This window comes from Streptomyces sp. NPDC096079 (genome assembly GCF_040303145.1).
GTDB lineage: Bacteria > Actinomycetota > Actinomycetes > Streptomycetales > Streptomycetaceae > Streptomyces.
In genome coordinates this window covers 1-57,671 of sequence record NZ_JBEOST010000022.1, presented here as the reverse complement: position 1 = coordinate 57,671, position 57,671 = coordinate 1, and the positions used below count along the sequence as shown (strand labels likewise).

Here is a 57,671-nt window from a genome sequence, read left to right as displayed (position 1 = left end):
GCCGGTCATCTCGCCGCTGTTCCCGTCACGCTGCCCGTCATGACTCTCGTACGCCGGGCCATGGTCGGGGAGTCTGACCACGGACACGTGGCGGAGGTGGCGCTGGGCGGACTGTTCCAGCCGTGGCACCCGCTGCCTCCGCGCACCGACCTGGACCGGTACACCTTCCAGTTTCTGCCAGGCGTCCGCGAAGCCCTCATAGGAGGACAGGACCGGCAGGACATCACCGCCGTGCAGGAACTCGTACGGAGATCGGTCTCGGCCTATCTGGAACAGGTGCCGGCGAACGCGGGCGAGTTCCGGGCGGTGCGCGGGGGAGGACACATCACCCAGGGGGATCGCGTGCTGGCCGCCGGCGCGATCCCGTTCGCCCATACCAAGGGGCCGGGGTCGGCGCCGGTGGGGGTGCCTCTCCCGGAGTCACGGCAGTGGGAGCGTTCGTACGCTGCCGATCACGCGGATCTCATGCCCTCACCGCATGCGGCCTCCCTGCGCCAGGTGGTGCGGAGAGCGGAGCAGGGGACGAGCCGGCTGGTCGTCCTCACCGGCCCCGCCTGGTCGGGCAAGACTCACGCGGCCTGGGAGGCGGTACGACTGCTTCCGGACGACTGGCGCATCTGGGAACCGCGTTCCGTCGAGGAGTTCCTGGCAGCGGCCCACAGGGTGGGGCCGCGCACGGTCGTCTGGCTCGACGACATCGAGGGCGTCTCTTCCGGCGACGACCACAAGGTCGGCAGCCGAGTGGCCGGGAGCGTCGCTGCACTGGTGGAGCAGGGAAACCCGTCCCGCGGCCCCGTCCTCACCTTCGTGATGAGACGGGAACGGGACGGCAGCCATCCGTTCGCCCTCGTGGAGGGCCGCGCTGATCTCCTCACCTTCGAGGGCGGTGCGGAATCGCTCCTGCCTCCCAGTGCCGAGACGCTGGAATCGCCCCCTCGGCCGGATCGCGCGGTGTCGCCGCTGACTCCGGACGCCACTGAGCCGTACTCCTCGGACGACGCCGTCGTACGTGTCTCAGCCGATGGAGTACGCGGAAGCGGCGTGCTGGTGAGAACGGGGGTGCTGACTGCCCGACACCTCGTGAGCAACGCGCGTCGGATCGCCGTGACCGTGCGGGGCATGGCGTACATGGCCGAGGTCCACTCCTCGCAGGGAGACGTCGTTCTGCTGAGGATCACGGACCCGACGTGGCCGGACGGCACGTCGCCCGTCATCGGCAGCTCCTCACAGGAGATCCTCAAGGGGCAGAGCGTCCAGCTGCGGGGTGTCGCGGGAGGGGGCAGGATCTCGCTGCGATGCAGCGTGTCGAACGTGACCGGGACTCGCATAGCCGCTCTGCTCACCGATCCCGTGATGGAGGTCCTGCCGCCGCCCGCCGGCTTTCTGGAGCTGAGCGGCGCCCCGATCGTGGATGAGGGTGGACGACTGGTCGGCGTGGTGACAGAAATGAACCAGGTAGTGGCCCAGCCCACCGGACCGCTGGTGGGGCAGCCCGTCTCCTCCCTCGACCGGTTGCTCGGCACCATCGGACGGTCCGGCCTTGGCCTTGAGCGAGACTCCCGTCTGCCGCATCCTCGCGATTCCCGTGCGGTGCTGGTGGCAACGGCCACCATGTCGTCACCGAGCCTCTCCGCGCTTCCTTCCGTCGTTCCCGGCCTGGAACGCCTCCACGCCCTGCTCACGCGCGAGGGTCCAGCCCCCGCCTTCTCCCCTCAGAGCGTCACCGCCGTGATCGACCCGGCGAGGTCGGAGGACGTTCTGCGTCCGCTGCGCGAGGCCGCCGCTGAGGCCCGCGACGTTCTGTTCTTCTATTTCGCGGGGCACTCCATCCTCGACAACATGGGCGAGCTCCATCTGGTCTGCTCGTCCACCGACCCGGAGCGGCCGGAGCTGACAGCCGTCAGCGCCAGGGCCATCAACGACATGCTGATGACCAGTCCCGCGCGGCGGCGTCTGGTGATCCTGGACTGCGACTACAGCGAGCGTTGGCCCTTGCGGGGGAGCGGCGACGTGTGGATGGTGGGAGCCACGAGCGGTACGAGAGTCGCCTTTGCGCCCTCGGGCGCCCCGTATACCGCGTTCACGGGTGCACTCATCGATGTCCTTCGACATGGTGTTCCCCACAGCTCGTCCCCGGTGTTGGACCTGCAGTTGGTGTGTGACGAGGTGAGCCTGGCCTTGCGCACCCAGGACGGTCTGCCCGCTCCACACTTCCGAAGCGGCCCGTCCGGGCTGGCTCTCGGCTTGAACCGTGGACGCCCGGAACTGGGCAGGCAGCGCGGCACAGTGAAGTGGTTCAACACTGAGAAGGGGTACGGCTTCATCACGCCCGACCACGGCTCAGATGTCTTCGTCCACTACTCGGACCTTCAGATGGCCGGATTCCGCACTCTTGAGGAGGGGCAGCTGGTGGACTTCCGCATCGTCGAGGGCACGAAGGGTCCTCAGGCGTCGGACGTCCACGTGGTCACGCTGAACCCATGATGAGGGCCGGAAATCGGCTCGGTCGGGATCGACCGCGATGACCGGCCCGCACCTGACCAAGGTGCGGGCCGGTCCCTACCGTGCCCGGGCCCGGCGGACGGGGAGGCCGCGGGCCCTGGATGAGCGGCCATGTCCGCCGCTCGCGGTCCGTGTGCCCCCGAATCCGGGCTGCATGCAGACCGGATTCGGGCCGGCGGCAGCGGCGGGGAAAGCAGCTAGTTCCAGTTGTTGGCGGCGTTCACTCCGCTGCCGAAGTTGGAGTCGTTGTCCGCGTGTGCGGGGGCGACGGTCGCGAGGGTGCGCTCCCGCTCCTGCTGGGGGCCGTCTTGCCTTCGGGGGCGGATGCGGGGCGGGGGGCGGGCACGTGGGGATGGTCGCCGGTGGCGAGAAGGATGGTGTCGGCGCCGGTCAGGGCGAGGACGCGCATGGGCTCTTCCCGGATTCCGGTGAGGGTGAGGCTGCTGCCGGCGGCCGTGAGGCGGAGCCGGAGTGTCAGCAGAAAGTTCAGGCCGGAGGAGTCCATGAAGGTGACGCCGGACATGTCCAGGCGCAGCGGAAGTCCGTCGGGCGGTGTCGTCCGCGTAGCTGCTTCCAGCGTGCCGCGGGAGGTGAGGTCGATCTCTCCGGCAAGGGTGATGACGGGGCCGGTGGGGTGTTCGTGGGTGGAGAGGGTGAGACTGCTCATGGTTCGCCCCTTTCGTCAGGGGTCGAGCCCAACGCACCCGGGAGGGGTGCCAGGAGCGTGACGTGGGGTCACGCACAGACCAGCAAGACCACCCGAACCGCGTCCCGACCCTCCTGAGGGAGAGCCTGTGAGGGCGGCTCGGGGTCTCCTACCAGACCAGGCTGGTGTCTCCACAGGCTTGCACATCCGTCTGCCGCCGACCATACCCCTCCTGCTCCGTGACTTGAGTGATCGCTCCCTTCGCAGCCCCTGGGCGGCGGAGGGAATCGGCGCCTCGCAAACGGAACCTCGCCACGCCCGCATGCATGAGTTCAGATTCATGCTTGCAGAAACAGGACAGAAGGTTCTTAATGGATACATGGCGGATGAAGTGCGGGATCCGCGAAGCAGCTGGACGTTTCTCACGCAACACGCCCGGGTGCTGCTGATGATCTCGCAAGACGCTGATGTACGCGTCCGGGATCTGGCTGCGGCCACCGAGATGACGGAACGAGCCGTCCAGGCGGTCCTCGGCGATCTGGAGAAGGCCGGATACGTGACGCGAGCGCGTGTCGGGCGCCGGAATCACTACCGGATCACCCGGGGCACCCACTTCCGGCATCCCGCGGAAGCCCGGCACGAGATCGCCGGGCTGCTGACGTTCTTCGCGGCCATGAACGCCGACGCGGACACGCACGCCTACGGGGAAGCGGGTGAGGGCAATGACGACAGAACGGAACCATGACAGGCCCCTCGCCCATACGTGGCTCACACCTGCGGACGCACAATCCCGCGCCTGCCGCTGGCCTGCCACCCGCGCCCCGAACCCGCCAGAGCTCGCTTCGCTTCACGCCGCGCATCGGGAGGGCCGAAGCGACGACATCGCCATGAAGGTCGTCGCCGACAGCATCGGAGTACTGGGCGAGATCGCCACGGAGCAGCTGCTCATCCGCCTCACGACCGACATGGAAGGCAATGTCCGAGCCCTGGTCCGAGGAGAGATCGACATCCAGGGCGCACCCGAACTTCACCGGGCACTCGCCCGGGTTCTGGACGGGACGCATGGCTGTCTCGTGGTGAACCTGGCCGAGGTGTCCTTCTGTGACTGCAGCGCACTCAACGTGCTGCTGAGACTCAACGCCCGAGCTCGACGCACCAGGGGCCGGCTCATTCTGGAAGCGCCCAGCACCCAGGTCACCCGGCTGCTGTCGCTCACGAGAAGCCGGAACATCTTCACCATCCGCGTCGTCACCGGCCACTAGACGATGCGCACAGCCCCGCTCTGTCCCACCTCGGTTCATCAGGCCACGCTGGCCACCTTGCAGGTACAGGCCCTCCTCGTCGCCCTCCGCCCCCGGCACCGCACCAGCCTCGCGTAACGGATCACCATCCCGTGGGGAGCGAACCATGTCCCGCGAACTCCTCGACCGCGTCCAGCACCTCATCGACCAGGCTGTACGGCCCTGACAGCGGCCTCACATCCACCAGCACGCCCACGGGACCATCATCAGCTGGAACACCGACGAGCTGCTGATCACTTCGACGAGGTCCTTGGCGCGGTGGTCGGTGAGGAAGTCGCCGCGGTCGTCCTCGGTGAGGACCTCGCTGTCTATGTCGCATCACTTCTGGTAGCGGACGCGGGCGCCGTCCTCCGGGTGGACGTGCTGGACGTGGACGTCGTGGGATTCGGTCGCGGGGATCCGTCGACCCGCGCCGTGATCGCACTCCTTCGTGCGAGGTACGGGGACGCAGCGCCGCCGGGATTCGAACCCGGGTTTCCGATTCCGGCGAGCCGGAGACCGGTGTCCTTGGCCGCTGGACGACGAGGCTGCGCTGGCCAGGGTGCCGCAAGGAGGTTGTGGCTGTCCCACGCTGGTGACCCTGATGGGGAGCTCGTAGCGGGCGTCGATGCTGATCGCTTCGGCCTGCACCGCCAGGTCGGCGCCGGTGAAGCCGAGGAACGTGGCGTCGGCGGTCGTACGCAGCAGCGGGACGATCTCGGCGGGGGGCGGCGCGGTGCGTGACGGCGAGCTTGGAGAGGGAGCGCTGGTACGAGGCCGCCGTCCGTGCACACTGACAGTGGTTCGCCAGGCGCGCGCCTGCGGCCTCCCGTGGGGAGTCGGGAGGCGCGGCGCGGCCCCAGCTCCCTGCGGGCGCGGAAGGGTGGGGCCGACGGCGCGCCCGTGTGGGGTGGGGACGGGGGGAGCGCCGCGTGCGGGCCACCCTGCCACCGTGTCGTGCGGGTGCGCCAGAGGTGTGCGTGAACCAGCCGCTGACACATGACGGATCTGGTCGTCTTGTTGTGCGAGTGAGGGTTCGGGTGTGCCAAGGCACGTGCAGAACGTCTGTTACCGGTGCTGATGACTCCGGTACCGCCCTGCACCAGAACCGCCGCGGCCACGTGTGGGACAGCCGCTCAGACAACGCGACCCTGCGCGACGACCGCGGCGGCGTTGTCGACACCGAATCCTGGGACGGTCGCGACCACCACCACTGCCGCAGGCTCCCGGGGCCCCGCTTCCGCCCGTCCGCACACCCACCGATGGTCAGGTCGAGGGGATCCGGCTCGGATTGCGACTGTACGCCGAGATCGCGAACGTCGCCGCGCTGCACCTGCCGCGCCGCCGGGCCGGCGGGACGTCGGCCACCGGTTGCGCGCCCACTCGTGGCCGCCGTCCACCCCCGGGCCGCCACGGCCTACCTCGGCGACGTGACGTACGCCGTGCTGCCGGGCAGCTCCGACGAGGCGGCCACACGCGTGGCCGAGGCGTTCCTCTCCCGGGCGGGCGGCAGAGCCCCGGCCGTCATCGGGATCGGCCGACCCCCCTCGCCCTCACCCGGGTCCTGCTCTCCCGGCGCACCGGATGAGGCGGCGTCACTCCACCGTTCCCCACCACGTCCCGCCCCGCGCTGCGTCCGCCGCCGGATCGCCGACCGCGCCGTCGGCGAGGGCGAGCCGGGAGACGACGCGGTAGCGGTCGCCCCGGTAGAGCGAGCGGACGTACTCGACCGGTCTGCCGTTCGTGTCGGAGGTGATCCGGTCGAAGAGGAGCGCGGGGGAGAGGACCGGTACGTCGAGCAGCACCGCCTCCTCCTCGCTCAGCACGGTCGGTTCGATCGACTGGACCGCGTGGGCGGGACGGATGCCGCGCCGCTCCCGCAGGTGCGCGTAGAAGCCGCCCTCCATGTCGGCGGCGGTGAGGCCGGGGACGAGGTCGGCGGGCACGTGGAGGTGCTCCAGGGCGATCGGGGCACCGTCCACCCGCCGCAGCCGCGTGACGTGGACGAGCTCCGCGGCGGGGGAGAGCGCCAGTCTGCGGCCGATGCGGGCGCCGGCCCGGACCGTGCGGAGTCCGAGCACCGTGCTGGTCCAGTCGCCCCGGCTCCGGGGCGCGCCGGCCGCCCGGTGCTCGGCGACCAGCTCCTGGGTGATCTTGTCGGGCGCGACGAACATGCCCCGGCCGTGCTCCCGTACCAGCAGGCCCGTGGCGACGAGTTCGTCGACGGCCGCGCGCAGGGTCGGCCGGGAGACGCCGAGGGTGGCGCAGAGAGTGCGCTCGGACGGGATCGCGTCGCCGGGCCGGCGGCTCTCGATCACGGTCAGGAGGTGCTCGCGCACCCGCTCCCGCTTCAGCTCCATGCCGTCCACTCCCCAGTGCGCCGTTCCGCTGCGGGTCAGTATGCATCCCCCTCCGTGGAGGAGGTCACGAGCCCGTCGCGGGTGAAGTCGAGGCGGGAGACGATGCGGTAGCGGTCGCCCCGGTAGACCGAGTGGACGTACTCGACGGGCCGGCCCGCGGTGTCGAGGGTGAGGCGCTCGATCAGCAGGGCGGGCGAGAGCACGGGGACGTCGAGGAGTGCCGCTTCGTCCTCGCTGACGACGGTCGGTTCGATCGACTGGGTGGCTTCCTGGACGTGGACCCGGTGGTGCTCCCGCAGGTGGTCGTAGAGGTCGCCCGCTTCGAGCTCCTCCGGGGTGAGCGAGGCGCCCACCAGGTCGGCCGGGATGTGCAGGTGCTCGATGGCCATGGGAGCGCCGTCGACCAGGCGGAGGCGGGCGACGTAGAGCAGTTCGGCGGCCGGCGAGAGGCGGAGCCTGCGGCCGATGCGGGCGCCGGCCCGGATCGTGGCGGACTCCAGCACGGTGCTGGACCAGGTGCCCGATGCGCGGGGGACGGTGAAGGCGGCGTCGTCCGGGGCCAGTCGCTGGGTGATCTTGGCGGGTGCGACGAACATCCCGCGGCCGTGCTCCCTCACCAGGGCCCCGGTCGCCACGAGTTCGTCGACGGCCGCGCGCAGGGTGGGCCGGGAGACGCCGAGGGTGGCGCAGAGGGTGCGCTCGGAGGGGATCGGGTCGCCGGGGCCGCCCGCCTCGATCAGGCCCAGCAGGTGCTCCCGTACCCGCTCCCGCTTCAGCACCCCGCTGGAGGAGCCGTCCTTCATGCCGCCCGCCCTTACCTCACTGGTCAACTGGTAAATCCGATACTAGCCGCACCGGTTGGTCTGGAGACCCCGTGAACAACCCATGTTTTTCAGGGGATTGACGGCTCCCGGCGCGCGTGCCACCTTCTGCTCACACACCTGACCACTTGACCAATTGGTCAATCATTCATCGAGGTGCCCGTGAAGACTCGTCCCCTCGCCGGCTCCGCCGCCCTCGCGGCGGCCGTCGCCCTCACCGCCACGGCCTGTGGCGGATCGGGCGAACCGGCAGCCTCCGGCGGCCCGGAGAAGGTCACCGTATGGATCATGAAGGACAGCGTCACCGACGCCTTCCTCGACCGCTTCCGCACCGGCTTCGAGGCGGAGCACCGGGACGTCGACCTGGACATCCAGATCCAGGAGTGGGACGGCATCGGCGAGAAGGTCACCGCCGCCCTCGCCAGCAAGGACGCCCCGGACGTCATCGAGGTGGGCAACACCCAGGTCGCGCAGTACGCGGCGAGCGGCGGCGTCCGCGACCTCGGCGACAGGACCGCCGAGCTGAACGGCGCGGACTGGCTCCCGGGCCTCGCCGAGCCGGGCAAGGTCGACGGCAGGCAGTACGGCATTCCCTGGTACGCGGCCAACCGGGTCGTCATCTACCACAAGGACCTCTTCGCCCGCGCCGGTGTGACCGGTCTCCCCAAGACGCAGGACGAGTGGCTCGCCGTCACGGCGAAGCTCAACCGGGGCAGGACCCAGGGCATCTACCTGCCCGGCCAGAACTGGTACACCCTCTCCGGGTTCATCTGGGAGGAGGGCGGCGACCTCGCCGTCAAGGACGGGGCCGCCTGGAAGGGGGCGCTCGACTCCGCGCAGGCACGCGCCGGAATGGACTTCTACCGGCGGCTCCAGGCCCTGGGCAAGGGCCCCAAGGACTCCGACGAGGCCAAGCCCCCGCAGGCCGAGGTCTTCGCCAAGGGCGAGGTCGCCCAGATCATCGCGGTACCGGGCGGCGCGAAGATCGTCGAGGAGATCAATCCCGCGCTCAAGGGAAAGCTCGGCTTCTTCCCGATTCCCGGCAAGACCGCGGGCAAGCCCGGCGCCGTCTTCACCGGCGGCTCCGACCTGATCGTGCCGGAGGCCTCGACCCATCCCGACGCCGCGTACGAGGTGGTCAAGGCGCTGGCGGGGGAGAAGTGGCAGACCGACATGGCCAGGACGATGAGCTACGTGCCCAACCGCACCTCGCTCGCGCGCGTGATCCAGGACGACGAGGGGACGGCCGCCATGGCCGCGGGCGCGGCGCAGGGCCGGGCGACTCCGAACTCCCCGCAGTGGGCGGCCGTCGAGGCCACCAACCCGATCAAGCAGTACATGACGGCCGTGCTCACCGGTACCGACCCCGCTCGGGCGGCCGCGACCGCCTCGCAGAGCATCACCAAGACCCTCGGCTCGTGAGCGGACCCGTGAGACCGCCCACGAGACACCTCGGCAGCACCCCCGACACGCCACCCGACGCGCCTCTCGACGGACCGCTCGACGGACCGCTCGACGGACCGCTCGACGGACCGCGCGACGGACCTCTCGACGCACCTCCCGACGGACCTCTCGACGCACCTCTCGACGGTCCGCCCAGCGGGCGGCTCGGCCGACGGATCGGCACACGGCCCGCAGGACGGGCGGGTCGGTCCGGCCGTCCGGCGGGGGCGGCCCGGGCCCCGTCGGGACGCGCGGCCTTCTGGCCCTACCTCCTGGTCGCCCCCACCGTCCTCGGCGGCCTTCTCCTCCTCGGGTACCCCTTCGTCCGCAATCTGCTGATCTCGTTCCATCAGTACGGCCTGGGCGAACTCATCCGAGGCGAAGCCTCCTTCGTGGGGCTCCGCAACTACCGGACCGTGCTCTCGGACCCCGAGTTCTGGGAGGTCGTCCGGCGCACCTTCTGGTGGACCCTGGTCAACGTGGTCCTGATCATGGTGATCGGCACCCTGGTCGCGCTCATGATGCAGCGGCTCGGCCGCAGGATGCGGATCCTCGTGACGACGGGGCTGGTCCTCGCGTGGGCCAGCCCGGTCATCGCCACCACGACCGTCTTCCAGTGGCTCTTCGCCTCCCGGCTCGGAGTGGTCAACTGGGTACTCGTACGGCTGGGTTTCGAGTCCTTCGAGGGCTACTCGTGGCTGGCGGACGGCCCCGCCGCGTTCACCGTCCTGGTCCTCCTGGTGGTCTGGCAGTCGGTGCCCTTCGCCGCGATCACGCTCCACTCGGCGCTGCTGACCGTCCCCGCCGAGCTCTACGAGTCGGCCCGGCTCGACGGCGCCGGCGGCCGGCGCATCTTCCTCTCGGTCACGCTCCCCCTGCTGCGCCCCATCTTCGGGCTCGTCCTCTGCCTGGAGGTCATCTGGGTCTTCCGCTGCTTCGCCCAGATCTGGGCCGTGACCAAGGGCGGCCCGGGCGAGGCGACGACCACCCTGCCCGTGTACGCCTACCGCGTGGCCCAGTCGCTGCACCGCTACGACCTCGGAGCGGCCGTCTCCACGCTCACCGTCCTCCTCCTCATGGCCGTGCTCATCGCCTACTTCCGCCAGATGCTCCGACAGGAGGCCGACCGGTGACCCCGCGCGCCCTGCGCCGACTCCCCCTCCACACCGCGGCGGCGCTGGTCTTCGTCCTGGCCGTGTTCCCGGTGTACTGGATGGTCCTCACGGCCTTCCGGCCGACCCGCGACATCCAGTCCGAGACGCCGGGCTTCCTTCCCGTCTCCGTCACCCTGGAGCACTTCCGGCACGCCGTGGGCGCCGACGGGTTCTGGATGTTCTGGCGCAACAGCCTTCTCGTCACGGCCGGTTGTGTCGTGCTCGCCCTCGTGGTGGCGCTCGCCGCCGCGTTCGCCGTCGCCCGGATGAACTGGCGCGGCCGGCGGGGCTTCATCCTCATGGTGTTCATCGCCCAGGTGGCGCCCTGGGAGGCGCTGCTGATCCCGATGTACGTGATCGCCCGGGACGCCGACCTGCTCGACCGGCTCGCGACCCTCAGCCTCGTCTACTTCATGGTCACCCTGCCCTTCACGATCGTCACCCTCCGCTCCTTCCTCGCGGCGGTCCCGCCCGAACTGGAGGAAGCGGCACAGGTCGACGGTTGCACCCGCACCGCCGCGTTCCGCCGCGTGACGCTCCCGCTGCTCGCACCCGGACTGCTCGCGACCTCGCTCTTCGGGTTCATCACCGCCTGGAACGAGTTCGCCTTCGCCAACATGCTCATCATCAAGAACCAGGACGACCGGACCCTGCCCGTCTGGCTGTCGTCCTTCTCCAACGTCTTCGGCACCGACTGGGGCGCCACCATGGCCGCCTCCACCCTCTTCGCCCTGCCCGTCCTCGTCCTCTTCCTGGTCCTGCAGGGCCGGGTCGCCGCCGGAATGACCGGCGGAGCCGTGAAGGGATAACGCTCCTCGATGCCCCAGCCCCGACTCGTTCCCGAACCCACCCACCTCCAGCTCCTGCCCGGCACGTTCACCTTCGACGCGTCGACCGCGCTCAAGGTCTCGCCGGGCGCCGAGGGCGCTGCCGGACTGCTGCGCACCCTGCTCGGCCCTTCCACCGGGCTGAACCTGCCCGCACGTGCGGACGGCTCCGTCGTCCTGGCGCTCGACCGCGCCCTCACCGGTCTTGGCGAGGAGGGGTACGGTCTGACCGTCGGCGCCGAGGGGGTGCTGCTGCGGGCCGCCCGGCCCCAGGGGCTCCTCGCCGGTGTGCAGACCCTCCGCCAGCTGCTGCCCGTCGAGGCCCTGAGCGCCGAGCCGGTCGCCGGCGTCGGCTGGTCCGTCCCCTGCGTGCAGATCACCGACACCCCGCGCTTCCCCTGGCGCGGCTCCATGCTCGACGTCGCCCGCCGCTTCCGCCCCGTCTCCTACCTGCGGCGGTACGTCGACCTCCTCGCCCTCCACAAACTCAACGTCCTCCACCTCCATCTCACCGACGACCAGGGCTGGCGCATGCCGGTCGGGGCGCTCCCGCGGCTCACCGAAGTCGGCGGGGTGCCGCACGGCGGTGCCTACACCCGGGCCGAACTCACCGGTCTGGTGACGTACGCGGCGGAGCGCGGCGTCACCGTCGTGCCCGAGATCGAGATGCCGGGGCACGTCCGCGCCGCGCTCGCCGCCTACCCCGATCTCGGCAACCGTCCCGGCCGCACCTACGAGGTCTGGGACCGGTGGGGCGTGTGCGACACCATCCTCGGCGTCCACGACGGCGCCCTCGACTTCTGCCGCACCGTCCTGGACGAGGTGATGGAGGTCTTCCCCTCCCCGTACGTGCACATCGGCGGCGAGGAGTGCCCCACCACCGAGTGGCACCACGCCCCCTCCGCGCTGCGCAGGGCCGCCGAGGAGGGTCTGCCGGGACCCGCGGCCCTGCACGGCTGGTTCATGGAACGCGTCGGACGGCACCTGCTCGACGCGGGTCGGCTGCCGCTGAGCTGGACCGAGAACGGCGCGGACCTCCCGCCGTACTTCACGGTCATGCCCTGGCGTGACGCCGACCACGGCCGCACGGCCGTCCGCCGCGGGCACCGCGTCGTGATGGCGCCGCATCGCACCACCTACCTCGACTACCCCCAGTCGGCCAGCCCCGCCGAGCCGCCCGGCCAGGCCGGCGAGGTCGTCGACCTGCGGACCGTGCACGGCAACGATCCGGCACCGGCCGACTGGACCCCGGAGGAGGCCGCCCGGGTCCTCGGCTCTCAGGTGCAGCTGTGGACCGAGTACGTGCCCACCACCGCGCACGCCGAGTACCTGACGTTCCCCCGGCTCTGCGCGCTCGCCGAGGTCGTCTGGACCGGCCGCCACGACTGGCAGGGCTTCCAGGAGCGGCTGCGGCACCACAGGACGCGGCTCGACGCCCTCGGCGTACCGCGCCGGCTGCCGCCCGCGCCCGCGGCCCTCCTCGCTGCCGCTCCGTGACCGGGCCCCACACTCAGCTCGCCCGCTCGTACACAGGGCCCACCGGTGCGCACCTCGACCGCACCACCCGTTCCGTACCCCGCCCCACCCCGTCCCAGGAGAGGAATCACCATGAACGACCCCACGAGGAGCAGGAACCTGCGGATCCGCGCCGCACTCGCCGTCGCCGCGGTGACCGGGCTCGGCGCCACCGCCCTCACCGCCCTGCCGGCGGCCGCGTCCGGTGAGGCGCTCACCGTCCAGTACCGGCAGAGCTCGACCGGCGGAGACCAGGCCGAGCCCTGGCTCAAGGTCGTCAACACGGGCGCGTCGAGCGTGCCGCTGAGCCAGGTCAAGGTGCGCTACTACTTCAAGGCCGAGGCGGGAGCCTCGTACACCTACGCCTGCTCCTGGGCGGTGAAGGGCTGCGCGAACCTCACCGGCACCTTCGGCACCCTCGCCCACCCGACGGCGACCGCCGACCGCTACCTGGAGATCGGCTTCACCGCCGGCGCCGGATCCCTCGCGCCCGGCGCGGACACCGGCGACATGCAGCTGCGCTTCCACCGCTCCAACTGGCAGGCCCTGAACCAGAGCGACGACTACTCGTTCGGTCCGGCCCAGACGGCGTACGCCAACTGGGCCAAGGTCACGGCGACCGTGGGCGGGGTCCAGGTCTGGGGGACCGCGCCGGCGGGCAACGAGCCCACCCCCACGCCGACCGACCCCACCACTCCGCCCACCACGCCACCGCCCACCGGAGCCGCGCTCTTCGACGACTTCGACTACACCGGCCACACCGACCCGGCGATCAACGCCCACGGCTGGAGCGTCCGCTCCAACTCCGGCGGACCCGGCGTGCCGGGAGCCACCTGGGCTCCCGAGAACGTCACCTTCGCCAAGGAGGGCACGAACTCGATCATGAACCTGCGGACCTCGACCGCCGGGACGGGCGAGTCCACCCGGCACACGGAGATCCTCACCCAGGCCTCGAAGTTCAAGAACGGAACCTACGCGGCGCGGGTGCGCTTCTCCGACGCACCCGTGTCGGGCCCGGACGGCGACCGTGTCGTGCAGACCTTCTTCACCATCAACGACCTCAAGGCCCCGATGGCCGACGACTACGCCGAGTACGACTTCGAGTACCTCCCCAACGGGGGCTGGGGCGAACCCGCCGACATCCTCTACACCACGTCGTGGGAGACCTACCGGCCCGACCCGTGGGAGGCCGTCAACCAGCATTCCGAGTCCCGCACGAGCTACGACGGCTGGCACGACCTCGTGCTGACCATCGACGACAACGCGATCGTCTACTACGTCGACGGCCAGGAGTTCGGCCGGCACGACGCCCGGTACCTCCCCGAGCGCCCGATGTCGATCAACTTCAACCAGTGGCTGATCGACCTGGCCGGCCAGACCTCGACGACACCGCGCGCCTACGACCAGAAGGTCGACTACGTCCTGCACGTCAAGGACCAGGTCCTGACCCCGGCCCAGGTGGCCGCGAAGGTCGGGGCGTACCGCACGGCGGGCACGACCTTCCAGGACACGGTCCCGGCCGCGCCGTAGTCCCGTTCGGCATCGGCGCGACGGCCCCGTTCCCGGCGGACTCCGCCGGGAACGGGGCCGTCCCCCGGGCGCGCACCCGCTTCACGCGGGAGGCCGCCGGGTCAGAACTGGAGCGACCAGGCGTTGATGTAGCCGGTGTCGTTGGTCCAGTTGTCGGTGGCGCGGAGCTTCCAGGTGCCGTTGGCGGACTCGCCGGAGGCGTTGACGGCGAAGGTGCCCTGGATGTTGTCGGCGCTGTCGGCGGAGTCGTAGTCCTTGAGGAGGAAGGCGGTGCCGTCAGGGGCGACCAGTTCCAGCCTCACGTCGCCGCGGTAGGTGTGGCGGACGTCGACGGTGACGGCGAGGTTCGAAGGGGCGTTGCCGGTGACTCCGGTGACCGTGAGGGGGGAGTCGACGGTGGCGTTGTCGCGGATCTGGTAGTCGTCGGTGTTCTCGAACTTCTTGCCGGTGGGCGGCGGAGTGGTGGCGCCGGTGTACAGGAGCTTGTTGGGGGAGCCGGTGCGGGCGTCGGTGACCTTGTCGGGCGTGGCGTCGGCGACCAGCCTGTCGCGGACCTGGGCCGGGGTCCAGGTCGGGTTGGCGGCGAGCAGCAGGGCGGCCGCGCCCGCGACGTGCGGGGCCGCCATGGAGGTGCCGCTCATGGTCTGGGAGGCGGTGTCGCCGGAGTGGGACGCGGAGACGATGCTGTCGCCGGGGGCGAAGATGTCCAGGCAGGTGCCGTAGTTGGAGCCCTGTCCGTTGGACCAGCCGGTGGCGCGTCCGTCGCGGCTGTTGGTGGCGCCGACCGTGACGGCCGACGGGGTGGAGGACGGCGAGTAGGAGCAGGAGTCGGCGTTGTTGTTGCCGGCCGCCACGACCCAGGTGACGCCGGAGGCTATGGAGGCCGCGACCGCGTCGTTCACCGACTGCGTCTTCCCGCCGCCGATGCTCATGTTGGCCACGGCTGGCTTGACCGCGTTCTTGGTGACCCAGTCGATGCCCGCGAGGACCGGGGCCCAGGTGTCGCCCGAGGTGCCCTGGCAGTTCAGCACGCGGACGCCGATGAGCTTGACGCCCTTGGCGACGCCGTAGGAACCGCCGCCGACGGTGCCCGCGACGTGGGTGCCGTGCCCCTGGCAGTCGGAGGCGTCGGAGTCGTTGTCGATGAAGTCGTAGCCGCTGACCGCGCGGTTGCCGAAGTCGCGGTGGCTCATGCGGATGCCGGTGTCCACGATGTACGCGTTCACGTGGGAGGCGGTCGTCCCGTACGTGTAGCTCTTGTCCACGGGAAGGCCGCGCTGGTCGACGCGGTCCAGGCCCCAGGAGGGCGGCGAGGGCTGGGTGTCGACCGCGTACGCCACGCCGTCGGCCTCCACACGGGCCACGGTGGGCTCGGCGGCCAGTTCCCGGGCCTCGCTCTCCGTCATGCGGACGGCGAAGCCGCGCAGGGCGGAGGTGTACGTGTAGCGCAGGCTGCCCGCGTGGCGCTCGGCCAGGGCACGGGCGGAGGCGGGCACGTCGGCCGGGCCGACGGAGGCCTTGAAGGTGACGATGTAGGAGCCCTCGACCGCGCCCGGTCGGTCCGCGCCGACGATGCGGTTCTCCCCGCCGCTCGGCGGTGTGGGCGCGGCCGTGGCCGCGGCGGTGGCGGACGCCGCGGCGAGCAGGGCGGCACTGGTACTGACGGCGAGCAGGCGCCGGAGGGCGCGAGCGTCGAACTCCATGTCTGCTTCCTTCGTGGGAGGTGTCCGGACCCGGCTCGAAGTCCGGAGAGCGGCATCCGTCCCGCCGCCTGCTCCGGGCGCGCCCCGTCAGGGGTGGGAGGGCGCGCGCCCGGAGGGTGGCCGTCGGCCGGCCCGGACGGGGTCCCGGTGGGGACCGTGACGATCCGTCGGCCGCAGGCGGTCGTACGGGCGCCTCTGGTGGCGACGCCCGGGACGGCGGGACGAGGTGACGTGGCGTACGGAGCGGGCTCCGCGACGCACGGATCCGGTCACGCCGTACGACCGCGTGGGGTGCTGCCTCCCCGTGCCTCCAGCGGTTGGGGACCGTGGTGGACGGGGACGGCGCGACCGGACCGCCCAGAGCTTCGGTCACACGGAAGGAGGCCGGCAATGCGTAGCGCTACCCAAAGAGTGGGGACGCGGCGTCGCCGCCGTCGCCCGGCGGAGACCGGGGCGGGCGGGCGGCATTCCCTGGGTAGCCGCCCCCTATTGCGACGGCGGCCCCGCTGCCGGTAGACCCCTGCGGACAGCCCCACCCGCCCGGCGGACACCGCGGCCCCGCCCGCACCGCGGCAGACCGCCACGACGTTCGAGGAACCACCGGGTGGGTGGCCGGTGAGAGGCGGAGCCGTGGAGAGACGTCCCTTCGATGTGCCGTACGGCGACGTGCGTTCCGAGGGAGCCGGGTTCGTCGGCCGGCACGAGGAGGCCCTGCGGCTCCGCGCGGCCCTGCGCGCGGGGAGCGGCGTCGTCGTCGTGCGCGGGGAGGCCGGGGCCGGGACGTCGCGGCTCGTGGACGAGGTGCTCGGCGGGACGGAGTTCGCGGAGTGGACGCAGCTGCGGGGGACCTGCCCGGACGGCGAGGAACCGTCGCCCCTGGAGGCCGTCGCCTCGGCCCTGGCCCAACTTCCCCACCGCCCGGGCCTGGCCGACCGGATGCCGCCGGTCACCGGAGTCGTGGCGCTCGTCGTGCCCGAGCTCGCCGACCGCCTGCCGGCCCCGCCCGCGTCCGCCTCGGACCCGGAGGTACGCCGAGGGCTGCTGCCCCGCGCGGTGCGGACCCTGCTCGCCTCGCTCGGTGACACCGTGCTGGTCCTGGAGGCGGTCCACCTCGCCGACTCCGGGACGCTCCGGCTGCTCGACCGGCTGACGGACGCCCTGCCCGCCGGACTGCGGCTGGTCGTGACCGAGGACGCCGCCCCCGGGCTGCCGGTCCTCGGCGTCCGCACCCCGGCGGCCGGGCGATGCGAGGAGATCCGCGTACGGCCCTGGACACCGGAGGAGACGGAGCGGTTCGTCCGCCTGTGGGCGGCGGGGTGCCCGCGGGTGGGACCCGAGGACCTGCCAGAGCTCGCGGCACGCGTGCACGAACTGTCCGGCGGGCTGCCCGGGGCCGCCGGAGCCCTCCTCGACGACGCCGGAGAGCTGCTGTCGGCCGACGGGGAGGACGGCACCGGAGGGCGCGCGGTGCTCGCCGCCGTACGGGAGACGGGAGTCCCGGGGCGGGTGGCCCGGGAGTTCGCCCGCAGGTGCGCGCCGCTGGGGGAGGACGCCCGGCGGATCGTCGAGGCGGCGGCGGTCCTCGACCGGCCGGCTCCCGTCGGCCTCCTCGCCGAGGTGGCGGAGTGTCCGCCCGCGTCGGCCGAAGCGGCGGCCGACGCGTGCGTGCGGCGATCCGTGCTGCGAGCCGAAGGGACGTCGCTGTCCTTCCGGCACCCGCTGGACCGCCGGGCCGCGCTCGCGCGGGTGCCGGGTCCCCGGGCTGCGCGGCTCAGCCTGCGCGCGGCCCGCATCCTCCACCGCGTGGGCGACGGGCCGGTCCCGCTGGTCGACCTCGCCCGGCTGTACACGGCCGCCGGACACGTCCGCGAGGGCCTGCGGTGCCTGGTGCTGGCCGCCGATCGGGCGGCAGCCGGCGGCGACTACGCCACCGCCACCCGTCTGTACACCCGGGCCGTCGTCGACGAACCCCGGGCCGAGGGACGGGTGCGCACCGCCGCGAAACTGGCCCGCACCGCCCAACTGGCCCGGGCCGGCGAGCAGGTGGTCGCCGCCGTGCGCACGGTCCTCGACGAGGACGACCCGCCGCCGCGCCTGCGCGGCGAGATCCGCCTGCACCTCAGCGTGGTCCTGCGCAACCAGACCGGAGGGGCACTGGACAGCCTCGACGAGGTCGCCCGCGCCATTCCCGACCTGGAGGCGTCCGATCCGCAGACCGCCGCACGGGCCATGGCGGTCGCCGCCATCCCCTCCCTCCAGGGTTGGCCCGTCGACCGGCACCGGCACTGGCTGGACCGCGGCGAGGCGCTCACGGAGCGCGTCACCGATCCCGTGGCCCGGGCCGCCATCGCCGCCAACCGGGCCACCGCCCTGATGCTCGTCGGCGACCCGCGCGCCTGGCACGCCGCGGAGGCGCTGCGCGGGCCGGCCGCGTCCGCGATGGAGGCCGCGCACCACGCCCGGGGCTGGACCAACCTGGCGCACGCGGCCAGCGCGCTCGGACACGGCACGCGGGCGCGGGACTTCCTCGACCTGGCCGTCGCCGGGCTCGCCGACAGCAGCAGCCCCTACCTGGAAGGACTCGTCGAGACCGCCCGTCTGGTGCTCGCCTGGCACGGCGGCCGCTGGGACGGTCTGCACGCCGCCGCCGACACCACCACCCGGCTCTACCAGGAGATACCCGACCTGACCGCCGAGGCGATGCTGGTGCGCGGACTGACCTCGCTGCACGTGCTCGGCGACGTCCCCCGGGCCCGCCACGACCTCGCGGAGGCCGCCCGCACCGCCTGCTACGACACCGGCTTCATCCTCACGTCGTCGGCCGCCGCCACCGCCCGTGTCCACCTGGAGGCGGGGCGCCCCGGGCAGGCGTGCGAGGCCGTGGAGGACGTGCTGCGCCGGATCGAAGGGACCCGGGGCTGGGTGTGGGCGAGCGAGGTGTTGCCCGTCGCGGTGGAGGCCCTCCATGGCGGCGGGCGCACGGCGCGGGCCCGGCGACTCGTCGCCGACTTCGCCGCGGGATCCGCGGACGCCGACGCGCCCGCCGCCCGCGCGGCGCTCACCGTGTGCGGGGCGCTGCTCGCGGAGGCGGCGGGCCGGACCGACGACGCCGTCGCCCTGCTGACGGACGCGGAGGAACAGTGGCGCCTGCTCGGCCGCCCGCTCGACGCCGCCCGCGCCGCGGAGGCCCGCGGGCGGTGTCTGCTCGACCTGCACGGAGAGGCGGCGGCCCGGGGCGTCCAGGACGTCGTCGAGGCCTACGGGCAGCTGGGTGCCCGCTGGGACGTCGCCCGTTGCCGACGGCTGCTGCGCCGCCACGCCATCGTCACCACCCACCGCCGGGGCCGCCTCGGCTACGGCGACCGGCTGTCCCCGCGCGAGGAGGAGGTGGCCCGTCTCGTCGTCCAGGGCCGCGCCAACCGGGACATCGCCGAGAGCCTCGTGCTGTCCACGCGCACCGTGGAGCACCACGTGGCCCGCATCATGCGGAAGCAGCACGCCGCGTCGAGGGGCGACATCGCCCTGCCGTGACGGAGGAAGCGGCCTGCTGGTGGGGGTCCGGCGGTTGGTGTCGGGTCGGCCGCAGTCGGGGTCCAGCGGTGCGGGCCGGGGCCTGGCCACCAGCTGGGCCGGCGTCAGCCGCTCGTCCGGAGGGGGGCGGTGGTGCGGGGGAAGCGGAACTCCGTGCGGCGGTGGCCGGTCGTCCCGGGGCGGAGGACGGCGCTCGGGTAGGCGGGGCGGTTCGGGGCGTCGGGGAGGTGCTGGGTCTCCAGGCAGACGGCGCCGTGGCGGCGCAGAGGGTGACCGGTCGGGCCGGTGAGCGTGCCGTCGAGCTGGTTGGCCGTGTAGACCTGGAGGCCGGGAGCGGTCGTCCAGACCTCCATGGTCCTGGCGCCGTCCGGGGCCGACAGGAGGGCGGCCCGGCGCGGTGCGGCGGATTCGCCGGAGGCCAGGACCCAGCAGTGGTCGTAGCCCTGGGCGTCACGGACCTGGTCCTCGTCTGCGAGGACGCCGGTGCGCAGGGTCCGGGGAGTGGTGAGGTCGAACGGGGTGCCGGTCACGGGGGCGATCGGACCCAGGGGGATTCCGGTCGCGTCGACGGGGAGGTACGCGTCGCCGTCGACCTGGAGCGTGTGGTCCAGGACGTCCCCGCCGTCCGCGGCCAGGTTGAAGTAGGCGTGGTTGCTGAGGCTGAGGACGGTGGGGCGGTCGGTGGTGGCGGTGCAGTCGAGGGCGAGCGTGCCCTGGGCGTCGAGCGAGTACGTGGCCGTGACGTCGAGCGAGCCGGGGAAGCCCATGTCGCCGTGGGGGCTGTGGAGTCGGAGCCGGAGCGCGGCGGTGCCGCCCTCGGTGTGCGGGGTCGCCTCCCACACCCGGGCGTCGAAGCCGGCGGGGCCGCCGTGGAGGGCGTGGCCCCGGTCGTTGACCGGTACGGCGTGGGGCGTGCCGTCGAGGGTGAAGCGCCCGTGGGCGATGCGGTTGGCGTAGCGGCCGATCAGGGCGCCGAGGTAGGGGCTCTTCTCCCCGTACTGGTCGAGCGACGGCAGCGAGAGGACGACGTTCTCGGTGCGGCCGGCCGCGTCGGGTACGCCGAGGGCGTGGAGGATGCCTCCGTACGTGAGGATCTCCGCGTAGGCGCCGGAGGGAGTCGCGAGTCGCCAGAGCGCGACCTCCTCCCCGGTCGGGGTGGTGCCGAACGGATGGGCGTGGATGGTGGCTCGGGGCATGGGGTGTCCTCGTCACGAGTGGGGGAGCGGCCGACGGGAGGGGACCCGACGAGGGGTGCGGTTCCATGGGTGCGGTCGCCCCCCCCGGCGGGGTACGGGCGCCGGAGACGAGCCGGGCCCCGCCGCCGTGGGCGGGCGCTCCGGCCCCCTGGGGCACACGGCACGGCCCGCGTGCACAGACCGGCCGGGCCACCGTGGGCAGGCCACCCGGGGCACACGGCACAGCCCGCGTGGCACTGGCAGCCCGGCCACCGCGGGCAGGCGGCCCGGTCGCGGGCCGGCACCCCCGGCCCGCGCGTGCGGGGCGGATACGGCCCCGTCGTCCGTCAGTCCCCGGCTTCCGGCGTGGGCCGCCCCCGCGGGGCGGCGGGGGGTGCGACGCCCGTCGACTCGCGTACGACGAGCCGGTAGCCGGGTCTGATGCGGCGGGGTTCGGCGACGGGGCCGCCGGCGAGGCGTTCGACGAGCCGGTCGACGGCGTGCCGGGCGATGGCGGGCTTGTCGGGGGCGACCGTGGTCAGGGTGGTGGCGCCGTAGCGGCTCTCCTCGATGTCGTCGAAGCCGACGACGGCGATGTCCTCGGGGACCCGGAGGCCGCGCTCGGTGAGGGTGCGCAGCGCGCCCAGGGCGATGAGGTCGTTGTAGGCGAAGACGGCGTCGGGGACGATGCCGCGGTCGAGGAGGGCGGTCATGGCGGCCGCGCCGTCACCGCGGCCGTAGCCGTCGGTGGCGACGACCAGGGACTCGTCGGGTGTGAGGCCCGCCGCGGTGAGCTCCTCGCGCCAGCCGCGCAGGCGGAGATGGGCGGGCCGGCGTTCGCGGTCGGTGCGGGAGCCGAGGAAGGCGATGCGTCGGCGGCCGAGGTCGAGCAGGTGACGGACCGCGGTGCGGGCGGCGGCCACGTTGTCGATGGCGATCTGGTCGTACGGTGCCTCGTACTCGCGCTCGCCGAGCAGGACGAGCGGCGAGGTCTCCTGACGGGCGAGGAGGTCGTCGTTCTCCAGGTGGATGGGGCTGAGGATCAGCCCGTCGATGACGTGGGAGCGGAACTCCTGGCACACGAGCAGCTCGCGCTCGCGGAGTCCCGCCGTGTGGTCGACCAGCACGGTGTAGTCGTGCTGGGCGGCGGCATCGATGACGGCTCCGGCGAGTTCCGCGAAGTAGGGGTTGCCGAGTTCGGGAACGGCGAAGGCGATGATGCCGGTACGGCCCTTGCGGAGGTGGCGGGCGGTGAGGTTCGGGCGGTAGCCGAGCTCGTCGATGGCCAGCTGTACCTTGGCTCGCATCTGCGGGGTGACGTGCGGATAGTTGTTGACCACGTTGGACACGGTCTTGATCGAGACGCCGGCCCGCTGCGCGACGTCCTTGAGGCTGACGCCCACGGAACTCCTCTGGTTCGGCTCTGCACGGTCGGCCGCCGGGCCCGGGGCCGGTGCGGCCCGTCCCCGGTGGGGCTCGGGCGCGCTCCTGGCCCCGGGGCACGGGGGCCGGTGGGGATGGTTCCGGCGTCAGAGCGTCCTTCTGCTGCGTGAAACGTACCTCTGCGCCACCACGACGAGGATCAGGAATCCACCGCTGACCACCGATTGGTACGAGGAGTTCAGAGAGCCGATCTGGTTGATCAGGTTCTGGATGACGGCGAGCAGCAGGACGCCCCAGAGCGTGCCGCTGACCGAACCGGCGCCTCCGGCCAGCAGGGTGCCGCCGATGACGACGGCGGCGATGGCGTCGAGCTCCATGCCGGTGCCGATGATGGTGACGCCGGAGGAGAGCCGTGCGGCGTTGAGCGCTCCGGCGAAGCCCGCGAGGAGGCCGCTCAGGACGTAGACCGTCACCTTGGCGCGGGCGACGGGGAGTCCCATGAGGGTCGCGGCGTCGGCGCTGCCGCCGACGGCGAAGAGCGTCTGGCCGAAGGAGGTGCGCTGCAGGACCAGACCGCCGAGGCCGAAGAGGGCGAGGGCGACGAGGATCGGGTGGCCGAAGCCGCCGATGGTGCCCTGGCCCAGCTCGGCGAAGGCCGAGCCCTTCGGCACGAGGTAGGTCGTCGCACCCTCGTCGGTGAAGGCGAGCAGCAGGCCGCGCGCGCCGAGCAGCGAGGCCAGGGTGACGATGAAGGGCGCCATGCCGGCCCGGGCGATCAGCAGGCCGTTCAGTGTGCCGATCGCCCCGCAGACGAGGAGCGGCACCAGCAGCGCGGGCAGCAGGCCCCATTGCGAGGCCCAGGCGGCGAGGACGCCGCCGAGGGCGAAGACGGAGCCGACGGACAGGTCGATGCCGCCGGTGATGATCACCAGGGTCATGCCGAGCGCGACGATGGAGAGGAACGACGCCTGGACCAGCACACCGCGGGAGTTGTCGAGTGTGGCGAAGCTCGGGTACGCGAAGGAGGCGATGACCACGACGAGCAGCAGGACGGCCAGGACGCCCTGGCGCTGCACCAGGGAAAGGAGACGTTCGGCCGCGGTGAGGCCGCTCGCGGGGCGGTCCGCGTCGGCAGTGCCGCCGGGGCCGGAGCCCTTGGTGCCGGCCCCCGGGGCAGTGAGTGAGGACGTGGGGTTCATCGGGATCGACGCTCCCGTGCGATGTAGACGGCGGCGATGATGATGGCCGCCTGGGCGATCTGGGCGGTGGAGTCGGGCAGGTCGTGCTTGACCAGGGTGGCGCGCAGCAGCTGCATGAGCAGGGCGCCGGCCAGGGTGCCGAGCACACGGACGGAGCCGCCGCTCAGCGGGGTGCCGCCCACCACGACGGCGGTGATGGCGGAGAGCTCCATCAGCGTGCCGAGGGAGGAGGGGTCGCTGGCGGTGAGGCGTGCGGTGGCGAGGATGCCGGCGAGGGCGGCGAGCACGCCGCAGAGGACGTACACGCCGATGAGCACCCGCTTCACCGGCAGGCCGGCGAGGGCGGCGGCCTTGCGGTTGCCGCCGATGGCGACGACCTGGCGTCCGAAGGTGGTGCGGTGGACGAGGAAGGCGACGGCGAGCGCCAGGATCCCGGCGATCAGGGGAATGCACAGGAGGCTGCCGGTGCCCAGGGCCAGCAGGTCGGGGTTGACGATCTGCTTGAGCTGCCCGTCGGCCAGGACGAGCGCGATGCCGCGGCCGCCGACGAACAGGGCCAGGGTCGCCACGATGGGTTGGAGCCCCACCACCGAGACCAGGGTGCCGTTGACGAGGCCGACGACGGCTCCGGCGAGGAGGGCGATGAGCAGGGCGGGCACGAGGCCGTAGCCGAGGTAGAGCGGCAGCAGGGCCGTGGCGAGTGCCATGGCGGAGCCCACGGACAGGTCGACGCCCTCGGTCCCGATCACCAGGGCCATGCCGAGGGCCACGATGACGATCGGGGCGACCTGGATCAGCTGGGTCCGGAGGTTGTCGACCGTGAGGAAGTGCTCGGTGAAGAAGGCGTTGAAGAGCAGCAGCGCGGCGACGGCGGCGTAGACGCCGTACTCCTGGAACCACGCGGTCGTGTTCCGCCGGGTCGCGGAGCCACGGACGGGCGCCGCTGCGGCCTGGGTGCTCATCGGGGGTCCTCCTCGGCGGCCGGGGCCGGGGCCCGGTGCGCCGCGCGGGTCGTGGGCGCCGCGTCCGGCGGGGAGCCGGCTCCGGCGGGCTTGGTCAGGGGTACGGCTCCGGGTGCGCCGGCCCCGGTGTCGGCGGGGACCGCCGGTGCGTCGGGCTGCGCCGTGCCGGCGGGCTCTGCGGCGTCGGCCTGCGCGGTGTGGTCGGCCAGGGCCGCGAGGAGGGCCTCCTCGGAGACGTTCTCACCGACGAGTTCGCCCGCGGTGGCGCCGTTCCTGAGGACGACGATCCGGTCGGCGCCCTCGACGAGCTCCTCGATGTCGGAGGAGACGAGCAGGACCGCCAGGCCCTCCTGCGCGAGCTCGTCGATGAGTGCCTGGACCTCGGCCTTGGCCCCGACGTCGATGCCACGGGTGGGTTCGTCGAGGAGGAGCACCTTGGGTTCGAGGCAGAGCCAGCGCGCGAGGAGCACCTTCTGCTGGTTGCCGCCGGAGAGCTCGCCGACCTTCTGCTCCGGGCTCGACGCCTTGATGCGCAGTCGCTTCATGAAGATGTCGACGACGCGGTCCTGCCGTGCGCGGGAGACGATGCCCGCGCGGGAGAGCCGGGGAAGAGCGGCCAGGACGATGTTCTCGCGGACCGACAGGCCCGGGACGATGCCCTCGGCCTTCCGGTCCTCGGGGAGCAGGCTGATGCCGGCGCGGATGGCGGCGGCGGAGGACGAGCGGCCGAGCGGGGCGCCGCCGACGCGGACCTCGCCCGCCTCCAGGGACAGGGCGCCGGCGAGGGCTTTGGCGGTCTCGCTGCGGCCGGAGCCGAGCAGGCCGCCGAGGCCGAGCACCTCGCCGGGGTACAGCTCCAGCGAGACGTCGTCCAGCTGGCCCCGCCGGACCATTCCGGTGGCGGTCAGGACGGGTTCGCGGGCGACGTCGTGGCCGGCGGCGCCGAAGCTGGTCAGGCCGTGCCGGCGGACCTCGGAGATCTCGCGGCCCAGCATCATGGACACGAGGCGCATGCGGTCGAGTCCGGCGAGGGGGCCGGTGTGGATGTGCCGGCCGTCGCGGAGCACGGTGACCCGGTCGCAGATCCGGTAGAGCTCGTCCATGCGGTGGCTCACGTAGACGACGGCGATGTTCCGTCGGCGCAGGTCCTCGATGACCCGGAAGAGCGTCTCGACCTCGCGCGGTTCGAGCGACGAGGTGGGCTCGTCCATCACGACGACGTGGGCCTCGACGGAGACGGCCCGCGCGAGGGCGACCATCTGCTGGGTGCCGATGCCGAGGGTGCCCAGGGGGCGGCGGGGGTCGACGGTCACGCCGAACCCGCCGAGGAGGGCCGATGCCTCGGCGTGCATGCGGGGGAAGTCGATGAGCCCGAAGCGGTTCTTGGGCTCGCGGCCGAGGAAGATGTTCCGGGCCACGCTCATCAACGGGACCAGGTTCACCTCCTGGTGGATCGTGGAGATGCCGGCGGCCTGCGCCTCGGAGGGACGGGTGAACCGCACCGGCCCTCCCGACAGCAGCAGTTCGCCGCTGTCCGGGCGGTGCACGCCGGTGAGGACCTTGATGAGAGTGGACTTGCCGGCGCCGTTCTCGCCGACGAGCGCGTGGGTCTCGCCGGCGCGCAGGGTGAACGAGACGTCGTCGAGCGCGACCACGCCGGGAAAGCGTTTACCGACGCCGCGTGCCTCGAGCACCGTCGGCGCGGCCGAGGGCGCGGTGCCGCTCGTCGCTGTCGGCGCGGCCTCGGGCGGCGCCGCTTCGGGGGGAGCCATGAACGTGGCCTTCCGGAGAGGGAACGGGGAGAGAGGAGGGCGGGCGGCCCGGGGCCGTGGCGGATGCCGTGTCCGGCGGCGGGAGACCCCGGACGGGCTGGGCTCGGGACCGGGTCGACACCCGGCCGGACGCCGTACGGAGCCGTCCGCGGCCGGTGCGGAACCCGGAGGTCACTCGGGCCGGGTGCGAGGCACGTGTCCGGGGCCGTACCGGCCGGGCACGGGCCGGAGCGGAACACCTGCCGGACTGGTACGCCTCGGGTGCGGGCCCGAAGTACGTCCGGAGCCGTGCCGGTCGGCCGTCAGGGACGGGGCGGCCGACCGGCACGGCTCGCGGACGGATCGGGCCGGCCGTGGGTCAGTACGCCCCGCCGAGGGAGGACTTGGCGTTGGACGGGTCGTAGGAGCGGTCCGAGATGATGACGTCCTCGGGGATGCCCTCGCCGGCGTAGAACTTCTGCGCGGTGGCGAAGGCGAGCGGGCCGAAGCGCGGGTTGGACTCGATGACGGCGCTCAACTCGCCGTTGGCCAGGGCCTGTACGGCGTTGCGGGTGCCGTCGATCGACACGATCTTGACGTCCTTGCCGGGGGCCTTGCCGGCCGCCTTGAGCGCGGTGACGGCGCCGAGCGCCATCTCGTCGTTCTCGGCATAGACCGCGGTGATGTCGGGCTTGGACTGGATCAGCTGCTCCATGACCTGCTGGCCCTTGTCGCGGGCGAACTCGCCGGTCTGCTGGGCGACGATCTCCAGGCCGGGGGCGGTCGCCCCGACCTGGTCGACGAAGCCCTTGGTGCGGTCCGTGGTGACGCTGTTGCCGGAGGAGCCGAGCAGGATGGCGACCTTGCCCTTGCCTCCGGTGGCCTTGACCATCGCGTCGGCCGCGCGCTTGCCCTGCTCGACGAAGTCGGAGCCGAGGAAGGCCAGGTAGTCCTTGCAGGCCGTGGCATTGACCTTGCGGTCGATGGTGAGGACGGGGACCTTCTTGGCGGCGGCGGCCTGGAAGGCGGGTTCGAGGCCGTCGGAGTTGAGCGGGGCGATGATGAGGAACTGCGCGCCCTGGGCGAGCATGTCCTGGATGTCGCTGATCTGCTTGGGCAGCTGTGACTGGGCGTTGGTGGTCAGGAGCTTCTTCACACCGATCCTGGCGGCCTCGTCCTTGATGGACTGCGTCTCGGCGATGCGGAAGGGGTTGGCCTCCTTCTCCGACTGGGAGAAGCCGACGATCGCGTTCTTGAGGTCGAGCTTGGGGGCGCCGTAGGTGGTGAGGGTGCAGCCCGGGCCTGCGGACGCGGTGGGCGTCTGGACGGTCTGGGCCCCCTGGCTGCTGTCGCCGCCCGCGTTGTCCGTGGTCTCCGACTTGGCGCAGCCGGACAGGGCGAGCGTGACGGTGGCGGCGACGAGGCACGCGACGGAGAGCGTGCGGTATCTCTGCGGAAGGGTCATCGTGAGGACACTCCTTGGCGGGGGGACAGCACCGCCGAGTGGCGTGCGGTCGCTCAGAGCAGGAAAGCGGAGCCGGTTCGCCGTGAGGGGACGGCGAAACCTTGGTGCGCAGCCTCGTGCAGCCCGGATCACACCCATGAGCTGGGCGGACACGGGCTCGGAGCAACCTCCCGAGGGGCGGCGACTCCGGCTTTACAACGTTATAACCGCGCCTCGGCGAGCGCTGCAAGAGGCCGGGACGACGTTTCCGGAATGCTTCCGGCGGCCGGTTCCGCGGTAACGGCGCAGGAGTTGACGGTCAGTCGGAAGGAAGGGCGCGCCGGGTCTGGACAGCCTCCGCGGCGCGTGCTGTCATTCCGCTGCACACAGTTTTCCAACGTTGGAATGGCAGCCGCCCACCCCTCACGGCACCGCCGTGGTGATGTCCGGGCGGCCCGTTCGGCGCCGGCCTCCGCCCACCGGCGCGACGCTGCGACAACCGCCGGGCACCCGCGCTCCCGAGGTGGACACGGCACCTCGCAGGGCCACTTCCGCCGACACGCGTTCCACGGGTCCGGCCGCTCCGATCCCCTCTCTAAGAGGAAAGATTCGATGACACGACGAAACACCCGCCCCCGAAACGGAATATGGGCGCTGCTGACCGCCGCCGCCCTGGTGCTGCCCGTCGGCGCCCTGACCCCGACCGCCTCCGCCGCGCAGCCGCACGCCACCGCCTCCCCGGCAGTCCAGCCGGGCGGCACCTTCTCCGCCCCCGCCCGGGACGCGGCCGTCGAAGTGCACGGCCTCAAGGGCGAGTACTTCAGCATGTCGGCGCCCGGCGCACGGGACTTCGACAAGCTGGGCGGCACCTCCCTCGACCCGCAGATCAACTTCTCGGGCCTCACCGGCACCTTCCAGTCGCTGACCGGCCGCGCCGAGCACACCACCGCCCGCTGGACCGGGCGGATCGAGGCCCCGGCCACCGGCGACTACACCTTCTACGGCATCGGGGACAACGGATTCCGGCTGTACGTCGACGGCAAGCCGGTGATCGACCACTGGGTGCCCGACTGGGACCGCGAGCAGACCAGCGCCCCGGTCCGGCTCACGGCGGGCCAGAAGCACGACTTCCGGCTGGAGATGTTCCAGGACGTCGGCGGGGCCAACATGTTCCTGCGCTGGTCGACCCCCACCCTGGCCAAGCAGCTGGTCCCCGAGTCGGCCTTCACCCCGCCCGCCGACTTCCAGGTCTACCCCGTGGAGCCGACGGTCCCGGCGAGCGGCAGGCAGCTGCGCCTGCGGTTCGACCACCCGGTCGGCGGCCTGGCGTCGGTGGCCGGGCACCTCACGGTGGAGGCGGACACCACACCCATGCCGATCCGTTCGGTCACCGCGGCCGCGGACGATCCGAGCACCGCGGTCGTCGAGCTGGCAGAGCCCATCCAGAAGGGCCAGCAGGTACGCGTCGACTACGACGGCGCCGGAGGCCTGAAGAACGGCGACGAGACCGTCCCCCGGATCCTCCGCTCGGCGGCCAACTCCTCCACGCACCGGCTCACCACCGAGTGGGGCGACGAACTGGACCGCGAGAACCCGCTGCCGGAGTACCCGCGCCCGCAGCAGGTGCGCTCCCGGTGGAAGAACCTCAACGGCCCCTGGCAGTTCGCGGGCGCGGACCCCGGCGAGCAGCCGGTCTTCGGCAAGGACCTCGACGAGAAGATCGTCGTGCCCTTCCCCGTGGAGTCCCAGCTGTCCGGGATCGAGCGGCACGAGGACCACATGTTCTACCGACGCCTGGTGGACGTGCCCAAGGACTGGAAGGTGGGCAGGGCCGGCAAGGACAACCGGCTGATGCTCAACTTCGGCGCCGTCGACTACCGGGCCACCGTCTGGGTCAACGGCAAGCGGGTGGCCGAGCACACCGGCGGCTACAACGCCTTCAGCGCCGACGTCACCGACGCCCTCAAGGCGAAGGGCCCGCAGGAGGTGGTGGTCGCGGTCACCGACACCGGCGGCCCGAACCAGCCGACGGGCAAGCAGTCCGCCAACCCGGGCGGCATCTTCTACACCCAGTCGTCGGGCATCTGGCAGACGGTGTGGATGGAGCCCGTGGCCCCGGTGGCCATCGACGACCTCGTCACGACCCCCGACATCGACACGGGCACACTGGACGTGAAGGTCGCCTCCGCCCGCGCCTCGGCGGGCGCGCGCGTGGAGGCCGTCGCCCGTGACGCCCGCGGCAAGGTCGTCGGCCGGGTCTCCGGCCCGGCCTCCGCGCCCCTGCGCCTCCCGGTCGCGCGGCAGCACCTGTGGAGCCCGGACGACCCGTACCTGTACGACCTGGAGGTACGCCTGACGGACGGCAAGTCGACCGATCGCGTCGACGGCTACTTCGGCATGCGCGAGATCGCGGTCCAGAAGGTGGGCGGCTTCCGGAAACTGGTCCTGAACGGAAAACCGATCTTCTCGCTGGCCACACTGGACCAAGGATTCTGGCCTGACGGCCTCTACACCCAGCCCAGCGACGAGGCGCTCGCCTTCGACCTCGAGGCGCACAAGAAGCTCGGCTTCAACGCCGTGCGCAAGCACATCAAGGTGGAGTCGGACCGCTGGTTCTACCACGCGGACCGGCTCGGGCTGCTGGTCTGGCAGGACTTCGTCTCGGGCGACCTCAAGGACGACGCCGGCCGCCAGGCGTTCGTCGACCAGGGCCGCGAGATGATGCGCCGGCACCACGACTCCCCGGCGGTCATCGGCTGGACGGTCTTCAACGAGGGCTGGGGCGAGTGGAACCGGGAGGAGACCGGCCGGATCGCCGGCGCGGTCAAGGCCGCCGACCCGTCCCGCATCGTCAACGCCCACAGCGGGGTCAACTGCTGCAACTCCAAGGGCGACTCCGGCAAGGGCGACATCGTCGACCACCACGACTACAACAACACCGACCCGGCCTATCCCGACCACCGGGCGGCGCTGGACGGCGAGCACGGCGGTTTCACCCTGCGTGCCCCGGGCCACATGTGGCCGGGAGCCCCGACGGTCATCTACAGCGGCGTGGCCGACAAGGAGGCCCTGACCCGCAAGTACGTGGAGAACACCGAGAAGTACTACCTGGAGGCGGCGGGTGCCGAGCTGTCCGGGTCCGTCTACACCCAGATCTCCGACCTGGAGAACGAGCTCAACGGCCTCTACACGTACGACCGCCGGGAGATCAAGGTCGACCCGGCCCGGGTCCGCGCGATCAACCTGAAGGTCATCGCGGCCGGCGCGGCCGCCGGGCAGCGCGGCCCGCTGGGGGGCGGCGCCTCCTGGTCCCTGGACGAGGGCTCGGGCACGAGCGCCCGCGACTCCGGCCCCGGCGGACGGACGCTGACGCTCAACGAGGGAACGGGCTGGGGCACCGGAGTCGGCGGAAGTGCTCTGACGTTCGACGGCCAGGGCCACTTCGCCCAGACGGACGGTCCCGTCATCGACACCACCACGAGCTACTCCGTGTCGGCGTGGGCGACGCTGGACTCCCTGCCGGGCAACTACGCGACCGTGGTCAGCCAGGACGGCCGTCGCCAGGAGAACCCCTTCTACCTCCAGTACGGCCAGGGCGCCTTCGCCTTCAGCACGCCGGGCGGCAACCGGGCCCGCTCCGTCACGACTCCCGAACTCGGCCGCTGGTACCACCTGGTGGGCGTCCGCGACGCCGCGAAGAACGAGATCCGGCTGTACGTGGACGGGACCCTGGCCGCCACGGCGGCGGCGGGCCCGGCCGACGTGAGCACGGGTCCGTTCGCGGTCGGCCGCGCCAAGTGGGGCGGCGGGAACGTCGACTTCTGGAAGGGCTCGGTCGACGGAGTGCACGCCTTCGACAAGGCGCTCTCCTCCGAGGAGGTGGCCGCGCTGCACGCATCCGAGAAGCCGTAGGGACGACGCCCCGGGCCGCGGGGGAGAACCGCGCGGCCCGTGAACCCCCGGACCGCGGGCCCGCGCCCGCGGCCCGGGGATCCCGGCGTGGGTTCGAGCCGCCACTGCGGTCCAGGTACACGCCGTCGGCGTAGTGACGCGGGTAGGAGCCGGGAAAGTCAGTGATGAAGCCGGGGCTGGTGACCCGAGAGCGGACGCGGCCCCGCCGAGAGGGCAGCGGGGTGCCACGCGACCCGGCCCCCCGATGCATGCGGAAGTCGCATACTGAATGCTAGATTGACATTCGTGATGGGTGTGGAGGAGATTCTCAGGCTCACGGTCGCCGCGCTGATGGCGCGGACGGGGGAGCGTCAGTCCGATCTGGCTGAGCGGCTGGGGCTGTCGCAGGCCCAGGTGTCCCGTAAGCAGGGTGGCACCGCGCACTGGTCGCTGGAGGATGTCGACCGGCTCGCCGCGCACTATGGTCTGTCCGTCCTGGATCTGTTGGCCGGGCCGACACATGCGGTCGGTGTGCTGCACGGCGCCACACCCCCTCTCCAGCCTGGGGTGTTCGCCTCCGGCACTCACGCCACGCACGTACAGCCGCTGGACCCGCCCATCGCCCTCCCGGACACGGCTCCCGCACCGGCGCCCACGGCCGGTGTACGTGAGCCGGTGGGCCTGTGTGTCCTGTGCGGGCAGCCGGCCGCGGAGGAGGTCGACGGTTACCCGCAGCACCTGAGCGCGGAGGAATGCGCCGCGGCCATCGCCGCGACCGCTCCCGCCGCACCCCAGGCCGCACCGGTCGCCGCCCCGGAGCCCGCCACCGACCGCGCCCCGCTCACTGCCCAGCCGGTCTCCCCGCCCGCCGATGGACCGGCTGCCCCACCCGCGCCCGTCGAGCGTGCGGACGTTCAGCCCGCGGTCCCGGCGTCGCCAGCTGTACCGGCGGCGAAGCCCGCATCACAGCGCGCCACGCCCGGGTACGCCTCCGGCACGCTGGTGGAGCAGATCACCGACCGCGTGCGCGACGTCCTGGCCGAGTACGGCGGCGATGCCGACGCGGCGCAGGCGACCCTGATCAAGACGGCCATTCCCGATGTGATGACGCTCCTGAAGGCATCCCGTGTGGGCGGCCGGTACGAGCACTCGGAATTTCCGCCGACGCAGGAAATCCTGCGGAAGAAGTCCCAGAAAGGCGCGGACGAAATCTGGGAGGGCCGCCCGAAGTGGCGCAACACCGAGCTTTTCGCGGCGGCGAAGCGCGGCGAGAAGATCGAGGTAACCGCGCTCGACATGAACGCGGCCTACCTGTCCGCGCTCAAGTGCTGGCTGCCCATCGGCCAGCTCAGGGACGACACAAGCGGCATCCATGACCCGAAGAAGTCAGGTGTCCACCTCATCACCCCCGCCGACTGGGAGCACAGCGACCTGCCCAACCCGCTGGGCAACCGGATGGAACCGGGGGAGCTGTGGGTCAGCGAGTCCACCCTGCGCCTGCTCCTCGACTGCGCCCGGCAGGGCCTCGCCGAAGCCCCGGTGATCCACCGTTCGCTGGTCTCCGGCGCCACGGAAGCGCTCCTGGAGAAACTCCGCCGCGCTCTGACGGAATCCCGCAAGACCGCTCTCGCGGAGGGCGACGAATTGACCGTGGCCTACGTGAAGGCCATGTACTCTAAGCTCGTGTCGACCATCGGCGAATCGAGCGCGAATCGTGAACTCCGCCGCCCGGACTGGATGCATATCATCCGCGCAAAAGCATTCGCCAACCTGTGGATGAAGGCCCACAAGGCCCACAAGGCGGGACTCCAGGTCGTGGAAATCTCAGGAACGGACGAACTCCACGTGGCCGGCGACTGGCGGCCGGTGTTCCCGGAGGGCCGGGACCTGAACCAGGTCAAGGAGAAGTCCGCATACATCCTGGGGGGTAAGCGCTGATGGCGGGATCTCCGGACCTGTGGTCCCAGTGGGGCGAATTCGGAAAGTTCAACGCCCGGGGCATGAAGGGCGGCGAGGCCCTGATCCTGGAACTCAACCGGATCGTCCACTCCTCCGGCATCGCCTCACCCGTCACCACCAGGCGAGGCCTTGCCGCCCGCCTGCGCTACCTCGACAGCCCGGCCGGCCGTCAGGCGCTGCGGGACCAGGGCGTCACCGCCCGCACCCTCCGCACCTGGATGAGGGGCAAGTCCACCCCCACGAAAGCCAACCGCGAACGCATCGACCACGCGTACTGGGTCCGGCGCCGGGAGAACTTGATCCGCTCAGGCTGGCTCAAGCGCCACCTCGACAACGACGGCCGCGGCCGCCGCATGGAGATCTACCCCGTCGACCAGACCCAGGTCCCGGCCGAACGCGCCCGCCCGACCCTCTCCCAGCGCTCCATCACCGTCCGCTACATCTGGGCCGACCTCGTCGACGCCTGGGCCACCCAGGACGCCGACACCGTCGACGAGATCTGGGACGACGTCATCAGCGACCTCGACTCGGACTACAACGCCTACGCACACGTCTCCTCCGTCGGCATCGGCGCCTGACCACCCACCCCGACCCGCCCGCACCCCGCCCTGGCACTCAGCCCCCGACCGAACGCCCGGCCACGATGGAAGCCGCCCCGGAACCCACAAGACTCCGGGGCCATCCGGGAGCCTCCACGGAAGGCGGACCAGAACCGCTTGTGCTGGTCGCAGCCATCAACGAATGGCTCTGGCCTGTGTGAATGCTTCGGTGGCACCAACTGTCGGGAGTAACGTGCCCCCATGGGGATCAGCGTTCAGGTTCGGACGTTCACAGGCACGGTCGAAGCCACGTGCATCCATCCATCCATCGCTGACCTGTGCAGACGGGCGGCGAGCCAGAACCTGCCCATACTCGGACACGTCGATCCCTGCGACGACACCGTGTTCAACCGGTCGCAGCTCAGAGTCCTCGTCCCGGAACTCCAGGCCTTGGCGAACGGCTCAGCCGCCGAACAAAACGAGGCGGTGCACGAGATCCTCATGCTGACCGCTCAAGTCGAGCGCAAGGCCCACCGGTATCTCGTCTTCAACGGCGACTGACGACGCCACTTTCCCACCACCCCGCGTCGACAACGCTGCGGGTCAATACACCTAGACCGAACTAGCGGCCTGGAGGGAAGCACACTACGGGGCCACCCATCGTGGCGGGCGGCGCCGCGCGGGGCTCCTGGCAGAGCCGTGCGTTCCATCTGTCCCTGCGGGAGTGCCGGCAATCTTGCTACGGGCACACGAGATCGGGCCTGTAGGGAGTGCCACTGCATACCAGGCCGGCAACACGTTCGCTGAAACGTGGGGTAAGTCCGCAGCCTTGGCGGGAAGATAGCCGATTGAAGACTGACCTGATCAGCGGTGCGGGCCAAAGATGAGCCCTTCGATGATGTGCGGGGACAGGGGGTGCCGTGGAAGCGGCAGAACTTGCGGTGGCTGCGGTGGGTGTGGTGGTCGCGACGGCGACAGGAGCGGCGACGGGTCTCGGGGAGGGGATGGGGGCGGCGGCCGCTGAGTTAGTGCGGACGCGGCTGGGAGCCACCGATCGTGGGCGTGCGGCCCTTGAGCGGCTTGATGAGGCCCCGGCGGCGCCCGGTGTGAGGGAGGAAGCCCAGGAGGTAGTGCGCGAGGAGATCGAGGCCGATCAGGAGTGGAGGGACCGGCTGCAGGTGCAGCTGACCACTCGCTCCGCCCACACCACGACGCACGTCAGCGGCGGTGTGTTGATCAGCGGCGGACGGGTATCCCGCAATCAGATAGTGGTCGGCCCGCTGACCATCAACAACACCCCTGGCAACAAGGCGCTCATCGCCGCCGCTGTGGTCCTTGTCCTGGTCCTGGTTTCCTTCGGCACGTACGGGATCGTGCAGGTCGTCACGTCCGACAACACTCAGGGCCCCTCACAGGGTGCGTCCACCAGGCCGCTCGAACGGCCAGCGCCGGGCGTCGATGCGAGCAGCGTCCCCACGCCCGCCCCGACCGCCACGACGCCTCGGTTCGACCTGAGCAGAGATGCCATGGAGGTGCTCCTCTATCAAGACGAGATGCCGTCATGGCTGGAGTACCACCTGCCGGCGTCTGTGCAGTCGTCGGAGAGCGGGCCTCGTTGCACCGCCTCAATCGTCACGTATGCAAGGCCCGACAGTCAGAGTTCCCTGGTGAGCTTCCGGGCGGACGCCTGCGACGCCGTCGACAGTGCACAGAGTCAATACAGCAGCAGGGTCATGCAGCTCGAAGGCGGGGTCGACTCGGGGCCACTCCAACCCGTGCCCGTGGCACCTCTCGGCGACGTTCGAGTCAGCTACGTGCGCGAGGAGCCGGTCAGTCACAGCAAAATGCGCTTCGTGACAGTCCGCTCCGGCAGGATCGTCCTCAGATTCGTGTACGGACCCATCAACGAGAAAGCCGCCTTCCCGAAGGAAATCGACACCATGATCAGCACCTTCGTGAAGAAGGCCGAGGTAAAACCAGTCGAATAGGCCGCCCCGAGTCCCGGCCCGCCTGGTGGGTGCGGGCGCGATTCGCAAGGGTCGACCGTGGAGCCTTTCGCTGGAGGACCGGGCCCTGCTGGTCGCGGCCTATTGGCGAACGAACCTCACAAGGCGACAATTCGCTCCGTTGTTCGGGGTGTCGAAATCGGCGGCGGACCGGATCATCGACCACCTCGAGCCGATGCTCGCTCTCCAGCCCCCGCAAACGGTTCGCCAAGGACACCGTGCTCATCGTCGACGGCACTTTGGTCCGCAAGCCGGGCGCCTTTCCCGACGCGACCGCAGTCGACCAGGCCCGCTCCGCCGGAATGCTCACCCCCGTGCACGACGCCGGTGGGCCGCGGCAGTCAGGGCCCACGGCGACGCTGAGGGCACCCGGGCACAGATCGAGGTGCTGCTGGGCCGCCACCTCGCGCACGAGCGCAGCGTCGCCGGCCTGGCCGCCGCGCTACGGGCCGGGGCCCTGACCGCGGGCGCGGTCGCGCTGGAGGCCCGCAAAGTGGCCCAGGCCGAGGACGAGCCCACCGCCGCCGATGTCCCGGCACTGCGGTCGGCTGTCGGGCGGGGAGCGGCGACCGTGACGTTCCTGCACGAGTGGAAGCTCCACCACGTTCCCCCGGACGCCAGGCCGCTGCCCTCGGTGACCCATTTCGACCAGTTGCTCCGACACCGCCGCTCTGGCGGCGGTGACCTGCGAGAGGGAGAAGCGCCATGACGACCCTGCCCCGCCAACGGAACTTGACCGAGCAAGCCGCGAAGTGGGCTGCCGAGAGCTGAACGGCCACCTGTTGAGAGCCGCCCCAATCGGGCTCCCTTAACTAGCCGGCCATCGCAAACCACTACCCGAGCGTTCCTCTTCTCGCGAACTCCCAAGGCACCTGACCCACGATCGTTCCTGCAATGCATCGACAAGCGTTCCTGCTGCAACCTACGTAGCCACTCTCGCGGTGGATGCTGCCGCTGGTCCGGTGGCCGGGGGGCGTCGCTTGGGGAGTGCGGGATGGTGTTGCCGGGTGCGGCCTGGGTGGCGGGCGGCGGGTTCGCTGGAGCTGGCCTGCTTCATCCGGCTCGCCACGTGCCGCATCTGCGCTGGCGCCCCCGGCGCACCCCCGCGCGCCCCTTCGCCGCCCTTGATCGTTCCCGGGGCAGCGGGTGAAGTGGTGTGCGGACGGCGGCCCGACCGGGCCTCTACGGCCTGACGGACGGGACCGGAATGAAGGACGCGGACCAGGTGGCTTGGGGACCGGGCACGAGCGCCGGCACGCATGCGGGTACGAGCGGCACAAGGGCCCCGGGCCGGCCGGGCTGGGGGCGTGCGGTCGTAATCGGTGGCGGATATGCGGGCCTGCTGGCGGCGCGGGTCCTGGCCGGTCACTTTGCCGAAGTGCTGGTGCTCGAGCGGGATGCGGTGGACCGTACGACCGGGGTTCACCCGAGCGCGCCGCAGTCGTACCACGCGCACGCGATGCTCGCGCGGGGTGCGCAGGTGCTGGAGGTGCTTTTCCCTGGCCTGCGGGCGGAGTTGGAGCAGTTGGGTGCCCCGGTCTACGACTACGGTGAGCGGATCAGTTTCGTGCTGCCCACCGGCCAGGCTGTGCGCACCACTACCGGGGTGCGGATCCAGTCTTTCACCCGGGATGAGCTGGAGCGCCGGATCCGTGCCCGGGTGTTCGATCTGCCCGGGGTCCAGGTGCTCAGCGAGGCGCGGGTGCTGGGTCTGGGCAGGGGGCCGGGGGGCCGGGTCGAGGGAGTCCGGTACCGGAGGGAGAAGGGCGGGGAGCAGGCGGTCACCGCCGATCTGGTGGTGGATGCTTCCGGCCGCACCACCTCGATCGACGACTGGCTGAGCCAGGCCGGCTGGCCGGTCTCGGAGAAGAGCACGGTGAAGGCGAGGATCACCTACACCACGATGGTCTTCGACCGCACGCCGGAGCAGAAGGACTACGACCTCGCCTATCAGATGACGTTCGCGCCTTCGGTACGGCGCGGCGGCGCCATGCTCGCGGTGGAGCACGGCCGCTGGGTTTGCTCGCTGTTCGGCTTCGAGGAGCACCCGCCCACCGACCCTGACGGCTTCCTCGAATACGCCCGCAGCCTGGACAACCCCCTGCTGGCCGAACAGATCGCCCGCCGCGGCCGCCACGACGAGCTGTACCGCTACACCAACCCTGGCAGCACCTGGCGCCTGCACCACCGCAATGCCGGCTGGCCGGAGGGGCTGATCGCGATCGGCGACTCGCTGTGCGTCTTCAACCCGGTCTACGGGCAGGGGCTGACTGTGCCCGCCATCGAGGCCGACGCACTCGGCTCGCTGCTCGGCCGGCGCCGCTCCACGGGCGCGGGCCTGACCGGTCTGAGCCGCGAGTACTTGCGCACGGCGGCCGGGATCATCAAGGTGCCGTGGTCGCTGTCCACCACCTCGGACCTGATGTGGAGCCCGGCCGGCCGGCCACTGGCGGCCCGTTTCGCGCACTGGTACAACCGGCAGGTCTTCACGCTGGCCCGGCATGACTCCGATGTCTGGACGCGCTTTGTCAGGGTGGCCAACATGACCGCCCCGTCCTCGCTGCTGATGCACCCTTCGGTCCTCGGCAAGATCGTCCGGCAGAACCTCACCCGCCGGCCGGAGCTCACCCGCTGACGGCGGCGCGCACCCCTGCTAGGCGCGGGCCCGCGCGCACAGCGGCGATACGGGGGGGGCCTACGCGAACGGCTAAGGTGAGGGGGCCAGTCTGCCGGCGGTGACTGAGTACTCGGACACGGACGCGGATCAGGGACTCGCCGGAGTCGCCGTCGCAGACGAGCCGAGCACACCGAGGCCCTGCCCGGGGTGGGTCCATGTGACCGGCCACGCGGTGCTGGTGTCGTCGGCGTGGTCCTGGCTCTGGGTCGGAGTCACGTGCTGTCTTGCGTGACCGGGGACGTGCTGCCAGGTCAGGGTTGTCTCGACCTGGTGAACCCTTCGTGAGCGTGTCGAGCATGTCGGTCTCACCGCTGGTGATCTCGACCGTGCCGGCGCACAGCACATTGGGCGCGCCGGCGCAGCCGAGCCCGCGGGGTGGTGGAGAGGCAGTGGGCAGCGTTCGCAGGAGGGCCCCAGAGTCAGCCCGTGGCCGGCCGCCTGTCACCAGAGCCAGTGCATGGTGGCGGACAACTGCCCGTCGAGAACGAGGATATCGACGAGAGCGGCAGGGCGGCCGGGGCGATCCGTGGCCAGGTCGCAGCTGGCTGCGGCGGGTTTGCCGGTGAAGGCCGCGGCTGCGGCACCGGCGCCCCGGCGCTGTTGCGCAGCGGGGCGATCTCTGGCTGGGGGAGTACTGGTGTCATGCGCCGGGTGTGCCGAAATCCGAGCTGCCGGGACACCCCTAAAGGGTCGAGTAGGCGTGCGATTTGCCGGGATCGAAGGTGCACGCGCGCCCCCACGTCTTCAGAACGAAGGCAAACAAGGAACTCCGCCAAGAAATCTGATGTTCCCCCGGCTCCCTGTCGGAGCGACCCCTCTCCCCGCGGCTCGCGGGGGTCGCACGGGAATGGTCTCACCGGATCCGGACACTCCAGGTTCTCGCCGCCCCCTGCTCCTCGTCCCTCAGGGATGATTCCCTGCACGGCCGGGTGAATGGCCGGCTGCCCTGCCTGCTTCCCGAACCTGTGGGGATGGCCCCCGCGTCGACGAGCCGTTCGTGGGGGATGAGGTCGGCCAGGGCGAGCACCTGCGGCGCCCCGGCGCCCACTGTCTCTTCGTCTGAGTGCGCGGTGCCGACGGGGAGCACGATCTGCTCCTTCAGCGCCAGGGGTATCAGTACGCTCCAGTCGAGGAGGGCCGACAGCTCCGCATCGGTCAGTTGCGCCCTGCACAGCGCCACGAAGCCGTCCATGGGCGGGCTGACCTTCTCTTCGAACCAGCCAGGCGCCTCCTGTGTGGCCTGCGGCAGCTCGTACGGGGGCAGCCCGCGCCGTTCCAGCTCGGTGTTCAGCGCGGCAGCGACGGCAGCGACATCCCCGTAGCCGTCCTCCCTGTCCTGTGACCAGTCCTGCGCGGTGACAATCACCAGATAGAAACCCATACATACCGGCCGCCACTGGCAACGTCCCTGCCTCGTGGAGTAGTGCGGCGGCCGCGCCCACGGGTTCAGCGGCATCTGGGACGAGCGCCTCCGATCGCGGCCCGTACGCCCGGTAACAACATGATCAACTAGAGGGTCGTTTTGCCCCTTGATGAGCTTCCGTGATCCCTTGGCGAGGTTTATTTGATCTTCACGGGGCGCGCCTGCCGTGGGAAAGTCGCGGAGTAAGCGGCAGCGCCGGGTTCGTGGGGGGCGAGCGTGCCGGCAGTGCCGTACCGAGGGGGAACTCTGCCTGGACGGCGAGCCGCAGACATTGTCGTGCCCATGAATAGTGTGCTGCCGGTCGATCGTAGAGACCAAGGCAGAACATGTCATTGCTCAGAGACGTCGGCAGACGCCGGCGTCGCGTCCGGTCCGCCCTGACCAAGGCGACCGCGACCACCGCCATCATGACGGCCTCCGCCGTCCTCGTCGGCACGATCCAGGGCTCGCCCGTCGCCGCCGCCGAGCCCGAACAGGACACCGGCTACTACCGCAACAGCATCGGCACCAACCGACGACTCGACCGCTGCATGGCCGCGAACGCCCTGCACATCGGCGGCCCGCTGATGAAGGCCAAGGCCATCGAAGGCCTCACCGGGACCGAGGAACAGCTCAAGACGGTCCTCGGCGACGGTTGGATCTTCTACAGCCCCCTCAAGAAGGCCGCGGAGGACGACGAGGCCGCCGGCAGCACCTACGGCAATTTCCTCCAGGACCGCGACAACGCCCTCTCCACCGCCAACCAGGTCTACGCCAAGAAGGACGACACCGGCAAACTGGCCTGGCTCGCGCCGAAGTTCAGCGAGGGCGTCTGGAACTTCACGATCCGCACCCAGCGCCAGCTCGCCTACCGCCTCACCGAGGACACCCTCAGCAAGGCCAGCCCCGAGTCCCTCGCCCGTGCCAAGGTCATCGCCGAGGAGAACCACGGCAAGGACGAGTACCACGACTGGGCCGCGAACAGCATGCTCAGCGACAGCCAGGTCGGCTGGAGTTCCCGTACCTCCACCGACATCGCCGCCTACCTGAAGCGCGGCGGCTTCCCGACCGTGGCGCCCGCCAAGGACTCGGCCGAATACCGCGTCGAGGTCGAGGACTTCAAGCAGGCCTGGTCGGCCTGTGACTACAACAACCCCTACGACCCGTCGCGCAAGCTCAACGAGCCGCTCATGACCGCGATGATCGAGTGGGAACTGGAGTACGCCGGTCAGGCCGACCAGCGCGCCACGATCATGCGTGCGGAGGCCGAAGCCTCGGCGGCGACCCGTGCGGCCACCGACGACCTGGTCGAGGCCATGGGACAGGCGTGGCTCGCCGAGCAGCTCCTGATCTGGCGCAAGGGCTGGCTGGACGCCACCGCCGTCTGGCCCGACCGCCCGAGCCTGCCGACCCAGGCGATGTACGACCAGGCCGACCGGGACCTCGCCCGCTACCGCGCCAACGTCGCCACCCAGCTCACCGAGGCCAAGGCCCACGCCGCCGAGGCCACAGCCGCCGCACAGAAGGCGGTCACGGCGCAGCAGGAGGCCTGGGCCGTCGCCGACACGAACCACGTGCCGCGCGGCCGGGGCCTGACGTACGCCCAGCAGTCGGTGCAGGTCGCCCGCGCCTCCGCCGCGGCCGCCACGGCCGCCGCGAAGGCGACCGAGACCGCGCTCGCCGCGGCCAACGCGACGGTCGCCACGACGGACGCGCTGCTCGCCAAGGCGCAGACCGAGATGCAGGGGCTCGACACCGAGTTCCGCCGCGTCGCCGCCGAGGAGGCCGCCAAGCAGGCGAAGGCCGCCGCCGACAGCGCCGAGGCCAACGCCACGGAGGCCGCCACCAGCGCGAACGCCGCGAAGGCCGCCCGAGCGACAGCCGAGCAGAAGCGGGACAAGGCCGCCTCGGCCGCCGCTTCGGCCGCCGCCGAGCGCACCAAGGCGCAGACGGAGCAGGCCACCGCCGTCGCCTCTCGCACCAAGGCCGCCGCCGAGCGGACCAAAGCGCAGGAGGCGGAGCAGCGGGCCACGGCCCAGGAGACGACGGCCACAGCCGCCGACACCGCCGCAGGAACGGCCGCCGCCGACGCGCGCACGAAGCGCACGCTCGCCGACCAGCAGGCGAAGGCCGCGCGGACCGCGCGCGACAAGGCCGTCGCCGCTCTGGAGGTCAAGCGGGCGACCGCGGCCCGCGCCGCCGCCCTGGAGGCCGCCGCCGGCGCCGCCGCGGGCAGCGCGGCCGCCGAAGAGACCCGTGCGGCCGCCACCGCGGCCCGTACCGCCGCGAACCAGGCCTCCGAGGCCGCCAACGCCGCCCAGACCACCGCGGACCAGGCGACCGCCGCCGCCGTCACCGCCCGCAGCGCCGCCACCACGGCGGAGGCCGCGGCCGGACGTGCGCAGGCCAGTGCCTCCCTCGCCTGGTCGGCGTACCACTCTTCCGTGGGCGCGGCCTCCGCCGCGCGGGCGGCCGCCGCGACCGCGCTCGACGCGTCCCAGGACGCGGCGACCCGGGCCGGCAACGCCGCCACCGCCTCGGAGAACGCCACCGAACTGGCCAGGAAGGCCAAGCAAGAGGCCGACGCCGCCGCGACCGGCGCCGGTGAGGCGGTGAAGTCGGCCGCGACCGTCGTCGGCCGTGCCCACGCCGCCGCCCAGTCGGCGCTCGCCGCCCGCGACGCCGCCAACGCGGCGATCACGGCTGCTGCCGACGCCGTCGCCCTCGGCAGCCCGTACCAGGAGAAGGACAGCGCGGCCGCGTTCGCCGTTCTCGCCGGCCAGTCCTCCAAGACGGCCGCCGAGCAGCAGGCCGCCGCCGCGGACGCCAAGGCGGCCGAGGCCGCCCGGGCCGCCGAGTCGGCGCAGCAGACCGCCGCGCGGGCGACCGGGGACGCGAAGCTCGCCGCCGAGGCGGCGGCCCGCGCCGCGACCGACTCCGCCCGCGCCGTCGCGGCCCTGACCCGCGCCCAGACGTCGGCCGCCCAGGCCGCCGACGCGCAGAAGGACGCGAAGTCAGCGTCCGACACCGCCGCCGGGCACGCCGATCAGGCCGGGACCGACGCCGCCACCGCCCGCACCACCGCCGACGAGGCGAGCCGGGTGGCCGGTGAGGCCGGCCGCGAGGCCACCGACGCCGAGCGACACGCCGCCGAGGCGAACGAGAAGGCGGGCCGGGCCTCCGAGGCCGCCGACAACGCCGGTAAGAAGGCGACCGACTCCGAGCAGGCGGCCAAGGACGCCGAGTCCAAGGCGTCCGACGCCGCGGGGAACAGCCGCGCCGCCGAGGAGGCCGCGAAGAAGGCCGAGCAGGAGCAGCGCGAGAAGAACGAGGCCGCCCACCAGGAAGCCCTGGAGAACGGCAGCACGCCCATCAAGGGTGGCGCGGCCAACTGGCCCGCGCTCGGCGAGCGCGAGGAGCAGATCCTGCGCACCTCCTGCGGCCAGGCCTGTGTCGACGACTACCGCGAGGGCCTCGCGGCCGTCTCCGTGAACGTCGTCGAGTGGGCGACCGCCAACGGCGGGCAGATCCTCTTCGAGCAGCTCGACGCCGCCAAGGTCAAGGAGTGCCTGTCCGGCACCGACGTCGAGGACTGCCTCTGGAACCTCGTCGACGTCCCCGCCTCGTCGGTGATCGTCGGCCGGATGCCCGCGCTCTCCCAGGCGATCGAACGGGTCGCCACCGGGATGCGGAAGATCTTCCGCGACGCGGACGACGCCCTGCGTCGCCTCAACGAGCTGACGGCCGTCATCCGTGACGTCCGCTCCACCCCGCGACTCGAACGCTGCCTCGCCGGAGTCGCCCTGCACGCGGGCGGCGCCAGGACGAAGGCCGTGGCCATCCAGGGTCTGTCCGGTACGGACGCCCAGCTGCACGACGTCATCGGAGACGTCAGCTGGCTGCAGCTCATGGCCCTGGGCCAGGCGACCGGCCAGGACCGGACGGCCGCGTACCAGTACGCGGACTCCATCGCGGCCCGCAAGGCGCTCCTGGAGGACGCCAACCGTCCGTACGCGATGAGCTCGTTCGACGACGGGATCACGCTGCACGCACCGCAGTTCGGCGCGGAGGTCATGGCGTTCACCCACGCCACACAGCCGAAGCTGTCGACGCGTCTCGGCTGGGACGCGCACACCAACCCCAGCGCGGAGGCGCTGGCCAAGGCCCGGGAGATCACCGAGCAGAACCGGGGCAAGGACGACTGGCACGACTTCGCGGCGGACTCCCTGCTGCGGAACGCCAGCACGACCAACAACCAGTTCTTCGGCGGCACCACGTCCGCCGACATCGCCCGCTACCTGCGGCACGGCGGCTTCCCCGCCAAGAAGGTCACCGAGGGCACCGCGGCGTTCCGCGTCGAGGTCGAGAACCTCAAGCAGGCCTGGGCCACGTGCAACCACGCCGACCCGGTGGACCCGCGCAACGCCCTCAGCGAGGTCGTCTCCCAGGCCTCGGCCGAGTGGGAGGCGGAGTACGCGGCGCAGAACCTGCCCCGCACGATCATCATGCGGGCGGAGGCCGACGCCGCCGCGGCGACCAGGGCCGCCACCGACAACATGATCGAGGCCATCGGCCAGGCCTGGCTCGCCGACCAGATCCTGCGCTGGCAGCAGTACTGGCACCAGCAGCTGCAGGCTGACCCGGACCACATCCTCAAGCCGAAGCAGGCCCTGTTCGACCAGGCGAAGAGGGACCTGGAGACTGCCCGCGGCAAGGTGAGGACCCTCCTCACGACGGCCCAGGAGCAGGCCGGTCTCGCCACCGCCGCGTCCCAGCGCGCGGTGAGCGCGCAGCAGGACGCCTGGGCGATCGCGGACGCCGCAGAGGTGCCGCGCGGCCGGGGCCTGATGTACGCCCAGCAGTCGGTGCAGGTCGCCCGTGCCTCCGGCGCGGCCGCCACGGCCGCCGCGAAGGCGACGGAAACGGCGCTGAACGCGGCGAACGCCACGGTCTCGACGTCGCACACGCTGCTGGCACTGGCCCAGACGCAGACGCACGCGGTGAACACCGAGTTCCGCCGCATCGCCGCCCAGGAGGCCGCCGCCCAGGCGAAGGCCGCGGCGGACAGCGCGGACGCGCACGCGGCGGAGGCCGAGGCGCAGCTGAAGATCGCCAAGGAGGCTCGGGCCACCGCGGAGAAGGAGGAGCAGGAGGCCAAGCAGGCCGCCGCCACGGCGCAGAGCCAGCGCGCTGTCGCCGAGCTGGAGCGCGCCAAGGCCGCTGCTGCTCGTACCAAGGCGGAGCAGGAGCGGTCCAAGGCGGGCGAGGCCGAGGGTCGCGCCCAGACCGAACGCGCCCGCGCCGGAACCGCGCTGAACGAGGCCACCTCGGCCGGCGGCACGGCGGCGTCCAAGCGCGTCGTCGCCGAGCGCGCCGAGCAGGACGCGGCCGACGCCAGGGATCGCGCGGCCGAGGCCGAGCGGGACAAGCGGAGCAAGGAATCCCGCGCCGCTGCCCTCGAGTCGGCGGCGGCGGCGGCCGTGGGCACGGCCGCGGCGGGCGAGACCCGTACGGCGGCCACCGAGGCCCGCACGGCCGCGAACGAGGCGGGCTCCGCGGCCACGGCGGCCCGTACGGCGGCCAACGACGCCTCGCAGGCGGCGATCAACGCGCGGGCGGCGGCCACCGAGGCGAAGGTCGCGGCGGCCAACTCCCAGAAGGCGGCGGACAACGCCTGGTCCGCGTACTACACGGCCCAGGGTTCGGCTGCCGTCGCCCATGCGGCGGCGGCCACGGCCATCGACGCCTCCGAAGCGGCGGCGATGAACGCCAAGAAGGCCGAGGAGGACTCCAAGAAGGCGTCCGCCGCGGCGGTCGTCGCGAAGCAGGAGGCCTCGGCGGCGCACGTCGAGGCGGTCAGGACCGCGCAGTGGGCGGCGAAGACCGCCGGGTACGCGTACGCCGTCGGTACGGCGGCGAGCGCGGCCCGTGACACCGCGACCCAGGCCGTCAAGCCGGCCACGGAAGCCATCGCGATCGGCTCGCCCTACCAGGAGACCGACGCGTCGGCGGGCTTCGCCGTCCTCACCGGCCAGAGCGCGCTGACCCTCTCGGAGCAGCAGGCGAAGGCCGCGGAGGCGAAGGCGGTGCAGGCGACCGCCTACGCGGCGGAGGCCCAGCGTCTCGCCGAGCAGGCGGCGGCCGACGACAAGCTGGCCGCCCAGGCGGCAGCGGCGGCGGCCAAGGACGCGGAGCGTGCGGCGAAGGCCGTGCAGCGTGCCCAGACCGCCGCGGCCGAGGCGGAGAAGGCGGCCCAGGCCGCCCAGGCCGCAGCCAAGCGCGCCGACGGATACGCCCTGCAGGCGGGGGCGGACGCGCTTGCCGCGCAGTCCGCGGCCTATGCGGCGCACGGTGACGCCGTCACGGCGGACCGCGAGGCCACCGATGCGGAGAAGGACGCCGCGAGCGCCCGTTCGGCGGCCGACGAGGCCGAGGCGGACGCCGGGGCGGCCGACCGCATCGCGACGGTCTCCGAGAACGACGCCACGCGCGCCGAGACCGCCGCGGCCAACGCACGGGAGTCCGCCACCCAGGCGGACGCCGCGGCCGACCGGGCCGAGGCGGAGGAGCGCAGGCGTCAGGAGGAGGAGCAGAAGCGTGCCATGGCCTCCGGCGACAAGGGGGTCCTGTTCGATCCAGGCGTCCCGCTGAGCGCCGAGGACCAGGCCACTCTGTTCGCGGCCTGCGGCCAGCAGTGCGTCGACGACTACAAGGCCGCGTTCGCAGCCGTCTCGCAGACCGTCGTCGACTGGATCAAGGCCAACGGCGTCGACATCCTGCTGGAGCTCATCGGTGTCAACGACCTGAAGCGCTGCTTCGGCGAGGGCGACGTCGAGAGCTGCCTGTGGACGCTGGTCAACGTCGGAAGTCTGGTACTCGTCGTGGGCAAGCTGCCCGCGGTGGCCAAGGCCATCGCGGTGGTGGTCTCGGGCGTCTCGAAGTTCTTCGCCAAGGCCAAGTGGGGCAAGACGACCATCGAGCGCCTGCGCAAGGTGATCGAGAACTTCAAGAAGAAGCCGGAGCCCGAGAAGCCGGACAAGACGCCGGACTGCCTCAGCGTCGAGGCCGCGGTCAAGGACGACAAGTGCGATGAGATCGAGGTCCTCGACGGGTATCAGGGGCGCAAGCGCTTCGGCTCCGACGGCCGGTACCACCTGAAGGAGGGCGACGAGGAGATCCAGATCGTCGACCCGAACGACCCGGGCCGGACGATCACGGACATCGACCTCGTCCGGGACGGTGTCCTGTGGGAGAACAAGACGGTGACGGCCCGGAAGCTGACGCAGGAGCAGCTGCAGAAGTGGGTCGACAAGCACGTCGGGAAGAAGATCGACGGCTACAAGGACGCCCGGCCCCTGCTCGCCGGATACGAGGGGGCTCCCATCGGCATCCGTTTCGAGGACCCGGCGATCCTGCAGATCAACCCGGGTCTGAAGGACCTCGTCGTGCAGCGTCTGAAGGAACTCCGGAACATTCATCCCGGGGTCGACATCCGTCTAGACTGGCCGTCATGAGCTACACCTTCGACATCGGCGACGACACGATCTGGGGCCCGGCGAATTCCGTGGCGCGCATCTTCCTCGGAATGGTGCGGACGCTCTCGGAGGAATACCAGGTTCCTTCCGGAGTCGGGGACGACCTCATGGGAATGGTGGAAATCGATCCCGTCGAGTTCGCGGCGTTCGTGCAGCGGGTACTCACCGAGCGGGCGAACAGCCTGCACATGTACAAGGACATGATGCTGGACGGCGTCCTGCCGATCCTGATCGCGATGGCGGACCGTGGCCGCCTCGGGATCGTGGGAGGCACGCCGGAGGAACGCGCCTACCTCGAAGGGGTGCGGGTGCGGAAGCTTCCGATGCTCGCCCCGTCGCAGTAGCCGACGTCACGACGTGAAAGCGCCCGGCCGGGAATTTCCCGGCCGGGCGTTTCGCTTCCCCGCCGTGGGGCTCAGCCCAGCCGGTCCAGCTGTGCCTTGACGACCGTCTCGGGGATGGCGCTGTCGTTCGGGGTCAGCATGTTGACGCCGTGGAAGACCGCGACCACGCCGCCCTCGCGCAGGACGGTGTCCGTCATGGGGACGGTCTGCTTGGCGACGACGTTGGTGATGCGGTAGCCGACAGCCTCGTCGCCGAGCTTCGGTGCGTTCACCGGGGTGATAGCGGTGTACGTCAGGCCGAGGGTCTGGAAGCCGCCGGAGCACTCCTTCAGGGAGGTCCGCAGGTCGGCCATGACTTTCTTGGCGTTCTGCTCCGAGTGGGGGGCGAGCCACAACGAGCCCACGATGGCGTTCTTCGCCTCGGCGGGTCCGAGGGACCGGTGCTGCACGCTCACCGCGGGAATGTGGGTGAAGCCGCCGGCCAGGCTCGTCAGAGTCTGGCACGGGGTCTTGTCGGCCTTCATGTCGCGGCCGCCCTCGACGTCGCCTTCGGCGACCTTCTTGACCTCGGATCCGTTGCTCGTACCGGTGAGCGTCGCCCTTTCGAGGGCCTGCGGGGACATCGCCCCGATGCGCTTTGCTTCGGCAGCGGCCTCCTGGCATCTCTTGCGGGCTGAGCGCAAACGGAAATGGAATACGGGGTGCAGCAGGGTGGCACCGGCCAAAGTCGCAGTTCTGGCTGCCACGCGAAGCCGGCCAGCGATCGTGACTACCGCAGGCGCCGCTGGGGTTGTTGCGCCGTGGCCCGAGCGGCACCAGACGCGGCGGGATGCCAGGCCGCGGAAGCGGACCGTCGGTGCCGGCGCGAAGCATCGGCGCTGACTTCTTGACGACCGGCCCTCAGCCGCGCTCGTGCACCTCCGCCATGCAGCCACTCACGACGTCCGGGCCTGCTGGTACGGCGACGACCGCTCCGCCCTGGCCCGACCGACCGGCGAGAGGCGATCCCTGCTGGCCGAGCGGGGCCGCACGGTCGCACCGACGGCATCCGGCTCCGTATCCTCGCCGAGCTCATCGACCGCCTCGCCCTGCCTGGCGCAGGGCAACTGAGATCAGGATGACGAACGCCGCCATGGCGGTACAGGTGCGGAGATCGTTGAACAGTTCCCAGCGGCTCAGGAGCACCGCATGGTCGGGCGGCGGCGTGGTGGCGGCCCACTCCTTGATGCGCCCGTTGATGGGGACATTCCCGAACCGGGTGATCAGGAACGACACGACGATCAGGAACCCCGCCGCGGCTGTGAGGAGCCGGGCCCGCTCGCGTGTGAGGGCGGCCAGGGTGAGGGCGCTGAGGGCGGAGATCGCCATCGCCCCCTGCATGGTGATCCCGTTCATCTTCATCAGCTCGGCGTGGAAGTCGAGCCTCATGTCGATCGGCACGGAATTGAAGGTGGGGACGAGGTTGGCGGCGCCATAGCCGAAGGCTCCGGCGAGCAGACCGGTGGAGAGCAGGGACAAGCCCAGGAGGAGGCGGGTACGCACGTGAGTCAGGCTTCCTCGGCGGGTCGGGTGAAACGGCCGCTCGATTCCCCTCGGAGCTTGCCGTCTGGAAGTCTGCGGCCGTAAGCCAGCAGCAGGAGGTCTTGGGCGGCGCCGAACACCGGCGAGCCAGAGCCGTACGACCAGTCGAGGTCCTCGGCACACAGCCGCACTCCGTCAAGATCGGCGCCGAAGAACTTCAGGCTGCCGGGCCGGATCTCCTCTAGCAGGATGCGCAGCCGGTTCTCGGGGAGGCGCCGGCCGAGGCCGAGGCCGACGGTGATGTCCAGCCCGTGCACCACGTCGTGGCCGAGCGCGGCCGCGAACCCACCGACCGGTGGTGTCCAGGGGTGGTGGGCGTTGTCCCGCAGGAAGGCGGCGAGTTCCGTGGTGGAATGGGCTGCCGCATCCCTGCGCGCGACCCGATCGGTCATGCGATGAAGGTTCCCGCGCGCCTTGACCAACTCACCGAGTGTCGCGGGCAAGGAGAGTCGGAACCCCATCGACATGTGTGCTGCCACGTCGCGAACGCGCCATCCCGCGCAGAGGCTCTGCTCGTTCCACTGGTCGGTTCGCAAGGTGTCGAACAGATCGGCCAGTTCTCGGCGCTCCGCCGCGATCGCTGCCCTGACGTCGACACTTCTTCCTTTGCGGGCTGTCGTGTTCCCCATGTGATCAAGCCTGCGGTCGGCACGTCCATAACGCCAATAGACAGTTCTGCTGCCAACTAGAATCATTGCTTATGGAGCTTCGCCAGCTGCGCTACTTCGTCTGCGTTGTCGAGGAGGGTGGTTTCACGAGAGCCGCCGCACGGTTGCACCTGGCCCAGCCCGGCCTCAGCGCGCAGATCCGCCAGCTGGAGAAGGAGCTGGGGCAGTCCCTGCTCGACCGCTCAGGCCGGTCGGTGACGCCGACGGAGGTGGGCAGGGCGGTCCTGCCGTACGCCCGCGCCGCACTGGCCGCGGCGGAGTCGGTGCAGTACACGGTCGACGCGTACACAGGTCTGCTGCGCGGACGGGTCACGCTCGGACTGGTCTCCGGCGCCACCGGCCACGCCTTCGACATCGCCGCTCTGCTCGCGGACTTCCACGAGGCCCACCCCTCGGTGGAGGTGGCTCTCACCGAGGACACCAGTGAGCGGATGCAGGCCGCGCTCCTGGCCGGCGAGCTCGACATCGCCGTCCTCGGAACGGCCGAGGAAGTCCCCCCGCCCGGAGCCCTCTTCCAGACGGTGATCGATGTTCCGTTGGTCGCCGCTGTCACCCCGGGTGACCCCGTTCTCGACGGCATCGACGGTACGAGCGTCTCGCTCGCCGATCTACGTGATCGCCCGTTGATCTGCCTGCCGCGTGGCACCGGCGTGCGCTCGGCGCTCGAACGGGGCTGCGCGCAGGCGGGATTCCAGCCCAGGGTTGCCTTCGAGGCGGCAGCCCCTCATGTGCTCTCGCAGCTTGCCGCGCGGGGCCTGGGCATCGCCGTGCTGCCTGCCGGTGAGGACGAGTACCCCTTCGACGGACAGCTTCGCACCCTGCAGATCGTACGGCCCGAGATGCGTGCCCGCATCGCGCTCGCCTGGCAGGCCAACGGCCCCTCGAGCCCCGCGGCCCGGGTACTCCTGGACCGACTGCGCGAAGTCATCCCCAAGCCACTCGTTTCCTAGACCCCCCCTTCTCTGCCACGGACGTGCCCGTACGGGGGTGGCGGCGAGGTGGAATGCTGCCTGTCAGACGAGGGTCGGCCCTTCGTGCGGCGCGTAGGTCGTAGCGGCGCGGCGGTCGCGCCCACCGGTTCAGCACCGCTGGAGGTGTGTACGAGGGCAGAGGCACCGACCGCTCGACCGCCCGGAACCCGGCGCGCTGTCAGGGTTCGCCGCGCCGGGTCCAGGTCCCCCTTCTGCCTGCCGTCATCAGCGTGTTGACGATGTGGGACCGGTTGCGGCCGCCCCGAAGCAGCCGCTCGGCCGCCAGGCCGAACGCCGGCGCGGGTCCCACGAGACCGCGGGTCTCGCCGGTGCCGAGTGCCGGCCCCGCGCCGGCGAGCCCGAGGCCGGTCTCGGCCGCGGCCCAGGCGAGCCGCCCGGGCCGCTCCCGGGACGCCGGCAGCTGCCGCCGGACCGCCCGGAGCAGTGCGGGAAGAGCGTCGTCGGCCGCCGCCGCGTCCCCGGCGCGCAGCGCCGCCTGGAAGGCGTCGCGCCGACGGGTCACGACCTCGTCCTGATGGATCTTCGCGATGTCCTGCCAGCCCAGTTCGGCGACCGCCGCCAGGTTGCCCGGGGCCATCGCGTGTTCCGCAGGGACTGTGGCCCCGGGACCGGCGGGCTCGAAGAGCGCGTCCGTCGGACGCCCGAGGTAGAGCCCGATGTCGGCCGCCTTCGGGAGCGACCGCGGGGACGCCCCGTCGGTGCCCAGCGTCCGCTGCACCGCCGCGTTCCAAGCCTGCGTCGCGGTGTTCCACATGGCCGTCCGGTGCGGCGGGTCCGACGCGTCGACCTGGGCGAAGAGCACGGCCCTGCGGTGCCGGTTCGACGGCTCCACGTGCTCGTCGAGATACGCGAGGGTGCGTTCCACCGGGGCGTAGTCGTGGCCGGGGAGCCCCGGCAGCTCCGCCACCTCCTTCAACACGTCGTGGTACGAGCAGGGGCGTGTCACCGCGCTCGTGCCCAGCGGCACCCCCGCCTCGCGGGAGAAAAGGGCCTCCCGATCAGCCCGTTGGGACATCGACAATGCCGAGCCGGCCAGGAGGCCCGGCCTTCATGCAACGGTTGCAGCAAGATCACCCGCTGGTGGTTCCGACGTCGTCCCGTTGCTCAGGCTTTGAGGATGTGCCCGGTCGTCGCGTTCACGTGGGCGGGGATCTCATCGTGGCGGTCGCCCACGGTCGGTGTCCCGGTCGGCTCGAACATGAGGATCGCGGCACCGGACGGCGAGGACGGCTTGTGCTCCGTACCTGCGGGAACGGTGAAGACCGCCCCCCGCGGCAGCCGGACCGTGTGCTCACCCTCGGGCTCGCGCAAGGAGATGTGCAGCTCCCCGTCGAGCACCAGGAAGAACTCGTCGGTGTCGTCGTGGGCGTGCCAGATGTGTTCGCCCTCGACTTTGGCGACCCTGACGTCGTAGTCGTTGACACGCGTGACGATGCGCGGACTCCACAGCGTGTCGAAGGAGGCCAGAACTTGGGGAAGGGAGATGGGCCGGTTGCTCATGGCCTCATCCTCGGCCGCCTCGTACAGGCAGTGTGAGTGCTAGGAATTGCACATGGCGAAAGAATCCTCGCACCAAGCTCAAGCAGCGGGCGCACACCGGGTGGTCGTGATCGTGGACGAGAACTCGAACCCGTTCGAGCTCGGTTGCGCGACCGAGATCTTCGGCCTGCGCAGGCCGGAGATCGGCCGCGAATTCTACGACTTCCGGCTCTGCTCTCCCGAGCCCTCCATCGCGATGCGAGACGGATTCTTCACCCTCACCGGGGTCGCCGGCTTGGAGGCGGCCGATACGGCAGACACCTTGATCGTCCCCAATCGCCCCGATGTCGAGGTGCCCCGCCGGCCCGCGGTGTTGGACACCATCCGACGGGCGCATGCGTGCGGTGTTCGCCTGATCGGCTTCTGCAGCGGCGCCTTCACCCTGGCCGAGGCCGGTGTCCTCGATGGGCGCCGGGCCACGGCCCACTGGCAGTGGGCGGATTCCTTCCGCTCCCGCTTCCCCGCCGTCCACCTCGAATCAGACGTGTTGTTCGTGGACGACGGTGACATCCTCACCGCCGCGGGAAGCGCGGCTGCACTCGACCTCGGGCTGCACGTGGTCCGCCGCGACTATGGTGCAGAGGTCGCCAACTCCGTCAGCCGGCGACTGGTCTTCGCGGCGCACCGCGACGGCGGACAGCGGCAGTTCGTCGAGCGTCCCATGCCCGACCTCCCCGACGAGTCCCTGGCTCCGATCCTGGCCTGGGCACAAGAACGTCTCGACTCGCCACTCAGGATCACGGACCTCGCGGCGCGGGCAGCGGTCAGTCCGGCGACATTGCACCGCCGCTTCCGGGCGCAGCTGGGAACGACCCCGCTGATGTGGCTCACGGGGGAACGACTCGCCCTGGCCTGCCGACTGATCGAGCGAGGCGAGTCACGCTTCGAGGTGGTCGCACGGCTGAGCGGACTGGGCACCGCGACCAATTTGCGCGCGTTGATGCGTCGCGAGACGGGCATCACTCCGTCGGCGTATAGGCGCCGGTTTGGTTCCGCGGCGCCCTGACGGCATCGATGCCAGCCAGGCGAAAGACCACGCGATCGAGTCCGCCGAGTCGAACCCACACTCAACATGATCGGTACGACAACGGCTTCTAAGCGCCGCATCGGTTGGGGCCCGGCCGCACACCCCGCACGGCTCGCGTCCGGAACTCTTCCTCGGCTCCGACCAGACCGAGTCCACGGGGCGTCGGGAAGGGCGGCACGGCCGTCAACGTCGGACTGCCCAAGAAGCCCCTCGAACTCGTCATCACCCGCCAGATCAACGGCAACATGCTCACCCGCCGGAAGACCCTAGTCGGCACACCGCCGGCGTCTGCCGCCAGGACGACATCGCGACCCTCCTCGACCGGCACCACACCGGAGGTTCGACCTCGACGCCTTCGTCACCGACCGATACCCCCTGGCTGGCATCGACCGAGCCGTCGCCGACCTTGCCCAGGGCAGGATCCCCGGCCGCGCCCTGACCACCCTGTGACCCCGCCACCGGCACGGCACAGTGGCGGGCGTTCCGAGTGCCCGGACGGGGCTCTCGGCCAGGAGACAGCGGAGCCCCGGGGGGATGCACCTGCTCCCGGGACTCCGCGACACGGGGTGCTGCTTACGGACGTGGATGGTCACGGCGCCGGCCGCCGAAGGCCGTGAACGCCGCGACGGCGATCCCGCCGACGACGGACGGAAGACGACCGGCCGCGTGGCGAGGACCTGGCCGACCATGCCTCCTGGTGGGCCCGCGACGACGACGCCGGCCAGGAGGCACGGAGCGCCGGACCACGTTCTGGCGCCTGACCGGCACAGAGGAACGCCCCGCGACATGAACGCCGAGATGCGGGTCGGCCACTTCGCCCGGGACGCCCACCGCCACAATCGTTCGGCGCCTGGCCATCGACACCGCCCTCACCGGACGAGCGCCGAGAACGCCGACCCCAGCGTGCAGCACGACGCCGCCCACCGCGCCGAGAACCTCACCCACGCCGTGCTCCTGGGCGACCGGTTGGGCGAGTACCACCTCCGGCTCCTGCGGGGCACTGACCTTGACCCGGCCCCCGCCACCGTCTGACGGCTCCCCGCGCCGCTCCCGGCGGAGGATGAGAACCCCCAAAAGCCTTCACCGGCCGCACGATCCAGTCCCAGACCGCCGCCTCGCCGAGTAGCCCCGGCGTCAGGCCGTCCGGATCCGGTCCCGCACCTGCGGCCGCACCTCGAACCCGGCTGCCTTGTACGTGGCGACGCCGCCAACGTTGGAACTCGGTGTGCACACACGCACGGTCGACGAGCCCATCTCCCGCAGCGCTGCCGCCCCGGCCAGGGTGATCGCCCGGCCGTAGCCGCGACCACGGTGATCCTTGTGGACGCCCATCGGCTCGACCAGCCCCGGCCTCCCCGGGCCGGCCGACCACACCGTCACCACCGCCGTCATGGTGCCCTGGTCGTCATAGGCGCCCAGGCAGCGGGCGTGGGCGTAGAACGGTCCCGCCGACATCGCGTGCCAGTACTCGCGCGTAGGTCGCGAGGTGTTGAACGCCGACCGCAGGACGTCGGCGAAGTCCTGCGCCTGCTCCGGGCCGATCGACTTGATCCGCACGCCGGGGTCGTCCACCGGCTCGGTGAGGTCGCGGAAGAGCGGAGTCCACGGCTCGTCGGCACCCCAGCCCTCCTTGCTCAGCAGGTCGTGGAGCAGCAGGCCCAGCGGCGCCTCGACAGCCACGGCTCCTTCCGGTAGCACGCCGCGCTCAGGCAGCGAGAAATCCTCCACGAGCTGCCGCGCCAAGTCCTCGTCCTGGAAAGCCTCCGGAGCGACCGTCATCCGCACCAGTGTCGGTGAGTCGAGCATCCCGACCGCGAGAATCCTCCCGTCCCGACTCCAGGTCCGGACCACCGCGGCCGTCTCGGCCGTTCCGAAGCGGTAGTTCCAGCCGATGTCCCCCGGATGCAATTGCATCGGCGCTTCGTCGTACTGCCACTCCCGCAGTACGGCCATGGCCTCGCGTACTCCGTCGACAGTCGGCATACCCAGCACAATCGTCATAGCCGGGATCAGACACTCCGTCCCGAAGGCTCGCAATCGAATAACCGCGCCGGCCCTCCGCAGCGGCCCGACCAAGAGCTGCCGCTTCCTCAACTTCTCGATCTGCTCCACCAGTCTCGACGCCGTGGTTCGCCACCTCAAAGCCGCCGGACGTCCGACGCACAAGCTCGGCACATACCTCTGGTGAATTGGCAGGTGGGCGACCCGGGAAAAGGTCGAGCTGTGCTTCACCCAGGCTTACGCGTCCTGGGCCGACCCGATCGAGGCCCGCTTTGGGCCCTTGCGGCAGTTCACCCTGGCCAACTCGCACCATTCCAGCCACACGCTCCAGACCCGGGCTGTGCACGCCTACGTGCGCTGGCGCAACCAGAACGCCCGCCACCCCGACGTCCTCGTAGCCCAACGATGCGGACGAGCCCGCATCCACAGTGAGAAGGGTGTTCGCTGGGGAGGGCGCCGCACCACGATGGCGGCCTGAACGACTACACCTGCTCTTGATACACCCTGTTCTCGGTCGGCCTGAGTCTGCGGATCGTTGCCCAGGCCGCTCGCTCGGTCAGTGCTTGCGCCCGGTCGTCGAGATCGTCTCCGGCGTCGTGGAAGAACCACGAGTCGAAGCTTCCCAGGGCCTTCAGCGCGGGCGCGGGGCCGTATCTGAGCTCGCGGTGGACCTGCACGTAACGGTCGTGATCACCGTTGCTGTCGGAGATCTCGAACTGCCGGGTGAGGTCCAGCGTGAACTCGCGAGGGCCACCGAAGGCGTGGGTCCCGTACGGGAGCAGAAGACCGTCAGCGTCGGGTGCGTCCGGGACGTCGAACAGCCGTCGGCCGAAGTGGAGGAAGGCACGCCAGCAGTCCTCCGTGACCAGCTCGTCAAGCCCTGGCTGCCCTGATCCCAGTTCGGGCTCAGGCAATCGCGCGGCCTCGTCCACCGACAGTCTCCGCGTCATGCCCGACCTCCTCACCAACCACAGCCTCGCTCAGCGTTCTGACCCGGTGAACCTTCCCGGTCAGGGCACTAGCCGATGAGGGCCTCGGTGATCTGACGGGTGGTCTGCGCGGCGACCCGGGGGCTGACGGCAGCGTAGTAGGTGTAGGCGTTCAGGGCCGTGGCCAGCGCCCAGCCGCGGCCCCGGATCCAGGTGGCGTCGTCCACGCCGAGCGCGGCGCGGAAGGCGGCCCGGCTCCCCGCCGACATCAGGGTGAAGGCGATCACCAGGTCGCAGGCCGGGTCGCCGATGCCGAGCCCGCCGAAGTCGATGACCGCGCTGAGGCGGCCGTCGACGGTCAGCAGGTTGCCGGTGTGAAAGTCGCCGTGGAACCAGACCGCAGGACCATCCCATCCGGGGGCGCTGATCGCCGCTTCCCAGAGCTCGGTCATGGCCGCAGCGTCGAAGGAGCCGCCGACCTGCGCGATGGCGGCCCGCGTTGCCCGATCCCGTGCGACCAGCGGCCGGACGGTGAGATCCTCGTCGGCGCCCAGGAGCCGAGTCTCCCCGGGCTCGAACCGCTGGAGAGCGGTCAGGAACCCGGCCAGTTCGACGGCGGCTTCGGAAGAATCGGCCAGCGCCTCGACAGTCGCCACCTCGCCGTCCAGCCAGCAGGAGACCGCCCACGGCCACGGATAGCCAAAGCCGGGCTTCCCCACCCCCACTGGCACGGGGACGGCCAGTGGCAAGTGCGGGGCGAGCCGCGGCAGCCACTCGAACTCCTTCCGCGCCTGCCCGATGGCGCTGGCATGGCGGGGCAGCCGGACGGACAGCTCCTCGCCCAACCGGTAGATCACATGGTCCGAGCCGGCCGGGTCAAGCAACTCCAACGGCAGACCGGCCCACTGCGGGAACTGCGTATCGACCAGGCGCCTGACCAGTTCGGCATCGATCGCGGGGCGGATGTCCGCGGTTCTCCCGGTTGCCAAGAGCAGCTCCTGGAGTCGGCCCGCCCGTGCGGCAGGCATGTGGGGTCATCACAGTGCCTCGCAGGTCTCCTGTCGACCGGTTTTCCCGCCGGCTTCATCCGCTGCACGGTTCCGCGCGCCGGCTCTCGAAGCCGACCCAGCGTGACCCTCTGAACCCACGGATCCATCTTGGAAAAGGCTGCACCAAACACTTGGACTCACGCTGAACCACCTCCAGTTTTCACGACCCGCGGAGGTTCTGGCTGGGGGCTTCCTACTGCCGGCCCGGCATTCTTCTGGATGCCGGAGACCGGGGCGCACATCGTGTACGGAGGTATCTTCCTGCGCTACGTCGAACTCGACCATTGCCAGGGCCGTCTCGGCTAT

At 71.4% G+C, this 57,671-nt stretch carries 39 protein-coding genes, 1 tRNA gene and 2 pseudogenes (1 of these 42 running past the window's edge); 22 read left to right on the top strand and 20 right to left on the bottom strand.

Translation table 11 applies throughout. From position 1 onward, the window contains the following. Positions 1 to 2,484 carry the 3' portion of a caspase, EACC1-associated type gene (locus ABTY59_RS31340; RefSeq protein ID WP_352022459.1) on the top strand. The gene continues 1,152 nt to the left of window position 1, outside the view, so only the last 2,484 of its 3,636 coding nucleotides appear in the window; its start codon lies off the left edge, out of view; it ends in the stop codon at positions 2,482 to 2,484. Positions 2,485 to 2,884: 400 nt separating this feature from the next. On the opposite strand, the pseudogene ABTY59_RS31335 reads toward ABTY59_RS31340, so the two are convergent. Continuing rightward, positions 2,885 to 3,169 (bottom strand): annotated as a pseudogene (locus ABTY59_RS31335) (STAS domain-containing protein); the annotation flags it as partial. Positions 3,170 to 3,527: 358 nt separating this feature from the next. On the opposite strand from ABTY59_RS31335, the gene ABTY59_RS31330 reads away from it, so the two are divergent. After that, positions 3,528 to 3,893, top strand: coding sequence for a helix-turn-helix transcriptional regulator (locus tag ABTY59_RS31330; protein ID WP_352022458.1), 366 nt, complete (start codon positions 3,528 to 3,530; stop codon positions 3,891 to 3,893). A 142-nt stretch (positions 3,894 to 4,035) separates the two neighbouring features. Further along, positions 4,036 to 4,410 (top strand): STAS domain-containing protein, encoded by a 375-nt coding sequence (locus tag ABTY59_RS31325; RefSeq protein ID WP_352022457.1) that lies wholly within the window; start codon positions 4,036 to 4,038, stop codon positions 4,408 to 4,410. A gap of 485 nt (positions 4,411 to 4,895) precedes the next feature. On the opposite strand, the gene ABTY59_RS31320 is transcribed toward ABTY59_RS31325, so the two are convergent. From ABTY59_RS31320 to ABTY59_RS31310, 3 genes are all read right to left on the bottom strand, one after another. After that, a tRNA-OTHER gene (locus ABTY59_RS31320) sits at positions 4,896 to 4,980 on the bottom strand. Between the two features lie 1,043 nt (positions 4,981 to 6,023). After that, positions 6,024 to 6,788: a GntR family transcriptional regulator gene (locus ABTY59_RS31315; protein WP_352022456.1), complete on the bottom strand. Its 765-nt coding sequence runs from the start codon at positions 6,786 to 6,788 to the stop codon at positions 6,024 to 6,026. A gap of 35 nt (positions 6,789 to 6,823) precedes the next feature. After that, positions 6,824 to 7,591 carry a GntR family transcriptional regulator gene (locus ABTY59_RS31310; RefSeq protein WP_352022510.1) on the bottom strand — a complete coding sequence of 256 codons (768 nt, stop codon included), beginning with the start codon at positions 7,589 to 7,591 and terminating at the stop codon, positions 6,824 to 6,826. Between the two features lie 180 nt (positions 7,592 to 7,771). Between ABTY59_RS31310 and ABTY59_RS31305 the strand changes: the two genes are divergently transcribed. The 5 genes from ABTY59_RS31305 (at position 7,772) to ABTY59_RS31285 (ending at position 14,078) form a co-directional block, all read left to right on the top strand. Next, the gene (locus ABTY59_RS31305) at positions 7,772 to 9,031 is read left to right on the top strand and encodes an extracellular solute-binding protein (protein WP_352022455.1); all 1,260 of its coding nucleotides are present in this window, start codon (positions 7,772 to 7,774) and stop codon (positions 9,029 to 9,031) included. A 293-nt stretch (positions 9,032 to 9,324) separates the two neighbouring features. Then, complete coding sequence (locus ABTY59_RS31300; protein WP_352022509.1) at positions 9,325 to 10,185, top strand: carbohydrate ABC transporter permease; 861 nt, start codon at positions 9,325 to 9,327, stop codon at positions 10,183 to 10,185. Then, a complete protein-coding gene (locus tag ABTY59_RS31295) occupies positions 10,182 to 11,015 on the top strand; it encodes a carbohydrate ABC transporter permease (protein ID WP_352022454.1) in 834 nt (277 codons plus the stop codon). Before ABTY59_RS31300 ends, ABTY59_RS31295 begins: the two co-directional genes overlap by 4 nt. A 9-nt stretch (positions 11,016 to 11,024) precedes the next feature. After that, the gene (locus ABTY59_RS31290) at positions 11,025 to 12,530 is read left to right on the top strand and encodes a beta-N-acetylhexosaminidase (protein WP_352022453.1); all 1,506 of its coding nucleotides are present in this window, start codon (positions 11,025 to 11,027) and stop codon (positions 12,528 to 12,530) included. Positions 12,531 to 12,641: 111 nt separating this feature from the next. Continuing rightward, positions 12,642 to 14,078 carry a cellulose binding domain-containing protein gene (locus tag ABTY59_RS31285; RefSeq protein ID WP_352022452.1) on the top strand — a complete coding sequence of 479 codons (1,437 nt, stop codon included), beginning with the start codon at positions 12,642 to 12,644 and terminating at the stop codon, positions 14,076 to 14,078. A 101-nt stretch (positions 14,079 to 14,179) separates the two neighbouring features. Here the strand turns inward: ABTY59_RS31285 and ABTY59_RS31280 are convergent, their stop codons facing one another. Further along, positions 14,180 to 15,781 (bottom strand): S8 family peptidase, encoded by a 1,602-nt coding sequence (locus ABTY59_RS31280; protein ID WP_352022451.1) that lies wholly within the window; start codon positions 15,779 to 15,781, stop codon positions 14,180 to 14,182. Positions 15,782 to 16,411: 630 nt separating this feature from the next. Here ABTY59_RS31280 and ABTY59_RS31275 point away from each other — a divergent pair. Then, positions 16,412 to 19,312, top strand: coding sequence for a LuxR C-terminal-related transcriptional regulator (locus ABTY59_RS31275; protein ID WP_352022450.1), 2,901 nt, complete (start codon positions 16,412 to 16,414; stop codon positions 19,310 to 19,312). 104 nt (positions 19,313 to 19,416) lie between these two features. On the opposite strand, the gene ABTY59_RS31270 is transcribed toward ABTY59_RS31275, so the two are convergent. From ABTY59_RS31270 to ABTY59_RS31245, 6 genes are all read right to left on the bottom strand, one after another. Next, positions 19,417 to 20,508: an aldose epimerase family protein gene (locus tag ABTY59_RS31270; protein WP_352022449.1), complete on the bottom strand. Its 1,092-nt coding sequence runs from the start codon at positions 20,506 to 20,508 to the stop codon at positions 19,417 to 19,419. Positions 20,509 to 20,834: 326 nt separating this feature from the next. Continuing rightward, positions 20,835 to 21,890: a LacI family DNA-binding transcriptional regulator gene (locus ABTY59_RS31265; RefSeq protein ID WP_352022448.1), complete on the bottom strand. Its 1,056-nt coding sequence runs from the start codon at positions 21,888 to 21,890 to the stop codon at positions 20,835 to 20,837. A gap of 126 nt (positions 21,891 to 22,016) precedes the next feature. Beyond that, positions 22,017 to 23,069 (bottom strand): ABC transporter permease, encoded by a 1,053-nt coding sequence (locus tag ABTY59_RS31260; RefSeq protein ID WP_352022447.1) that lies wholly within the window; start codon positions 23,067 to 23,069, stop codon positions 22,017 to 22,019. Continuing rightward, a complete protein-coding gene (locus tag ABTY59_RS31255; protein WP_352022446.1) occupies positions 23,066 to 24,031 on the bottom strand; it encodes an ABC transporter permease in 966 nt (321 codons plus the stop codon). The genes ABTY59_RS31260 and ABTY59_RS31255 overlap by 4 nt, the downstream gene beginning before the upstream one ends. Further along, entirely contained in the window at positions 24,028 to 25,803 is a 1,776-nt protein-coding gene (locus ABTY59_RS31250) for a sugar ABC transporter ATP-binding protein (protein WP_352022445.1), read from the bottom strand. Before ABTY59_RS31250 ends, ABTY59_RS31255 begins: the two co-directional genes overlap by 4 nt. A 358-nt stretch (positions 25,804 to 26,161) precedes the next feature. Next, entirely contained in the window at positions 26,162 to 27,247 is a 1,086-nt protein-coding gene (locus tag ABTY59_RS31245; RefSeq protein WP_352022444.1) for an ABC transporter substrate-binding protein, read from the bottom strand. Positions 27,248 to 27,838: 591 nt separating this feature from the next. Between ABTY59_RS31245 and ABTY59_RS31240 the strand changes: the two genes are divergently transcribed. From ABTY59_RS31240 to ABTY59_RS31205, 8 genes and pseudogenes are all read left to right on the top strand, one after another. After that, the gene (locus tag ABTY59_RS31240) at positions 27,839 to 31,138 is read left to right on the top strand and encodes a LamG-like jellyroll fold domain-containing protein (RefSeq protein ID WP_352022443.1); all 3,300 of its coding nucleotides are present in this window, start codon (positions 27,839 to 27,841) and stop codon (positions 31,136 to 31,138) included. A gap of 288 nt (positions 31,139 to 31,426) precedes the next feature. Next, positions 31,427 to 33,055 (top strand): helix-turn-helix domain-containing protein, encoded by a 1,629-nt coding sequence (locus ABTY59_RS31235; RefSeq protein ID WP_352022508.1) that lies wholly within the window; start codon positions 31,427 to 31,429, stop codon positions 33,053 to 33,055. Beyond that, positions 33,055 to 33,654 carry a hypothetical protein gene (locus ABTY59_RS31230; RefSeq protein ID WP_352022442.1) on the top strand — a complete coding sequence of 200 codons (600 nt, stop codon included), beginning with the start codon at positions 33,055 to 33,057 and terminating at the stop codon, positions 33,652 to 33,654. Before ABTY59_RS31235 ends, ABTY59_RS31230 begins: the two co-directional genes overlap by 1 nt. 222 nt (positions 33,655 to 33,876) lie before the next feature. Next, positions 33,877 to 34,176, top strand: a complete 300-nt coding sequence (locus tag ABTY59_RS31225) for a hypothetical protein (protein WP_352022441.1) — start codon at positions 33,877 to 33,879, stop codon at positions 34,174 to 34,176. A gap of 359 nt (positions 34,177 to 34,535) precedes the next feature. Further along, positions 34,536 to 35,603, top strand: coding sequence for a hypothetical protein (locus ABTY59_RS31220; protein ID WP_352022440.1), 1,068 nt, complete (start codon positions 34,536 to 34,538; stop codon positions 35,601 to 35,603). A gap of 28 nt (positions 35,604 to 35,631) precedes the next feature. After that, positions 35,632 to 35,866: pseudogene (locus tag ABTY59_RS31215) on the top strand (helix-turn-helix domain-containing protein); the annotation flags it as partial. Between the two features lie 140 nt (positions 35,867 to 36,006). Continuing rightward, positions 36,007 to 36,330: a hypothetical protein gene (locus ABTY59_RS31210; RefSeq protein WP_352022513.1), complete on the top strand. Its 324-nt coding sequence runs from the start codon at positions 36,007 to 36,009 to the stop codon at positions 36,328 to 36,330. Positions 36,331 to 36,828: 498 nt separating this feature from the next. Then, positions 36,829 to 38,256 carry an FAD-dependent oxidoreductase gene (locus ABTY59_RS31205; protein WP_352022439.1) on the top strand — a complete coding sequence of 476 codons (1,428 nt, stop codon included), beginning with the start codon at positions 36,829 to 36,831 and terminating at the stop codon, positions 38,254 to 38,256. An 895-nt stretch (positions 38,257 to 39,151) separates the two neighbouring features. Here ABTY59_RS31205 and ABTY59_RS31200 read toward each other — a convergent pair. After that, a complete protein-coding gene (locus ABTY59_RS31200; protein ID WP_352022438.1) occupies positions 39,152 to 39,679 on the bottom strand; it encodes a hypothetical protein in 528 nt (175 codons plus the stop codon). A gap of 368 nt (positions 39,680 to 40,047) precedes the next feature. Between ABTY59_RS31200 and ABTY59_RS31195 the strand changes: the two genes are divergently transcribed. Both ABTY59_RS31195 and ABTY59_RS31190 read left to right on the top strand, forming a co-directional pair. Next, positions 40,048 to 47,214: a hypothetical protein gene (locus tag ABTY59_RS31195; RefSeq protein WP_352022437.1), complete on the top strand. Its 7,167-nt coding sequence runs from the start codon at positions 40,048 to 40,050 to the stop codon at positions 47,212 to 47,214. Continuing rightward, entirely contained in the window at positions 47,211 to 47,579 is a 369-nt protein-coding gene (locus ABTY59_RS31190; RefSeq protein WP_352022436.1) for a DUF6086 family protein, read from the top strand. Before ABTY59_RS31195 ends, ABTY59_RS31190 begins: the two co-directional genes overlap by 4 nt. A 71-nt stretch (positions 47,580 to 47,650) precedes the next feature. Here the strand turns inward: ABTY59_RS31190 and ABTY59_RS31185 are convergent, their stop codons facing one another. The 3 genes from ABTY59_RS31185 to ABTY59_RS31175 form a co-directional block, all read right to left on the bottom strand. Then, positions 47,651 to 48,202, bottom strand: coding sequence for a hypothetical protein (locus tag ABTY59_RS31185; RefSeq protein ID WP_352022435.1), 552 nt, complete (start codon positions 48,200 to 48,202; stop codon positions 47,651 to 47,653). A gap of 448 nt (positions 48,203 to 48,650) precedes the next feature. Further along, entirely contained in the window at positions 48,651 to 49,121 is a 471-nt protein-coding gene (locus ABTY59_RS31180) for an anthrone oxygenase family protein (RefSeq protein WP_352022434.1), read from the bottom strand. A gap of 5 nt (positions 49,122 to 49,126) precedes the next feature. After that, positions 49,127 to 49,789 (bottom strand): maleylpyruvate isomerase family mycothiol-dependent enzyme, encoded by a 663-nt coding sequence (locus tag ABTY59_RS31175; RefSeq protein ID WP_352022433.1) that lies wholly within the window; start codon positions 49,787 to 49,789, stop codon positions 49,127 to 49,129. Positions 49,790 to 49,860: 71 nt separating this feature from the next. Between ABTY59_RS31175 and ABTY59_RS31170 the strand changes: the two genes are divergently transcribed. Then, entirely contained in the window at positions 49,861 to 50,778 is a 918-nt protein-coding gene (locus ABTY59_RS31170; RefSeq protein WP_352022432.1) for a LysR family transcriptional regulator, read from the top strand. A 199-nt stretch (positions 50,779 to 50,977) separates the two neighbouring features. Here the strand turns inward: ABTY59_RS31170 and ABTY59_RS31165 are convergent, their stop codons facing one another. Both ABTY59_RS31165 and ABTY59_RS31160 read right to left on the bottom strand, forming a co-directional pair. Beyond that, complete coding sequence (locus ABTY59_RS31165) at positions 50,978 to 51,736, bottom strand: hypothetical protein (RefSeq protein WP_352022431.1); 759 nt, start codon at positions 51,734 to 51,736, stop codon at positions 50,978 to 50,980. Between the two features lie 188 nt (positions 51,737 to 51,924). After that, positions 51,925 to 52,320 (bottom strand): cupin domain-containing protein, encoded by a 396-nt coding sequence (locus tag ABTY59_RS31160; RefSeq protein WP_352022430.1) that lies wholly within the window; start codon positions 52,318 to 52,320, stop codon positions 51,925 to 51,927. 52 nt (positions 52,321 to 52,372) lie between these two features. Here ABTY59_RS31160 and ABTY59_RS31155 point away from each other — a divergent pair, with 52 nt between their 5' ends. Both ABTY59_RS31155 and ABTY59_RS31150 read left to right on the top strand, forming a co-directional pair. After that, positions 52,373 to 53,365, top strand: coding sequence for a GlxA family transcriptional regulator (locus tag ABTY59_RS31155; protein ID WP_352022429.1), 993 nt, complete (start codon positions 52,373 to 52,375; stop codon positions 53,363 to 53,365). An 807-nt stretch (positions 53,366 to 54,172) separates the two neighbouring features. Next, positions 54,173 to 54,418 (top strand): hypothetical protein, encoded by a 246-nt coding sequence (locus ABTY59_RS31150; RefSeq protein ID WP_352022428.1) that lies wholly within the window; start codon positions 54,173 to 54,175, stop codon positions 54,416 to 54,418. 102 nt (positions 54,419 to 54,520) lie between these two features. Here the strand turns inward: ABTY59_RS31150 and ABTY59_RS31145 are convergent, their stop codons facing one another. The 3 genes from ABTY59_RS31145 to ABTY59_RS31130 all read right to left on the bottom strand — a co-directional run bounded on the left by ABTY59_RS31145 (position 54,521) and on the right by ABTY59_RS31130 (position 57,305). Further along, complete coding sequence (locus ABTY59_RS31145) at positions 54,521 to 55,387, bottom strand: GNAT family N-acetyltransferase (protein ID WP_352022427.1); 867 nt, start codon at positions 55,385 to 55,387, stop codon at positions 54,521 to 54,523. A 482-nt stretch (positions 55,388 to 55,869) separates the two neighbouring features. Further along, positions 55,870 to 56,337 (bottom strand): hypothetical protein, encoded by a 468-nt coding sequence (locus ABTY59_RS31135; RefSeq protein WP_352022426.1) that lies wholly within the window; start codon positions 56,335 to 56,337, stop codon positions 55,870 to 55,872. Positions 56,338 to 56,405: 68 nt separating this feature from the next. Beyond that, positions 56,406 to 57,305, bottom strand: a complete 900-nt coding sequence (locus ABTY59_RS31130; protein WP_352022425.1) for an aminoglycoside phosphotransferase family protein — start codon at positions 57,303 to 57,305, stop codon at positions 56,406 to 56,408. Positions 57,306 to 57,671 lie beyond the last annotated feature (366 nt).

Excerpts from the sequence above, each read along its gene's own strand:
- ABTY59_RS31205 (WP_352022439.1), top strand. The coding sequence starts at position 36,829 with ATGAAGGACGCGGACCAGGTGGCTTGGGGACCGGGCACGAGCGCCGGC.
- ABTY59_RS31175 (WP_352022433.1), bottom strand. The coding sequence starts at position 49,789 with ATGGGGAACACGACAGCCCGCAAAGGAAGAAGTGTCGACGTCAGGGCA.
- ABTY59_RS31280 (WP_352022451.1), bottom strand. The coding sequence starts at position 15,781 with ATGGAGTTCGACGCTCGCGCCCTCCGGCGCCTGCTCGCCGTCAGTACC.
- ABTY59_RS31150 (WP_352022428.1), top strand. The coding sequence starts at position 54,173 with ATGAACGCCGAGATGCGGGTCGGCCACTTCGCCCGGGACGCCCACCGC.
- ABTY59_RS31330 (WP_352022458.1), top strand. The coding sequence starts at position 3,528 with ATGGCGGATGAAGTGCGGGATCCGCGAAGCAGCTGGACGTTTCTCACG.
- ABTY59_RS31255 (WP_352022446.1), bottom strand. The coding sequence starts at position 24,031 with ATGAGCACCCAGGCCGCAGCGGCGCCCGTCCGTGGCTCCGCGACCCGG.
- ABTY59_RS31160 (WP_352022430.1), bottom strand. The coding sequence starts at position 52,320 with ATGAGCAACCGGCCCATCTCCCTTCCCCAAGTTCTGGCCTCCTTCGAC.
- ABTY59_RS31195 (WP_352022437.1), top strand. The coding sequence starts at position 40,048 with ATGTCATTGCTCAGAGACGTCGGCAGACGCCGGCGTCGCGTCCGGTCC.
- ABTY59_RS31230 (WP_352022442.1), top strand. The coding sequence starts at position 33,055 with ATGGCGGGATCTCCGGACCTGTGGTCCCAGTGGGGCGAATTCGGAAAG.
- ABTY59_RS31190 (WP_352022436.1), top strand. The coding sequence starts at position 47,211 with ATGAGCTACACCTTCGACATCGGCGACGACACGATCTGGGGCCCGGCG.
- ABTY59_RS31250 (WP_352022445.1), bottom strand. The coding sequence starts at position 25,803 with ATGGCTCCCCCCGAAGCGGCGCCGCCCGAGGCCGCGCCGACAGCGACG.
- ABTY59_RS31245 (WP_352022444.1), bottom strand. The coding sequence starts at position 27,247 with ATGACCCTTCCGCAGAGATACCGCACGCTCTCCGTCGCGTGCCTCGTC.
- ABTY59_RS31285 (WP_352022452.1), top strand. The coding sequence starts at position 12,642 with ATGAACGACCCCACGAGGAGCAGGAACCTGCGGATCCGCGCCGCACTC.
- ABTY59_RS31290 (WP_352022453.1), top strand. The coding sequence starts at position 11,025 with ATGCCCCAGCCCCGACTCGTTCCCGAACCCACCCACCTCCAGCTCCTG.
- ABTY59_RS31310 (WP_352022510.1), bottom strand. The coding sequence starts at position 7,591 with ATGAAGGACGGCTCCTCCAGCGGGGTGCTGAAGCGGGAGCGGGTACGG.
- ABTY59_RS31200 (WP_352022438.1), bottom strand. The coding sequence starts at position 39,679 with ATGGGTTTCTATCTGGTGATTGTCACCGCGCAGGACTGGTCACAGGAC.
- ABTY59_RS31260 (WP_352022447.1), bottom strand. The coding sequence starts at position 23,069 with ATGAACCCCACGTCCTCACTCACTGCCCCGGGGGCCGGCACCAAGGGC.
- ABTY59_RS31325 (WP_352022457.1), top strand. The coding sequence starts at position 4,036 with ATGAAGGTCGTCGCCGACAGCATCGGAGTACTGGGCGAGATCGCCACG.
- ABTY59_RS31235 (WP_352022508.1), top strand. The coding sequence starts at position 31,427 with ATGGGTGTGGAGGAGATTCTCAGGCTCACGGTCGCCGCGCTGATGGCG.
- ABTY59_RS31145 (WP_352022427.1), bottom strand. The coding sequence starts at position 55,387 with ATGACGATTGTGCTGGGTATGCCGACTGTCGACGGAGTACGCGAGGCC.
- ABTY59_RS31135 (WP_352022426.1), bottom strand. The coding sequence starts at position 56,337 with ATGACGCGGAGACTGTCGGTGGACGAGGCCGCGCGATTGCCTGAGCCC.
- ABTY59_RS31225 (WP_352022441.1), top strand. The coding sequence starts at position 33,877 with ATGGGGATCAGCGTTCAGGTTCGGACGTTCACAGGCACGGTCGAAGCC.
- ABTY59_RS31240 (WP_352022443.1), top strand. The coding sequence starts at position 27,839 with ATGACACGACGAAACACCCGCCCCCGAAACGGAATATGGGCGCTGCTG.
- ABTY59_RS31170 (WP_352022432.1), top strand. The coding sequence starts at position 49,861 with ATGGAGCTTCGCCAGCTGCGCTACTTCGTCTGCGTTGTCGAGGAGGGT.
- ABTY59_RS31155 (WP_352022429.1), top strand. The coding sequence starts at position 52,373 with ATGGCGAAAGAATCCTCGCACCAAGCTCAAGCAGCGGGCGCACACCGG.
- ABTY59_RS31185 (WP_352022435.1), bottom strand. The coding sequence starts at position 48,202 with ATGTCCCCGCAGGCCCTCGAAAGGGCGACGCTCACCGGTACGAGCAAC.
- ABTY59_RS31270 (WP_352022449.1), bottom strand. The coding sequence starts at position 20,508 with ATGCCCCGAGCCACCATCCACGCCCATCCGTTCGGCACCACCCCGACC.
- ABTY59_RS31315 (WP_352022456.1), bottom strand. The coding sequence starts at position 6,788 with ATGGAGCTGAAGCGGGAGCGGGTGCGCGAGCACCTCCTGACCGTGATC.